Source organism: Streptomyces sp. NPDC028314, assembly GCF_055565795.1.
Genome location: NZ_JBVHTP010000010.1, coordinates 1 through 55,441, shown reverse-complemented (window position 1 = coordinate 55,441; position 55,441 = coordinate 1). Strand labels below are relative to the sequence as shown.

The following is a 55,441-nucleotide window of genomic DNA, read 5'->3' as shown; positions in this document are numbered from 1 at the left end:
ACCTCGAAGACGTAGTCGAAGCCCTCGCCGGCGGTGATCCGGTTCTTGGCGTCGGCGAAGGCCTCCGGCGCGACCGCCTCGGTCGCCCCGAAGCGCAGCGCCGCCTCGCGGCGGGACTCGACCGGGTCGACGGCGATGATCTGGGCCGCGCCCTGCACCTTGGCGCCCTGGATGACGGAGATGCCGACGCCGCCGCAGCCGATGACGGCGACCGAGGACCCGGCCTCCACCTTCGCGGTGTTGATGGCCGCACCGAGGCCGGTGGTGACGCCGCAGCCGATCAGCGCGGCGATGTCGAAGGGGACGTCGTCGGGGATCGGGACGGCGCAGCCGGCCGGGACCACCATCTCCTCGGCGAAGGTGCCGGTGCCGGCGAAGCCGAAGATGTCGCTGGCCGCCCGGCGGAAGTTGGGGGTGGCGACGTTGCCGAACGCCTCCAGGCACAGGTGGCCCTGGCCGCGCTTGCAGGACGGACAGTGCCCGCAGGGCGGCAGCCAGCAGACCAGCACCCGGTCCCCGATCTTGTGGCCGGTCACCCCGTCACCGACGTCGGTGATCACGCCCGAGCCCTCGTGGCCCGGGATGAAGGGGGCGGGCTGCGGCAGTACGCCGCTCATCGCGGAGAGGTCGGAGTGGCACAGGCCGGTGGCCTTGATGCGGATCCTGACCTTGCCGGGGCCGAAGCCCACGGCCTCCATGTCGTCGACCACCTCGAGCTTGTCCTGGCCGATCTCGCTCTGCAGTGCTGCGCGCACGGTGCGGCTCCTTGATGTCGGTCTGCTGCGGTGCTCAGGCGTGTTCGACGACGGTGTCGGCGAGGACCGGCGCGTCGTCCCGTTCGACGGCGCTCACCGCCACCCGCACCCGGCCGGGGTCCTCCCACATCCGGATGCGCAGGGTCTCGCCCGGGAAGACGATCCCGGCGAAGCGCGTGCGATAGGCCCGGACGCGGGAGACGTCACCGCCCAGGGCGGTGTCGACGACGGCCTTGAGGGTCATCCCGTACGAGCACAGGCCGTGCAGGATCGGCCGGTCGAAGCCGGCCAGCTTGGCGAACTCCGGGTCGGCGTGCAGGGGGTTCCAGTCCCCCGACAGCCGGTAGAGCAGGGCCTGTTCCTCGCGGATGTGGCGCTCGACGGTCCGGTCGGGCTCCCGAGTGGGCGCCTCCTCCTTGGCGGAGGGCCCGCGCTCCCCGCCGAAGCCGCCCTCGCCCCGTACGAAGATCTGCGAATCGCTCGTCCACAGCGGCCCGTCGGCGTCCGCGACCTCGGAGCGCAGCACGATCACGGCCGCCTTGCCCTTGTCGTAGACGGCGGCGACCCTGGCGGTGGTAACGGCCCGCCCCTTGACGGGGATCGGCCGGTGCAGCTCGATGGACTGGCCGCCGTGCAGGACGGCGGCGAGGTTCACGTCGATGCCCGGGGCGGCGAGTCCGCCCATCATCGCCATGCCCGCGCCGGCGACGGTCGCGAAGCTGGGCAGTACGTGGAGCTTGGACTCCAGGGTGTAGCGCAGCTCGTCGGGGTCGGTGGCGGCCGCGGCCTTGTCCGCGGACGTGCCGGCCCCGAGGCCGAGGTGGTAGAGCTGGATGTCCTTGTGGTCCCAGGCGATGTCCCCCTGCCGGGGTTCGGCGGCCAGGGCCTTGGCGGCATCGATCGGCATTGAGGATGCTGCTCCTTTTTCTCGACGTACTCGACGTACTCGACTTGCTCGACTTGCTCGACTTGCTCGACTTGCTCGTTCCACCGGGTGGAAGACCTCGGTGCGGCCGTCCGCACCGTCGGTCGCACCGAGGTCGTATGCGGGACCGGTTCCCCGACGCGTTCTAGAACGCGTTCTAGGCCCGGTGAAGGAATGTATAACGCACGTCCCAGCACTTGGGAAGACTCCTGACTTCACGTCAGAACCACTTTCGGCGGGCAGGAGGCCTACTCTGGCGGGGTGGACGAAATGCCCGTTGCCTCCCGACCCGCCCGGTCCCTGCGGGTGCTGCTGGACCCGCCGAACCCGGCCCTGGCGCTCCACCTCGGCCTGCAGCCGGACATCGAGGTGGTGACCTCCCCGCTGGCCCGCCCGGCCGTGGCGCTGGCCGAGGCGCTCGAATCGGTGCCGCTGCTGCTGGTGGAGGCCCCGGAGTGCGCCGTCCTGCTCATGACCGGCTCGGCCCATCCCGGCCTGCGGGACGCCGCCCTGGGGGCGGGCGCGGCGGGCCTGGTCCTGCGGGACGGCCCGATCGAGGACCTGGCGGAATCCATCCGCCGCGCCTCCCGGGGCGAGACGGTGGTGGACCCCGCCCTGGCGGGCCCGTAGCCTCCCCCGCCTACCGCCGCAGCAGGGTCACCACGGCCGCGCCCCCCAGGCCGATGTTGTGCGCGAGCCCGACCCGCGCGCCCGGGACCTGCCGCGGCCCGGCCTCGCCCCGCAGCTGCCAGACCAGCTCGGCCGCCTGGGCCAGCCCCGTGGCCCCCAGCGGGTGGCCCTTCGAGATCAGCCCCCCGGACGGGTTCACGACCCAGCGCCCGCCGTAGGTGGTGGCCCCGCTCTCCACCAGCTTCCCCGAGGCCCCCTCCCCGCACATGCCCAGCGCCTCGTACGTCAGCAGTTCGTTGAGCGAGAAGCAGTCGTGCAGCTCGATCACGTCCACGTCCTCGATGCCCAGCCCCGACTGCGCGTAGACCGCCCGCGCCGCCGCCGCGGACATCGGCTTGCCGACCACGTCGATGCACGAGCCCGAATCGAACGAGGCGGCCGTGTCCGTCGTCATCGACTGCCCGACGATCTCCACTGCCTTGTCGTGCAGCCCGTGCGCGACCACGAACCGCTCCGACACCACCAGCGCCGCCGCCGCCCCGTCCGAGGTCGGCGAGCACTGGAGCTTGGTCAGCGGGTCGTGGATCGTCTTCGCCGCCAGGATCTCCTCCACCGAGTACACGTCCTGGAACTGCGCGTTGGGGTTGTTCGCCGAGTGCCGGTGGTTCTTCTCCCCGACCGCCGCCAGCTGCGCGGCCGTCGTCCCGTACCGCTCCATGTGCTCGCGCGCCGCGTTCCCGAAGATCTGCGCGGTCGGCGGGGACATCTCGAAGCCGTGCCCGGCGGCCATGATCCCGTAGTGCCGGGCCACCGGGGAGGTCTTGAAGTCTCCGCCGTCCGCGCCTCCGCCCAGCGCGCCCCGCTTCATCTTCTCGAAGCCCAGCGCCAGCACGCAGTCGTTGATCCCGCCCTCGACGAACTGCCGCGCCATCATCAGCGCCGTCGAGCCGGTCGCGCAGTTGTTGTTCACGTTGTAGACCGGGACCCCGCTCAGCCCCAGCTCGTACGCAGCCCGCTGCCCGGCGGTGGAGGCCTGGAAGCAGTAGCCCACCGGTACCTGCTCGACCAGGTCGTAGCCGATCCCCGCGTCGGCGAGCGCCGCGGTCCCGGCCTCCTTCACCATGTCCCAGTACTGCCAGTCCCTCGACTCCGGCTTCTCGAACTTCGTCATGCCGACGCCCACGATGTACGACTTCATGCCCGACAACTCCTCTTCGGTCAGTCCCTGGGAAGGCCGAGGATGCGCTCGGCGACGACATTGAGCTGGACCTGCGTGGTGCCCCCCGCGATGGTCAGGCAGCGGGACATGAGCATCCCGTGCACCGCCCGCTCCCCCGCGCCCTCGCGCACCGCCCCCGCCGGGCCCAGCAGCTCCAGCGCGAGTTCGGCGGTCCGCTGCTGGTGCGGGGTCTGCACGAGTTTGCGTACGGACGCGCCCGCACCCGGCTCCAGCCCCGACACCTGCTGGAGGGTGGTCCGCAGTCCGATGCAGGCGAGCGCGTGCGCCTCGGCGGCCAGCGCCCCGATCCTGGCCCGGTAGGAGCCGTCGAGCTCGGCGGAGCGCGCGATCAGCGCCTCCAGGCCCGTGTCGAAGGTCATCTGGTCGGCCATGTGGACGCGCTCGTTGCCGAGGGTGTTCCGGGCGACCTTCCAGCCCCCGTCGACCGCGCCGACCAGCGCGTCGGCGGGCAGCAGGACGTCGTCGAAGTAGACCTCGTTGAAGAGCGCCTCCCCGGTGATCTCCTTGAGCGGCCGGACGTCGATCCCGGGGGTGCGCATGTCGACCACGAAGTAGCCGAGGCCCTTGTGCTTGGGCGCGGCCGGGTCGGTGCGGGCGAGCAGGATCCCGAAGTCGGCACTGTGCGCGGAACTCGTCCACACCTTCTGCCCGTTGACGCGCCAGCCGCCGTCCGCGGTCCGCTCCGCCCTCGTCCGCAGCGAGGCCAGGTCGGAGCCCGCCTCCGGCTCGGAGAAGAGCTGGCACCAGCCGAGGTCCCCGCGCAGCGTCGGCAGCAGGTAGGCCTCCTGCTGCTCGGGCGTCCCGTAGGCGAGCAGCGAGGGCACGACCCAGGTGGCGATCCCGAGGTCGGCGACCTTGACCCCCGCCGCGGCCAGTTCCTGCTGCACGACGAGCTGTTCGACGGGTCCGGCGCCCAGTCCGTAGGGCGGCGGGAAGTGGGGGGCCGCGTACCCGGTGGGGGCGAGCACCCGCCGGGCGGCGGCCGGATCGAGCCCGCGCGCGTCCTCGATGGCGGTACGGGCCTTCGCGCGGTGCGCCTCGGCCTGCGCGGGGAGTTCCAGCCGCAGCTCGCGCCGCGCACCGCCCGCGGCGCACCGCAAGGCCCGTACCCGGTGCCCTTCGCCGGGCCCCAGGAGCTGGCGGGCGACGAGGGCGCGGCGCAGGTAGACGTGGGCGTCGTGCTCCCAGGTGAAGCCGATGCCGCCGAGGACCTGGATGCAGTCCTTGGCGCAGGAGTAGGCGGCGTCGAGCGCGGTCCCGGCGGCGAGGGCGGCGACCAGCGAGCGCACCTCGGCGGGCTCCTCGGCCGCCCGGGCGGCGTCCCAGGCCAGCGCCCGGGCCTGTTCGAGGCGCACCAGCATGTCGGCGCACAGGTGCTTGACCCCCTGGAACCGGCCGATGGGCCGGCCGAACTGCTCGCGTACCTTCGCGTACTCGGCGGCCGTGTGCACCGCCCAGGCGGCGGTCCCGCACGCGTCGGCGGCGAACAGCACGCAGGCCAGGTCCCGCACCAGGGCCGCGTCCAGCTCCAGCAGCCGGCCGGGCCCCACCGCCACCCCGCGGGCCCGCACCTCGGCGGTGGGCCGGGTCGGGTCGGCGCTCTCCTGGGTGCGGATGTCCAGGGCGGCGGCGTCCACGGCGAACCAGAGCGTGCCGTGCGCGGCCTCGGCGGCGAGCAGCACCAGGCCGGCCTCCCCGGCGCCGAGCACGGGCGGTGCGAGCCCGTCCAGCAGGTGCCCGCCGCCTTCGACGGCGACGGCGGTGAGGCTGCCGGGCCCCAGCGCCACCGCCCCGACCCGGCCGTCGAGCGGTTCGGCCCCGGCCCGGTGCAGGAGTACGGATGCCAGCGCGCTCGGCAGGTACGCCCCGGGGAGCGCCGCCCGGGCGGCCTCCTCCACCGCGACGGCGAGGTCCAGCAGTGTCCCGCCCTCCAGGTGCGGTTCCAGCAGCCCGGATTCCGCCAAGGCGTCCCAGTAGCCGGGCCGCACCCCGGTCCGGGGCGGGGTGTCGAGCAGTTTGCGCACCTCTTCGGGAGGCACGGCCCGCGCGACCCAGCCCCGCACGGCTGCGGCCAACTCCCGTTGCTCTTGCGTGATTCCGATGCCCATGCGCGGCAGACTAGAACACGTTCCATTCTGACGGAAGGTCAGATCCGGTGTTCTTCGGCGGGTCCGCGACTACGGTGCCGACATGACTGATCTTGACCCCGTGGCCCGTGCGCGAGTCGGTGGCGGGCATCCCGTCGAGCGGCTGGTCTGCCATCCGCGGCTTCCGCTGGTCGCCGGCCTGGACTCGGAGCGTCCGGCGGTCCGCATCTGGAGCTCCGAGGCAGGGACACTGGGCGAACTCGGCTCTGTCGGCGCGGAGTCGAGCGCCTACGGCGATGCCCGCGGCTGGGACCGGCGCAAGCGGACACCCGCTGTGGCATGGCATCCGGATCAGCCACTGCTCGTGGTGGCGGGCGAGGACCGGGTCGTGCAGTGGACTCCTGCCGGACTCTCCGAACCGCACGGCCCACCGCCCACGGCCCGCTACCGCGGTCTGGCGTTCAGTCCGGACGGCCGGACGCTGTGGGCCTCGCCGTCCTCAGGCGGCGAAGACGACGCGTGGGCACGCTCCGACGTCCTCGACCCCGCGTCGGGAACGGTCGGCACCGGCCCGCGGTGGGACACCGGGGTCGCGGAGCATCCCGCCGGCGGGCTGGTGATGACGCTCGCCAGCGATCAAGGCGCGACGCTCGGACTCTTCGCACGGGTCGGTCACGGAGCCGCGCCCGCCGCGATGCGCGTGCTGCGCCGGGCACTGATCCTGGACTCCGACGGTTACGAGACGCCGGTCTTCAGCTCGGACGGACGCCATCTCGCCATTCGGGGCAACGCCTACGGGAACTCACTGGAGGTGTTCGCGTTCCCCTCGCTCCAGCGCGTTCTGGCGACGACGCTCGGCGAACCCAGCCCCGGATACCCGTACCCACCGGAGTGGCTCGACCAGATGCGCGCCTGGTCGCGGCAGAACGTCGCGTTCGGAGCCCTGCCCGGCGCGCTCTGGATCGGGACGCCCACCGGGACCCTCCTCGAAGTCGACCTCGAAACGCGGCAGGCGGCCGAGCACGACGTACTGTCCGGCTCCCCGGTGACCGCGCTGGGCGCCACGGCCACGGGCGAACTCGTCATCGCCGGCGGCGGAGGTGATCTCCTGCTCCTGTCCGTGCGCGCCGGCTCCTCGAAGACCCGGGGCGCGGACGGCGATACGTCGGGGGCCGCGGTCACGGCGTTCCTGGACGCCACCTCCGAGGTTCCTGCCGACGGCGACCTGGAAACACACCTCGTCCTGACCGACGGAACCCGCACCTGGGACTCCGACGGCCTGGCAGCGGTGGCCACCGCAACGGAAGCGGATCCGACCTGGCTGCGGCTTCGGGCAGCCGTCAACAGCCTGCACGGCCAGGACGAGTGACCAGCTGGCAGGCGGGCGCGCTTCCCGTGAGACCGGCCAGGGCGCCGATCAGCGCTCCGGCGAGCCCGGCAAAGGTGGTTCCCCCGCCGCCTCGGCCGCTCGTCGCTCCGGCCGTCCTGGGCGGTCTCAGCGGGTGACGGCCTGCACGGCCGCGCGGGCGACGGCCTCGGCGCGACCGGCGCAGGCGGCCTTCGCCGGGAACTCCTCGCTGCCGAGGTCCACCCGGACGACGAGGTTGCCGTCCCGGACGGCCAGGGAGCAGGACGTGGACGTGTCGGACGCACCCCGGAAGGCCTCCTCGCCGAAGCCGAGCCCGGTCTGCGCCACGTCCTGCGCCACGCCCTGCGCCGCGTCCGCGCGGAAGGCGTCCTGCTGCGCCGTCGTGGCGTTCCGGAGCCCGTAGGAGGTGCGCAGGCTCCACCGGACGCGGGCGGCCGGTGTCCCCGCGGTCCTCGAGCCGTACCAGGTGCAGCCGGTCTGCACCTCGCCGGTGACCTCGGAATGGCGGTCGCTGCCCGTGTCCCGGGTGTGGAGCGGCAGCTGCGCCGCGAGGTACGTGCAGGTGCCGAGCGTGCGGTACTTGTCGGCCCGGATCGAGGACCCGGCGGTGCCGCCCCCCGCGCCCGTCCCGCCGCCCGTCCCGCCGCCCGTCCCGCCGTCCGGCCACAGCGCGTACGCCGCCCCGCCGAGCAGGCCCGCCCCCAGCACGCAGGCGAGCACGACCGCGATCCGGCGCCGGCCCCGGCCCGGGCCCGGTGGAGCGGGCACGGTCCGCGGCGGGGCCGCTTCGGTGGGCTGGGCGGCGCGGCGCACCCCGGGCGTGGGCGCGGGTCCGGGCCCGGGCGCGGGGGGAGGGCTGGACGGGCGCGGGGGTGTGGCTGCCGGGCGTTCGGGGGCGGGCTCCGCAGGGCGCGGGGGTGTGGGCTCCGCCGAGCCTTCCGGTTCCGCGTCCGGGCGTTCGGGTTCGCCTGCCGGCTCCTGCGGCTCCGGCGGCCCCTGTCGCTCCGGCGACTCCGGCGACTCCGGCGGCTCCACGACGGTGGCGCCCGGCCCGTCGAGCAGCCGGTCGATGTCCGCCCGCTGCGCGGCGATCATCCGGTACACGGCGGGCGGCCACTGCCTGCCGACCGGGGCGACGGGGCCGAGGAAGGCGAGCAGTTCGGCCGGGGTCGGCCGGTCGCCCGGGTCCTTGGCCAGGCAGCGTTCCAGGATGCCGCGCAGCCCGGCCGGGGCGTCGCTCAGGTCGGGTTCGGCGTGGACCACGTCGTAGAGCGTCTGGAGCGTGGACGACCCCGTGAACGGGCTCCGGCCCGTCGCCGCCATGACCAGGACCGAGCCGAGCGAGAACACGTCGCTGGCCGGCGTGAGCCTCTTGCCCTCGGCCTGTTCGGGCGACATGGAGGGGGGCGAGCCGACCACCCAGCCGGTCCGCGTCAGCGCGAGGTCGCCCTCGTGCTCCGTCGCCCGCGCGATGCCGAAGTCGATGACCCGGACGCCGTCCTCGGCGAGCAGGACGTTGTCGGGCTTGAGGTCCCGGTGGATCAGCCCCACGCGGTGGATCTCGGCCAGGGCCGACGCCAGCCCGGCCATGAGCCGGCGTACGAGCTCCTCGGGCAGCACCCCGACCGCCTCCACGGCGTCGCCCAGCGACGGGCCGGCCACGAACACCGAGGCCAGCCACGGGGTCGGCGCGTCCGCGTCGGAGGCCATCACGGCGGCCGTGTAGGCGCCGGACACCTTCTGCGAGGCGGCGACCTCCCGCCGGAAGCGGGTACGGAAGCCGTCGTCGGCGGCGAGCGACGCGTGCACGTGCTTGACCGCGACCAGCCGCCCGTCCGGCGCCGCCCCCAGCAGCACCCTGCCCATGCCGCCGCTGCCCAGCTCGGCGAGCAGCCGGTACGGACCGGACGCGGAGGGGTCGGAGGCCCCGAGCTGCCTCATCGCGCAGCCGCCGGGTTCACGTACTGCACGTGGATGTCCTCCAGGTAGGCCGTGCTAAAGGGTGCTGACGAAGGCGGCGAAGACGGAGGGGCTCACGGTGAACACGGGCCCCTCGGGGTCCTTGGAGTCCCGCACGGCGATCAGGCAGGGCTGGGCGGCGACCTCGACGCCGTTGCCGCCGGTGGTTCCGCTGTACGAGGACTTACGCCACTGCGCGCCCGTCAGGGACTGGACGGCCTCCATAGCGCTCCTCCATTACGCGGGCGATCCGGGCCGCCGAGTCCTCCACGGAGAGTGCGGCAGCCTGAAGCTGATCGTAGCGGACGCAACTCTCCCTAAGCGCTTGCGAATTGGCCGTCACATATCCCTGAAGAAAGTCCTCGGTGTAGAGGATGTCCTGGTCGTTTTCGAACCGCAGGATCGTGAACGCGCCGGCGAATCCGGTATGGGCTCCCGCCTCGAAGGGCAGGATCTGCACCCGTAGCCACTCCCGGCGTCGTGAGACAACAAGTGTGCAAGTTGGTTTCGCATGACCTCCCGACCGCCGATCTCCTGGTGTAGCGCAGCCTCACTCATCACCACCCACGTGAGCGGCGCGTCCTCGCGCTCCAGGATCCGCCGGCGGTCCAGCCGAATCTCCAGCTTGGCATCGAGGTCCGCCAAGGTCCGCGCGGCCAGCACCGTACCGAGGGCCACGTCGATCCGCTCCGAGAAGTCGCGGGTCGGCACCCGGCGGGCGGTCTCGATCTGCCCGATCAGCGAGCCCGTGCAGTAGAGGAGCTTCCCCAACTCGGACTGCTTCAGGTTCGCAGCCTCGCGGGTGCGGCGGAGTTCGGATCCGTAGAAGTCCAGTGGTGAGGCGCTGGGATCGAGGTCCCGGATGTTGACCACGGGTGGACACCCCCAACCGTACGAGTGCGATGTTGCCTTCCATCCGTAGCCGAGCGTAACCAGTCGACCCCACCCTGATGGCATGAATCACGCAACTGGTCTCCCCAGCACGGACATTGGCGCCACCTACCGGATGGGCTTCACCGTCGGTGAGCACTCGGCAGGGCACATGCGGCGCATCCTGCTGTGGTTCCTCGTCCGCTGGGACCTCACGGAAGTGGCCGACGCTGCCGAGCTGGCGCTGACCGAGCTGGTCGCCAATGTCGTGCGGCACGTGCCCGGGCGGGGGTGTTCGGTTCTGATCCAGCGCCGGCCGCAGGGACTGCGGGTGGAGGTGTCGGACGGGTGCCCCGCCCTCCCGCGCCTCGCGCCGGGCTGCGACCCCCTCGCCGAGGGCGGGCGGGGGCTGCTCCTGGTCGAGGCCGTGACCGACCGCTGGGGCACGGATCCGACGCCCTCGGGCAAGACGGTGTGGTTCGAGTGCGACGCGTGAGCCCCGGGCGGGCGGCCTGGGGGGCCGGGTGCGCGCCGGGCGGGGCCGGCGCGCACCGCGGGGTCCGTCCGCCGCAGCGCCTCAGGCGTCGGCGGTGGCCCCGCTCGGCGCGGTCCGGGGCGAGGGCGTCAGCGCGGGGAGCGCCTCGGGGGCCGTGGCCGTCCACAGGCGCCGGCAGGCGAGCAGGGTGGCGGTGACCAGCAGGCCGTTGCGTACGACCATGAGCGTGTTGCCCAGTACCGAGCCGGCCATGACGTCCAGGTAGTAGGTCGGGAAGGCCAGCGCGGTCACGGCCGCCGCGGCCAGCAGCACCAGCGCCACCGGGCGCTGGGTGGTGTGCCGGGAGGTGAGGCAGACTGCGGCGAGGCCCAGCAGCCACACCATGTACTGCGGGCTGATCACCCTGCTGGTGACGGTGAACAGGAGCACGGCGGCGAGGGCCGCGTCGAGGGGTGTCGCGGTGGTCCACCGGACGGCTCGGCCGCGCCAGAACATCAGCCAGCCGAAGGCGGCCGCGGTGAGCAGCATCGACAGCTGGGCGACGGTCTCGACGTGTGCGCCGCTGAACTCCAGGGCTCCGTAGCGGGACTCGATCCCGATCGGCTGGCCCAGGGCGCGCAGCAGGGAGAGCGCGGTGCCGCCCAGCGACTCGATCTGTACGCCCCGGGCGCCCTGCTGGTGCAGGAAGCCGAGGCTGTTGCGGAAGCCGAGGGCGAGCACGGTCAGGAGCGCGGCGGCGGCCGCCACGGCCGACAGCCACGCCTGCCGGCTGCTGCGCCCGCGTTCCGTGCCCAGCAGGGTGAGCAGCGGCCAGACCTTGACCAGGGCACCGAGTGCGGCGAAGACCCCGGTCAGGCGGGGGTGGCGGCGGGCGCCGAGCAGGCCGAGCACGGCCAGGGCGGTGACCTGGATGTCGAAGCGGCCGTGCGGGACGTTCAGCAGCAGCGGCAGTCCGGCCGTCCACAGCCAGGCGCCGGCGAGGTTGCGGCCGCGCCGGGTCAGGGCGAGGGCGACGATCGCGTCGGCGGCGAAGGTGAGGACGAGGAACGCCGTGAAGTAGCCGAGGAACGGCAGCGCCGCGGGGAAGAGGAAGACGAGGCCGGCGCCGGGCGGGTACTGCCAGGTGACGTCGTCGACGGGGAAGGAGCCGTCGGTCAGCTGCTGGTACCAGCGCGGGTAGAGGAACTCCACCTCGGAGGAGACGTTGCTGACGCCGATGTCGTCGTGGACCAGCAGGTACAGCATGAGGAGCCGGGTCAGGATCCAGACCGCGTGGAGCGAGGCGATCGATTGCTTCCTGGTCCAGGAGTCGGCGTGCCGTGCCGCCCGGGTCAGGGCGCGGGCCGCCGTGCCGGGACCGCCGGGCGGGGAGTCGGTCGTATCGGTCGTATCGGTCGTATCGGTCGTGCCGGTCGTGTCGGTGCGGCGTTCCGGGGCTGGCGGGCCACCCGGGGGGCCGACCTTCTGCTGCGTCATGGATCAGGAATTTAGACCGGTTCATACCGTTTTGGCCGGAGGGTGCCCCGCAGGGCTCACCGGTCGGCCCACTGCGAACCGGCCGACGGAGCAACGCCCGGGTCCCGGGCGGCCGGCGCACGGCGCAACGCCCGGGTCCCCGGCGGCCGGCGCACCGTGCGTACGGACACCCCCGGCCGTAGCGCCCTACCGGGCGGTAGGGCAGCATGGGCTGCCGCTCACCCGCAGCCCAGGAGGAACCCATGGCGTCCGCCACCCCCAAGCCGGAGACCCTCGCCGCCTTCGAGGCCGCCAAGGGGTTCATGCCCGCGGGCGAGGGCCTCGCCCTGTACGCGGCCGCCGCCGAGGCCGCCGCGCTGGGCCTGCCGCTGCTGGAGGTGGGCACGTACTGCGGGCGCTCCACGATCCTGCTCGCGGACGCCGCCCGCGAGGCGGGGGTGGCCGCGATCACGGTCGACCACCACCGGGGCAGCGAGGAGCAGCAGCCGGGCTGGGAGTACCACGACCCGACGGTGGTGGACCCGGAGATCGGGCTGATGGACACCCTGCCCACCTTCCGCCGCACCCTGCACCGGGCCGGCCTGGAGGAGCACGTCATCGCGATCGTGGGCCGCTCCCCGCAGGTCGCCGCCACCTGGGGCGGCCCGCTCGGCCTGGTCTTCATCGACGGCGGCCACACCGACGAGCACGCCTCGGGCGACTACGAGGGCTGGGCCCCGCACCTCGCCGTGGGCGGCACCCTGGTGATCCACGACGTGTTCCCGGACCCGGCCGACGGCGGGCAGGCCCCGTACCGGATCTACCTGCGCGCGCTGGCGTCCGGAGCCTTCGAGGAGATCTCGGTCACGGACTCGCTGCGCGTCCTCCGGCGCACCGGCCAGGGCATATAAGCAGTACGGGGCCAGCCATACAAACACACCACGCCCTCGGATGGAGCAGGGTCCCTACGGGCGGTGGGCCGCCGGTCTAGCATCGCGAGGTGCGCTACGACGACAGCCCCCCGCCCCCCGAGTCCGCCTCCTCGGTCAGCCCCGACCGGCACTGGTTCACGCGCCGCTCCACCCTCGCGATCGCCGCGGCCGTCCTCGCCCCGACCGCTCTGGCGGGCTGGGTGCTGACCCAGGTGCTGACCGGGACCGGCCCGGACGACCACCGGCCCCAGGTGATGCCGCATCCCGCGTCCCACACGGCGGCCGCGGACGCGAAGCCCAGTACGACCCCCGACGGCGCCACGGCGAACGCCACCGGGAGCGCTCCGGCGGCCACCGCCGCGAGCGGCACCCCCGCCGCGGGTCAGGGCCGGCTCGCCGGCCGGACGGTGGTCATCGACCCCGGCCACAACACCGGCAACTTCAAGCACACCAAAGAGATCGACCGCCAGGTGGACATCGGCACCAACTACAAGGAGTGCGACACCACCGGCACCACCACCAACTCCGGCTACATGGAAGCCGAGTTCACCCTGGACGTGTCGCGCAGGCTGCGCACCGTCCTGGAGTCCCGGGGCCTGAAGGTCGTCTTCACCCACGAGGCCGACCGCCCCTGGGGCCCCTGCATCGACGAGCGGGCCCGGATCGGCAACGCGGCGAAGGCCGACGCCGTCGTCTCGGTCCACGCCGACGGGGTCTCCGAGGGCAGCCGCGGCTACCACATCATCCTCCCCGCGAAGGTCAGGGGCGGCGGCGCGGACACCGCGAAGATCGTCGAGCCCTCCCGGCTGCTCGGCGAGCGCATCGCGAGCAACTTCGCCCGCACCACCGGCTCCGGGCCCGCCAACTACCTTGGTTCGGGTACCGGTTTGGTGGTCCGCGACGATCTGGGCGGACTGAACCTCTCAACCCAGCCCAAGGTGTTCATCGAATGCGGCAACATGCGTGACGCCAAGGACGCGGCGCAACTGACGAGTCCGGAGTGGCGCCAGAAGGCGGCGCAGGGCATCGCGGACGGCATCGTCGGCTTCCTCGGCGGGTAGTACCGGGGGGTGGCTCGCCGCCCCGGTCCTCTCGGCCACGGAAAACCTCCGTACCATGGTGCCGCCCGCCCCGCTCCAGCCCTGATCTGCGACCGCGGCACCACGAGACGACCGAGACCGAGAAGGACACCTAAGACGTGAACATCCGCTCCCTCACTCGAGGCGACGGCGTGGTGATCGGAGCAGCGGTGCTGCTGTTCATCGCCTCGTTCATCCCCTTCTACTCCGACACCCGGCTGAACCTGCCGGGCGTCTGGGACACCGACTACTACCAGCTGGCCCTCCCGAGCATCTTCCTTCTCGGCTTCGTCGCCGCCGGGCTGCTGATCGCCGCGCGCTTCCAGCCCGAGGGCCGCCAGCTCGCGGGCCTGCCGCTGACCACCTGGGGCACCGTCCTGTCCGTGGCGGCGGCATGGTCCGCCCTGTGGGCCCTGATCACCTGCCCCAGCGGCTGGAACCTGGGCATCGGCGCGATCCTGGCCTTCCTCGCCACCCTGGGCCTGGCGGGCGTGGCCGTCGCCGGCCCGAAGATCCCCGCGCTCGCGGGCCAGCTGATCGCGGCGCCCGCCCCGGCCGCCGTCCCTCCGTACGGCGGCCAGCCGCAGCCCGGCGCCGGCTACGGCTACCCGGGCGGGCAGCAGCCCTACGGGTCCACCCCGCAGCCGGTCCCCCCGTACGGCGGCACCCCCGCGCCGGCCCCGACGCCGACCCCGGCCCCCGGCCCGGGTCCGCAGGACGCGGCGCCCGCCCCGGCCGCGGACTTCAGCCCGTTCTGGTTCGCCGTCCCGGTGGCCCGCCCCCTCTTCGCCGAGGACGGCTCCCCCACCCAGATCGCGGAGCTCGCGCCGGGCACCTGGTACCTGGCCGTCGACCAGCGCGGCCCGGCCGCCCTGATCGCCCAGACCCAGGACGGCCGCCGCGGCATCCTGAACGAGACCGCGGACATCCAGCGCGGCTGAGTGCCGCTCGGCACCGACCACCCGAAGGCCCCCGCCGTCCAGGCGGGGGCCTTCGGTCTTCCCGGGGCGGGGGCGGTGCCCTAAAGTCACCTGACGCAGCGTCAGATATGGCAGCCTTCCCGCCGCTCGGCGGCCGGGGACGGCCTCGCGGAGGGGGACCGTACATGCGCCTCGGACTCGCACTCGGCTACTGGGGCCGCGGTCCCAGCCCAAGCCACCTCGACCTCGCCACCGAGGCCGAGCGCCTCGGCTACGACTCGGTGTGGACCGCCGAGGCCTGGGGCTCGGACGCCTTCACCCCGCTGACCTGGATCGCCGCGCACACCTCGCGGATCCGCCTCGGCACCGCCATCGCCCAGATGTCCGCCCGCACCCCCACCGCCACCGCCATGCACGCCCTCACCCTGGACCACCTCTCGGGCGGCCGCATGATGCTGGGCCTGGGCCTGTCCGGCCCCCAGGTGGTCGAGGGCTGGTACGGGCGCCCCTTTCCCTCCAGCCCCCTCACCGCGACCCGGGAGTACGTGGACGTCATCCGCCAGGTGCTGCGCCGCGAGGCCCCCGTCACCCTGGACGGCCGCTTCCACAGCCACCCGTACCGCGGCGCGGACGGCACCGGCATCGGCAAACCCCTCAAGCCCATCACCCACCCGCTGCGCGCGGACCTGCCGGTCCTGCTCGGCGCGGAGGGCCCGAAGAACATCGCCCAGACGACCCGGATCGCGGACGGCTGGCTCCCCCTCTACTGGTCGCCCACCCGCACCGACGTGTACGAGGCCTCGCTCGCGGACCTCCCCGAGGGGTTCATGATCGCCCCGATGGCACGCGCCAAGGTCTGCGACGACGTCGCCGAGGGGCTCCTACCGGTCAAGGCGATGCTCGGCTTCTACATCGGCGGCATGGGCCACGCCGCCCGCAACTTCCACGCCGACCTGATGGCCAGGATGGGCTACGAGGAGCAGGCCCGCCGCATCCAGGAGCTGTTCCTCGCCGGCCGCAAGGAGGAGGCCGTCCTGGCCGTCCCGGACGCCTTCGCCGACGAGATCTCCCTGGTAGGACCCCGCGCACGCATCGCCGAACGCCTCGACCTGTGGCGCAAGGGCCCGGTCACCGACCTCCTCCTCACCGCGCCGGACCCGCACACCCTGCGGGTCCTGGCGGAGCTCAACTCCTGAGGATCCCAAAAGGGTTTGACGGTCCCGTGGTGCGGCGGTCGGATGGGGCCCATGAGCACAGGGCAGATGCACCCCGACATGCACCCCATCGACGACGACCTCGTACGGCGGCTGATCGCCGGGCAGTTCCCGCAGTGGACGGGGCTGGTGGTGAAGCGGTTCCCCTCCGGCGGCACGGTCAACGCCATGTACCGGCTGGGCGAGCACATGGTCGTACGGCTGCCGCTGGTGAAGGGCGGTGCCGGGGACGTGGCCATGGAGCGGGAGTGGCTGCCGCTCCTCGCACCCCGGCTGCCCGCGGCCGTGCCCGAGGTGCTCGCGGCGGGGGAGCCCGCCGAGGGGTACCCGTGGCCCTGGTCGGTGTACCGGTGGCTGGCCGGGGAGAACCCGGAGGCGGGGGCGCTGAGCGAACCCGAACTGCTGGCCGGGGACCTGGCCGGGTTCGTGGCGGCGATGCGCGGCCTCACCCTGCCGGGGGCGCCGGCCGCCCACCGCGGCGGCCCGCTCGCCTCGCTCGACGCCGCGACCCGGGCCGCGATCGGGCGGCTGCGCGGGATCCCGCAGGAAGGCGTCGACTGCGATGCGGTGAGCGCCGTGTGGGAGGACGCGCTGCGGGCCCCGGCCTGGGACGGCCCCCCGGTGTGGCTGCACGCCGACCTGATGCCGGGCAACCTGCTGGTGGACGCCGGCCGGCTGACCGCGGTGATCGACTTCGGCTGCACGGGCGTCGGCGACCCGGCCTGCGACCTGTTCCCGGCGTGGAACCTGCTGCCGGCGGGCGCGCGGGAAGTCTTCCGCGAGGCGCTCGACGTGGACCGGGCGACCTGGACCCGCGGCCGCGCCCGGTCCCTCTCCCAGGCCCTGATCGCCCTCCCGTACTACCGCACCACGAACCCGGCGATGGCCCGCAACGCCCGCCACGTGATCCGCGCGGTACTGGAAGAGGCCTGAGGGCGGCAGGCCCCCGGCCGGGCCGGAGCGACCCGTCGGAGGCCGGTCCCGGTCCCGGCCCGAGAGCCGGTCCGGGACCGGTCCGGGACCGGAACGGCTCGCCGCGCGGCCGGGGTGGCGCAGGCCTACGCTGAGGGTGCTGCCTGGGGTCCCCCGGACGACAGGAGACCACGCCCGTGAAGCCAACCCACATCCGGCTGCGCCGGGCCTGCGCGGCGGTCGTCGCCGCAGGTGTGCTCGTAGCCCCGGCGGTCGCGGGCACGGCGTACGGGGCGACCGCTCCGGCACCCTCGCCCGCCCCCTCGCCCGCCCCCTCCGCCGCCCCCTCCCCGGACTCCGGCTCGGAGTTCCGGCAGCTCACGCCGGCCGTCGCGGCCCAACTGGACGCGGCCGTGCGTCGGGTCATGCGCGAGACGCAGGTGCCGGGCGTGACCGTGGGCCTGTGGGCTCCCGGCAAGGGGAGCTACGTGAGGACCTTCGGCGTCGCGGACAAGGCGACCGGCGCCCCCATGGCCACCGATCTCCGCGTGCGCATCGGCAGTGAGACCAAGACGTTCACCGTCACGGCCCTGCTCCGGCTGGTCGACCGGGGAAAGATCGGCCTGGACGACCCGATCGGCAAGTACGTCAAGGGTGTTCCGAACGGCGACCGCATCACCCTGCGCGAACTGGCAGGCATGCGCAGCGGGCTCTTCAACTACAGCCTGGACTCCGGCTTCATCAAGAAGTTCGAAGCCGATCCCGAACAGTCCTTCACACCACAGCAGTTGCTCGCCTACTCCTTCAAACACCCCGTGCAGTTCCAGCCGGGCGCGGAGTTCGACTACTCCAACACCAACCTGATCCTGCTCGGCCTGGTGGTGGAGAAGGTCACGGGCCGGCCGCTCGCCGAGGTCATCAGGAAGGACGTCGTGGAGCCGGCCGGACTGCACGACACGCTCTTCCCGACGGGTGCCGAGTTCCCCGATCCCCACGCGCAGGGCTACACCGACCAGACGGCCTCGGGCAGGACCGAGAACGCCACCGACTGGAACCCCTCCTGGGGCTGGGCCGCCGGAGCGATGATCTCCGACCTGCAGGACCTGCGCAGCTGGGCCCGCACCCTCGCCACCGGCACCCTGCTGAAGCCCGCCACCCAGGCCGAGCGCCTGAAGACCTTCCCGATGGACGTCCCCGGCGACGGCTACGGGCTGGGCATCTTCAACGTCCAGGGCTGGATCGGCCACAACGGCTCACTGCCCGGCTACGAGGTCCTCCCCGTCTACCTGCCCCAGGCGCAGGCGACCATGGTCATCCTCCTCAACACCGACAGCCGCTACAAGGGCCAGGAGCCCAGCACCCTCTTCGGCCAGGCGGTGACCAGCATCGTCACCCCCGGCCACGTCTACCCGGGCCATAAAGCGACCTCCCCCGGCACCGGCTGACCAGGACCTTCAACCCGGTGGGGGGCCGATGGCAACGGGCCGCGCGCCGGCATCACGCCTCCCACGTCACGCCTCCCGCGTCACGCCCTTCCGCGTCACGCCTCCGGGACGGCCGCGAGCAGCTCCCGCAGGTCCAGCGCCATGACGGCGATCTCGATGCTGCCGCCCCCCGCGGAGGCACAGGTCACGATCCGCGAGCCGGGGTTGATGGACATCGCCTCCTTCACGGAGGGCGCCCGCACCCCCGCGGCCCGCGCCTCGGCCAGCAGCACCGGCTCACCCCGCTGCGGAATCCAGCGGGCCGCGCCCTGCTCGGCGTACACCCGCCCCGGCCGCCACCGCCCCTGCCCGGCGGGCCACCGCGCCATCCCCGGAATCCCGGGCACCGGCCCGACGGCCGCCCTCTGGCGGTGCTTGCGCCGCAGCAGCCACCCGGCCCCCGCCACCACCCCTGCCGCCACCACGTACTCGATCACGCCCCCATTGAAACAGCAGAATCCGCACGTCTTCCTGCGGGCCACGATCGAGGGGGCGCTGACGCCGGCCCCGACCATGGCTCCGCCGGAGGGGAAGGGTGGGAGCGGCCGTTAGCCGCCGCCGAGCTGCGAGGTGCTCGGGACCTTGTCGGTCACCACGGCTCCCGCGCTCTTGCCCGCGTCCTTGACGCCGTTGATGACGTTCTCGAACGAGCCGATGTCCGCGTCACCCGCCTGCCCCTTGCGGAGCTTGGACCCGAGCCCCTTGAGGGACTCGATGCCGGCCGTCAGCGGGGCCACCGCCTTCGACAACAGCGGGTCGCCCTTGGCGTTGTCGACGGCCGCCTTCAGCCGGTTGTACGCGAAGGCGCCCGCGAGGCCCGCCTTGATGAGCGCGAACGTCCGGCCCTTGGCGCCCTTCTTGAACTTGCCCTCGCGGTACGGCTTGATGATCCACTGATAGGTGGCTCCGGCCGCCAGGCCCGCGTTGGCGACGAAGCGCGTCTTGGCGAACTTCTGCTTCTCGGCGGTGGTGCTGGGCGAGGGGGTGGGGGCCGCCTCCTCGGCGGCCAGCACCTCGATGGCCGCCGCCTCGGCTGCCGCCTGGTCCGCGTTGGCCGCCGCGGAGAGGGAGACGTCCTCGCTCCGGTCTCCGCCACGGGAGGAGCCGCAGGCGGTGGCGCCGGCCAGGAGCGCGCAGGACAGGAGCATCGCCGTGAGGGCACGGCCGAGGGGGAAGGTTCTGCGTTGGGACACTGTTGCCTCCGGGGACTGAGGTGTCCCAGGCAGCCTCACCCGGGGTGCGGGGCTGCGCCACTTGGGGGACCCGTTCGGGTTTACCCGTTCCCTACGCGGCAAGACGCGGGTCATGCCCACACACACCCGAGTACAAGCCCGCGGAAGCAGTCAGGCAGGCCGGGCCGTCGCAGTGGTGGCGGACGTGCTGGCCTTCGTCATCGCCCTGTGGATCCTGCTCTACCTGCTGGATGCCAACCAGGGCAACGGTCTGGTCGACTTCATCCACGACGCCGCCTCCTGGCTGGCCGGCTGGTCGTACGACCTGTTCACCTTCAGCCGTGAATGGGTCCAGGTCGTGGTCGGCTACGGCATCGCGGCCGTGGTCTACCTCTTCATCGGCCACGCCGTCGCCGGCTGGCTCTACCGCCGCTAGGGCCCTGAAACCCCGAGGGTCCGGTGAAACCCTGACGGGTCCGGCCAACGCCGCCAGGGCCCTGAAGGAGTCCGGCCGGTGTCCGGGGGCTCGCCTCATCCCCCGGGCACCCGCCCGCTCAGCCGCAGCAGTCCGGCTCCAGCCCCCGCGGCAGGTTCAGCCCGCCGAAGACCTCGCCCGTCGCCTCGTCCCCGCCCAGTGCGGCGACGGCCAGCAGCAGCGAACCGGCCGTCCAGGTCGTCTGCTCGACCGGCCAGACCGCCTCGTCCTCGAACACGTACCCCGTCCAGTACATGCCGTTCTCGGCCCGCAGGTGCCCGATGGACCGCAGGATCTCCAGTGCCCGGTCGGACTCCCCCATCGCCCACAGCGCGAGCGCCAGCTCGCAGGACTCCCCGCCCGTCACCCACGGGTTCGGCAGCACGCACCGCACGCCGAGGTCCGGTACGACGAACTCGTCCCAGCGCTCCTCGATCCGCGCCTGCGCCTCGCGCCCGGTCAGCGCCCCGCCCAGCACCGGGTAGTACCAGTCCATGGAGTAGCGGGACTTGTCCAGGAAGCGTTCCGGGTGCCGCCGTATCGCGTGCCCCAGTGCTCCCGCCGCCAGCTCCCAGTCCGGCTGCGGGTCCCCGCGGTGGTCGGCGATGGCCAGCGCGCACCGCAGCGCCTGGTGGATCGACGAGGACCCGGTGAGCAGGGCGTCGGTGACGGCGGCGCCGTCCGCCTCCCGCTTCCAGCCGATCTCGCCGCCCGGCTGCTGGAGCGCGAGGACGAACTCGACGGCCGCGTACACCGCCGGCCACATCCGGTCCAGGAAGGGGTCGTCGCCGGTGGCCAGGTAGTGGTGCCAGACCCCGACGGCTATGTACGCGACGAAGTTGGACTCCCGGCTCGCGTCCTGCGGCTCGGCGGTGTCGACGCCGTCCGCGCGGTCGGCGTAGGCCGCGTACCAGGAGCCGTCCTGGTTCTGGTGCCGCGCGAGCCAGTCGTACGCCCGCTCCGCCGCCTCGTGTTCGCCCGCCACGTCCAGGGCCATCGCGGCCTCGGTGTGGTCCCACGGGTCGAGGTGGTGGCCGCGGAACCACGGGATCGCCCCGTCCGCGCGCTGGGCCGCCAGGATCCCCGCGACCGTCCGGGCGGCCTGCTCGGCGGTCAGTACGCCGTCCAGGACCAGGTGTTCGGTACGGCCGGGCGAGCTCACTTGGCGGCGCCCACGGGGAGGTGGGGCTTGGTCGCGTACGCCACGAAGCTCTTGCCGATCACCGGGTTGAGGGCCTGCTCCGCGAGGCGCGTGGCCAGCGGCTTCTTCATGATGTCCCAGACCAGGAGCTTGTGGTACGCCTTGACGGGCAGCGCCTTGTCGTTGTCGACGCCGAAGGCGCACTTGAGCCACCAGTACGGGGAGTGCAGCCCGTGCGCGTGGTGGGTGCCGTACGGCTTGAGGCCCGCGGCCTCCATCTTCCCCAGCAGCTCGTCGGCCTTGTAGATGCGGATGTGCCCGCCCTCGACCTCGTGGTACGCGTCGGACAGCGCCCAGCAGATCTTCTCGGGGCCGTAGCGCGGCACGGTGATGGCGATCCGGCCGCCGGGCTTGAGCACCCGCACCATCTCGGCGAGCACGCCCTTGTCGTCGGGGATGTGCTCCATCACCTCGGAGATGATGACCACGTCGAAGGACTCGTCGGGGAAGGGCAGGGCGAGCGCGTCGCCCTCCATGGCGGTGGCGGTGGCGCCGGCCGGGGCCTCGCCGGCCTCCTTCATGGCGGCGAACCACTTGGCGACCTCGCGGATCTCCTCGCCGTTGCGGTCCACGGCGACCACCTGGGCGCCGCGCCGGTAGCACTCGAAGGCGTGCCGGCCTGCGCCGCAGCCCAGATCGAGCACGCGGTCGCCTGCGGCGAGCGGGAACCGGGAGAAATCGACGGTCAGCACGTGGTCCTGCCTTCGCAGTCGCGGGGGTGTACGGGGTGGATCTCGAAACGGTGGGAAGTCATGGGGCGCAGGGAGGCCGTGGAGCGGGGGCGGCTCATCGAGCGGAAGGTCAGCGCGCGCGGCGGGTTCGGGCGGCCTGCTCGATGGCGGCGCGGTAGTGCACCACGGTCCCCTCGGCGGCCTTGGCCCAGGTGAACCGGGCCAGGACTCTGTCGCGTCCGGCGGCGCCGAGCCGCTCGCGCAGCCGGGCGTCGCCCAGCAGCCGGCCCAGCGCGGCGGCCAGTGCCCCCGCGTCGCCGGGCGGCACGGCCAGGCAGGTCTCCCCGTCGGGCCCGGCCACCTCGGGGATCGCCCCGCCGGTGGTGGCGACGAGCGGGGTGCCGGTGGCCATGGCCTCGGCCGCGGGGAGCGAGAAGCCTTCGTACAGCGAGGGCACACAGGCGATCTGCGCGCTGCGCACCAGGTCGACGAGCTCGGCGTCGGTGATGCCCTTGACGAAGCGGACGGCGTCCTGGAGCCCGTACGACTCGATCGCGCGGGCGACCGGCCCCTTCTCGGCGCGCTTGCCGACGACGACGAGGTGCGCTTCGGGCTGTTCCGTACGGAGCTTCGCGAGCGCCTCGACCAGGTGCACGAGCCCCTTGAGCGGCACGTCGGCGCTGGACGTCGTCACGATCCGCCCGGGCACCTCGGCCACGGACGCGTCGGGCGACCAGAGGTCGGTGTCGGCGCCGATGTGCACCACGTGGATGCGGTCGTCCCGCACGCCGAGGTGCTCGGCGATCTCCGCCTGCGAGGACCCGGACACGGTGAGCACGGACGGCAGCCGGCGGGCGACGCGGCCCTGCATGCGCGTGAAGGCGTACCAACGCCGCACGGAGGCCCGCTTCTTGCGGCTCTTGGCGGCGGCCAGGTCCAGCTTCCGGTCGACGGTGATGGGGTGGTGGATCGTGGTGACCAGCGGGGCGCCGAGATCGGCCAACAGCCCGTAGCCGAGGGTCTGGTTGTCGTGGATCACGTCGAACTCGCCGGCCCGCGCGGCCAGATGCCTGCGCGCCCGCAGCGAGAACGTCAGCGGCTCGGGGAATCCGCCGGTCCACATGGTGGCGACCTCGACGGCGTCGATCCAGTCCCGGTACTCCTCGCGCCGCGGCGTGCGGAACGGGTCGGGGCTGCGGTAGAGGTCCAGGCTCGGCAGCTCGGTCAGCGTGGCGCCGGTGTCGAGCACCGGGTAGGGCTGGGCGCCGATGACCTCGACCGAATGGCCGAGCCGCACGAGTTCCCGGGAGAGGTGCCGGACGTAGACGCCCTGGCCGCCGCAGAACGGGTTCCCCTTATAAGTGAGGAGCGCGATGCGCAACGGGCGGTCACCGTCGGTGGCGGGACCCGCGAAAGGGCTCGTCACCATGGCCTCTGCGGTCACTCTCGGCCCCCTTCTCCCTGCACTTTCGCCGGAGCGTAACCGCTCGGATAATGTAGAACAAGTTTCAGACTTGATCCGTCGAAGAGCATTGAATCTACCGGCCGGAAACCACACCGTAAGAGGCGGAGCAGGTGATTCGCGCCACGGCTCGGGCGCCTGACATGCTGGGCCCGGATCAGCCCCGAAACAGTCACCGCAACGACACGGAACGCCTTGGAACGGGACAGATGACAGCGGAAGCGAAAGCCGTGACCACGCCGGCGTCCCCGCCCCTGACGGAGCGCCAGGAGGCGCGTCGGCGCCGGATCCTCCACGCCAGCGCGCAGCTGGCCAGCCGGGGCGGTTTCGACGCGGTCCAGATGCGGGAGGTCGCGGAGGCGGCCGGCGTGGCGCTCGGCACCCTGTACCGGTACTTCCCGTCCAAGGTGCACCTGCTGGTCGCCACCATGCAGGACCAGCTCCAGCACATGCACACCACGCTCCGCAAGCGCCCCCCGGCCGGCGAGGACCCGGCGGCCCGGGTCGCGGAGACCCTGATGGGCGCCTTCCGCGCGCTCCAGCGCGAGCCACACCTGGCGGACGCCATGGTCCGCGCGCTGACGTTCGCGGACCGCAGCGTGAGCCCCGAGGTGGACACGGTGTCCCGGCTGACCACGGCGATCATCCTGGACGCGATGGGTCTGGACGGGCCGCCGACGGCGGAGCAGCTGTCAGCGGTGCGGGTCATCGAGCACACCTGGCACTCGGCACTGATCACCTGGCTGTCGGGCCGGGCGTCGATCGCCCAGGTGAAGATCGACATCGAGACCGTCTGCCGGCTGATCGACCTCACGGCCCCGGAAAAGGCCTGATCCCGCCGTCCGGGGGCGGAGCGGCGGGACGGGCGTGACGCGCGGGGCGCGGGCTGACCCGGCCCGGTCTCCTTCTCCCCTGTCCTTCTCGGACTCCTCCTCCTACTCCTCCGGCGGGAACACCGCCTCGCCGCTGCCCAGCAGGGTGATCGTGATGGCCTCCACCGGGCAGCCCTCGGCCGCCGTCAGGACCGGTTCGTTCGCGTCCGTCTCGGAGGACGCCGGGTGGGACTGGCGGGCGGAGTCGAGGCGGAAGCCCGCCGGGGCGTGGTTGACGCACATGCCGGAGCCGATGCAGACCCCGCGGTCCACCTCCACGTGCCAGCGGTCACCCATCACGCACCCGCCCCGGGGCCCGCGGGCGGCTGGTAGCCCGCCGGCAGGTGGATCATCTTGTGCTCCAGGTACTCGCTCAGCCCCTCGGGGCCGAACTCCCGCCCGACGCCGCTGTTCTTGTAGCCGCCGAACGGCCCGAGCATGTCCAGGCTGAAGGTGTTCACGTTGAACGTGCCCGTCCGCACCCCGCGCGCGAAGTCGATGCCGTGCTCCACGTCTCCGGTCCACACGCTGCCGCTCAGCCCGAACTCAGAGTCGTTGGCGATCCGCGCCGCCTCCGCCTCGTCCCCGTACGGGATCAGGCAGACCACCGGCCCGAAGATCTCCTCCCGGGCGATCCGCATGGAGTTGTCGACGTCCCCGAACAGCGTCGGCTCGACGTACCAGCCCTGCTCCAGCCCCGCCGGGCGGCCGCCGCCGACGAGCACCTTCGCGCCCTCCTCCTGCCCGATCCGGATGTAGTCCAGCGAGCGCTGCTGCTGCCGCTTCGCCACCAGCGGCCCCAGCTGCGTCGCCGGGTCCAGCGGGTCGCCGACCACCAGCGCGCCGGCCGCCGCGGCCAGCGCCTCGGCCACCTCCGCGTAGCGGCTGCGCGGCGCCAGCACCCGGGTCTGGGCCACGCAGGCCTGGCCGTTGTTCATCCAGGCCGCCGGAACGATCCCGGCGACGGTGGTCTCCAGGTCGGCGTCGGGCAGGATCACGGCGGCGGACTTGCCGCCGAGTTCCAGGGTGACCCGGGTGAGGTTGCGCGAGGCGACCTCCATGACCCGCCTGCCCGCGGCCACCGAACCGGTGAAGGCCACCTTGTCGATGCCGGGGTGGCCGACGAGGTACTCGCTCACCTCCCGGTCCGCGGGCAGGATCGACAGCACGCCCTCGGGCAGCCCGGCCTCGCGCACGATGTCGGCCAGGATGTACGAGTCCAGCGGCGACTCCGGCGAGGGCTTGAGGATCACCGAGGAGCCGGTCAGCAGCGCGGGCGCGAGCTTGGCGGCGGCCACGAACTGCGGGACGTTCCATGGGATGACGGCGGCGACCACGCCCACCGGCTCCCGCCGGACCAGGATCGGCCCGAGCACGCCCTGGCGGTGCTCCTCGTACGGGAAGTCGCGCGCCACCGTGATGGCGGCGTCGTAGACCATCATCGGGCCGAGCGCCTGGGCGAGGACGGACCAGGAGTACGGGGACCCGTTCTGGGAGCTGATCGACCGGGCGATCTCCTCGTGCCGGACGGCGATGGCGTCCTTGATCCGGGTGACCACGGCGATCCGCTCGTCCAGCGACATCCGGGGCCAGGGCCCCTCGTCGAACGCCTTGCGCGCGACGGCGACGGCCCGGTCGACGTCCGCCGCGGAGGCGTGCGGGACGCTGCCGATGACCTGCTCGGTGTGGGGGGAGACGATCCGGATGGTCTCGGTGCCCAGCGGGTCGGCCCACTCCCCGCCGATGAACAGTTGTCCGTGTTCCACGAGCTCGGTCATGGCTGAGGCCTCCTGCGGCTACGGCTACCTGCGGCTTGGCGTTCCAGAACTGATACCAGTTCTAGTTCCAGGAGTCCACGGCCGGGACGGAACGACGCGGAAGATCCAACGACTGGTCAGAAACACGGTTAGATGGTCGACTTGGGCGACTACTGAAACAAGTTCTCCTTATCGCGCCGGAGAGCCGGACGCCCGGACAGCCGGACAGCCGGACACGGACCGCCCGACACGGACAGCCAGCCAGACAGCCAGCCGGACACACAGCCAGACAGGGAGCCCTCATGACACCTCAGGTCACCGACCACGGCGGAGGCGTGCGGGGCATCAAGGTCCCCATCCCGGACAATCCCCTCGGGCACACCCTCGTCCACGTCCTCGACACCGACCGCGGCCCGGTCCTCGTCGACACCGGCTGGGACGACCCGGAGTCCTGGGACACCCTCGTCTCGGGCCTCGCCGCCCTCGGCACCTCGGTCCACGACATCCACGGCGTGGTCATCACCCACCACCACCCCGACCACCACGGCCTGTCCGGCAAGGTCCGGGAGGCCTCCGGGGCGTGGATCGCCATGCACGCCGCCGACACCGAGGTCGTCGTACGGACCCGCTCCGCGGAGCCCGGTGTCTGGTTCGACTACATGAGCGAGAAGCTGGCCGCCGCCGGAGCCCCCGAGGAGCACATCACCCCGCTGCGGGCGGCCCGCGCGAGCGGCCGGATGCGCACCCTGCCCGGGCTGCGGGCCGCCGTCCCCGACCGGGAGATCGCCCCCGGCGAGCTGCTGCCCCTCGCCGGCCGCCGGCTCCGCGCGATCTGGACCCCGGGCCACACCCCCGGCCACGTCTGCCTGCACCTGGAGGAGGCCCACCCGGCGAACCTCCCGGGCAACGGCCGGCTCTTCTCCGGCGACCACCTGCTGCCGGGGATCTCCCCGCACATCGGCCTGTACGAGGCCCCCGGCGACGACCGGGTCACCGATCCGCTCGGCGACTACCTCGACTCCCTCGAACGCATCGGCCGCCTGGAGCCCGCCGAGGTGCTCCCGGCCCACCAGTACGCCTTCACCGACGCCCCGGCCCGCGTCCGGGAGCTCCTGCTGCACCACGAGGAGCGGCTGACCGGGCTGTGGGAACTGCTCGCGCAGCCGCTGACCCCGTGGGCGCTGGCGGAGCGGATGGAGTGGAACCGGCCCTGGGAGCAGATCCCGTACGGCTCCCGGAACATCGCCGTCTCGGAAGCGGAAGCCCACCTGAGGCGGCTGGTGAAACAGGGCCGGGCGGAGCCCGTCCCGGGCAGCGACCCGGTGGCGTACCGGGCGCTCCAGGGGCTGCCGCGCGGTCCGCGCGGCGGATGCGCGGGCCGGTCCGGCAGGGCCCCGCGGCCTCCGGCGCCCCCGCGTGCGAAACCTACGGGCCGGTAGAGTGGGCCCGTCGTCCACACTTCCGCGCGGGGGGAAGCCGGTGCGAAACCGGCGCTGACCCGCAACCGTGACCCGGCCCGCGCAGCAGCGGGGCGGGGAGCCGGAATGCCCCGCAGCGGAGGTGCGCGGCTCGTGCCGCCGGGTCCCGGCGGCCGGCACCGTCGAGGAATACGGAGCCGGAGCCCGGTACCTGAGCGTGCCTGCCTCCAGCTCCCCAGCACGAGAGGCACCCGCCCCGCCATGAACGTCCGCCGCAGCGCAGCCGCGCTCGCCGCCTCCGCCGTGCTCTGCGTGGGCGCCGCCCCCGCAGCCCTCGCCGCGCCCTCCCCCTCCCCGGCCCCGGTCGTCCCGTCAGGCCTCTTCGGCAAGGCCGACCCGACGTACGACGGTGTGTGGCGCCAGTCCTTCGCGCTGCTCGCCCAGCAGACCGTCGGTGTGAAGCCCGCCGCCCAGGCCGTGGACTGGCTCACCGGCCAGCAGTGCGCCGACGGCGGTTTCGCCTCCTTCCGCGCGGACGCCTCGAAGGCGTGCGACGCGACGACGGTGCTCGACACCAACGCCACCGCGGTGGCCGTGCAGGCGCTGAAGGCGCTCGGCGGCCACGACGCGGCGGTGAAGAAGGGCGTGGACTGGCTGAAGTCCGTCCAGAACGAGGACGGCGGCTGGGCCTACGTCCCCGGCTCCCCCAGCGAGGGCAGCTCCACCGCCCTCGTCATCAGCGCCCTCGCCGTCGCGGGCGAGAAGCCGGCCGAGGTGAAGTCGAAGGCGGGCAAGTCCGCGTACGAGGGCCTGCTGGCCTTCCAGCTGGGCTGCGCCACCGAGCCCGCCGGCGACCGGGGCGCCTTCGGCTACCAGGCCGCCGACGGCAAGCTGCCGGCCAACGCCGACGCGACGGCCGCCGCGGCCCTGGCCGCCCTCGGCAAGGGCGCGGTCGTCGCCCCGGTCGGCGCCGACACCCCCGCGGCCGCGCTGGCCTGCCCGGCCGGCGCCGCCGACCCGGCGGCCGCCGCCCAGGGCGCGGCCGGCTACCTGGCCGAGGCCCTGAAGAAGGACGGCCACCTCACGGCGGTCACCCCGGGCGCCGACCAGCCGACCCCGGACACCGGCAACACCGCCGACGCGGTGATCGCCCTGGCCGCGGCCGGGCACAAGCAGTCGGCGGCGGGCGCGCTGGAGTGGCTGAAGACCAACTCCGCCGAGTGGGCCAAGGACAAGCCGGCGGCGCTCGGCACCCTGATCCTCACCGCGCACGCGACGGGCACCGACCCGAAGGCCTTCGGCGGCACCGACCTGGTCACCGCGCTCAACGCCACGGGCCCGGCCCCGCAGACCCCTGCGACCGGCGGGATGGTGAAGGAGAAGAAGGACGACGAGGGCTCCGGCAGCCAGAACATCTGGTGGATCGTCGGCGCGGGCGCCGCGGCCGGCATGGGCATCGGCATCCTGCTGAGCGGCCGCCGGAAGAAGAACCAGCTCTGATGCGCCGGCTGCCCGCTCTGGCCCTCGCCTTCGGCGTCCTGCTCACCCTGCTCGCCTCGGCTCCCGCATTGGCGTCGAGCTACCGGTACTGGTCCTTCTGGGACGGCGGCGCGAACGGGTCCTGGGCGTACGCCACCCAGGGCCCCTCGACGTCCCGCCCCGCGGACGGCACGGTCCAGGGGTTCCGCTTCGGCGTGAGCAAGGACGCGGGTGACCAGTCGGCGCAGCCGCGCACCGGCGCCGACTTCGGCGCCATCTGCTCGGACACCCCGGCGGCTGAGGGCAGGAAGCGGGTGGCCCTGGTCGTCGACTTCGGAACCCCGGGGGAAGCACCGTCGGGCGAGACCCCGCCCCGGGACACCCCGCGCACGGCCTGCGCCCAGGTGGCCCCGGAGGCCACGACGGCGGAGGCCCTGGCGGCGGTCGCGAAGCCGCTGCGCTACAACAGCGCGGCGCTGCTGTGCGGGATCTCGGGCTACCCGAAGCAGGGCTGTGGCGAACCGATCGCCGACGGCACGCAGCAGCAGCCGTCGGCGGCGTCCTCCTCGGCCCCGTCGGCCTCCGCTTCGGACGGGGGCGGCGGCCCCTCGGCGGGCCTCGTCGCGGGCATCGCGGCGGTGGCCGCCCTGGCCGCGGCCGGAATCTGGCAGTCCCGCCGCCGCTCCCGATGACGGACCCGGCAGCCACGGGCCCGGTGACCACGGGCGGCGGCCCGGAAGGCGGCGCGCGCGGCGGCGCGGACGGCCACCGGGCCCGGCTGCGCCCCGGGCGCACCGCGGACGGCGCCGCACCCGGCGCCCTGGCCGGCACCACGCACGGCACCACGCACGGCGCCGCACCCGGCGAGACGGCCCCGCCCCGGCGCGGCGCCGCCGCGGCTGCGGGCGCCCCGCACGGGACCACGTACGAAAAACGCCGTAGGCGCCTGGCCCCCGAGGCCCGCCGTGGGAACGCCCTGCACGCGGGGGCTTGGTGGATCTGGGCCCTCGGGCTCGCCACCGCCGCCTCCCGGACCACCAATCCGCTGCTCCTCGGCCTGATCGTCGGCGTCGCCGGGTACGTGGTCGCCGCCCGCCGGACCGCCGCGCCGTGGGCGCGTTCCTACGGGGCGTTCATCAAGCTCGGCCTGTTCGTCATCGGCCTGCGCCTCCTGTTCTCCATGCTGCTCGGCTCGCCCCTGCCCGGCTCGCACACCCTCTTCACCCTCCCGGAGGTCCCGCTGCCGGCCTGGGCGCAGGGCATCCGGTTCGGTGGCAAGGTCACCGCCGAACAGCTGGTCTTCGCCTTCTACGACGGCGCGAAGCTGGCCACCCTCCTCATCTGTGTCGGCGCCGCGAACGCGCTCGCCAACCCGGCCCGGCTGCTGAAGTCCCTTCCCGCGGCCCTGTACGAGGCGGGCGTGGCCGTGGTCGTCGCCATGACCTTCGCGCCGAACATGGTCGCCGACGTGGTGCGGCTGCGGACCGCCCGCAGGCTGCGCGGTCGCCCCACCGGCGGGGTGAAGGCGGTCCTCCAGATCGGCCTGCCGGTCCTGGAGGGCGCCCTGGAGCGGTCGGTGGCGGTGGCCGCCTCGATGGACGCGCGCGGGTACGGGCGCACGGCGCAGGTCCCGCCGGCCGTCCGGCACACCACCAACGCCCTCACCCTCGGCGGCCTCCTCGGCATGTGCGCGGGTACGTACGGGCTGCTCGCGGCGGAGGGCGCCGCGTTCGGCCTGCCCGTCCTCTTCATCGGCCTCGCCCTGGCCCTGGCGGGCCTGCGCCTGGGCGGGCGGCGCAGCATCCGGACCCGGTACCGGCCCGACCGGTGGGGGCCGCGGGCCTGGCTGGTCGCCGGGTCGGGGGCCGCGGTCGCGGCCCTGCTGATCCGTGCCGGGACGGTGGACCCGGAGGGGCTGCGCCCGGGCGTCGTCCCGCTGGTCGCGCCCGGCCTGCCGCTCTGGCCCGCGGCGGCGATCCTCATCGGCCTGCTCCCCGCCTTCGTGGCACCCGTACCGCCGAAGGAGGCGTCGCAGTGATCCGTTTCGAGCGGGTGTCGGTGACCTATGAGGGAGCCCCGGCGCCCTCTTTGCGCGACGCGGACTTCGAGGTGCCGGAGGGGGAGCTGACCTTGCTGGTCGGCCCGTCGGGTGTCGGCAAGTCGACTCTCCTGGGAGCCGTCTGCGGACTGGTCCCGCACTTCACGGGCGGCCGGCTGCGGGGCCGGGTCACGGTCGCGGGCCGCGACACCCGTACCCACAAGCCGCGCGAGCTCGCGGACGTGGTGGGCACGGTCGGCCAGGATCCGCTGGCCCACTTCGTGACGGACGTCGTCGAGGACGAGCTGGCGTACGGCATGGAGTCGCTGGGCCTGGCCCCTGCCGTGATGCGCCGCCGCGTCGAGGAGACCCTCGACCTGCTGGGCCTGAACGAACTCCGCGACCGCCCCATCGCCACCCTGTCCGGCGGCCAACAGCAGCGGGTCGCGATCGGCTCGGTCCTCACCCCGCACCCGAAGGTGCTGGTTCTGGACGAACCGACCTCGGCGCTGGACCCGGCGGCGGCCGAGGAGGTCCTGGCGGTCCTCCAGCGCCTGGTCCACGACCTGGGCACCACCGTGCTGATGGCGGAGCACCGCCTGGAGCGGGTGGTCCAGTACGCCGACCGCGTCCTGCTGCTCCCGTCCCCGGGCGCGGCCCCCGTCCTGGGCACCCCGGCCGACATCATGGCGATCTCCCCGGTCCACCCCCCGGTCGTCTCCCTGGGCCGCCTCGCGGGCTGGTCCCCCCTCCCCCTGTCGGTCCGCGACGCGCGCCGCCTCGCCGCTCCCCTCAGGTCCCGCCTACCGGAGCCGCTCCCCGACCCGGCCACCCCCACGACGGCCACCCCCCGACCCCCGCTCGCCCCCACCCCCCTCGCCGCCCCGACCGCCGGGCCGGCGTCTGAGGCGCACGGCCCGGGGCAGCGCCCCGGCTCCGAAGCCGCGCCGGCGTCTGAGGCGCAGGGCCCGGGGCGGATCCCCGGTTCCGGCTCCGAAGCCGCGCCCGCGTCTGAGGCGCAGGGCCCTGGGCGGATCCCCGGTTCCGGCTCCGAAGCCCCGCCGGCGTCTGAGGCGCGGGGTCCGGGGCGGAGCCCCGGTTTCGGGAAGGGGCGGGGTGGGGAAGAGGCTCCGCGCAGCGGACCCGGCTCCCGCCCCACCCTCTGGGCCCGGCTGCGCCGTAAGCCGGCCGCCCCGGCCCCGGCCCTCGGCATGGACCCGGCCCCCACCACCCCGCCCCCGGCAACCGGCACGGGACCGGCCCGGCCCCCCGTCGCCACGGCCACCGCCGTATCGGTCCGGCGGGGCCGCGCCGAGGTCCTGCACGGCATCGACCTCGCCATCGCACCCGGCGAGACCCTCGCCCTCATGGGCCGCAACGGCGCCGGCAAGTCCACCCTCCTCGCCACCCTCGTCGGCACCGTCGAGCCCTTCACTGGCCAGGTGACCGTCGCCGGCCGGACCCCCCACCGCACGCCGCCCCCGGAGATGATCCGCCGCGTCGCGCTGGTCCCACAGGACCCCCGCGACCTCCTCTACGCCGACACCGTCGCCGCCGAGTGCGACGCCGCCGACTCCGACGCGGGCGCCGCGCCAGGGACCTGCCGTGATCTGGTGTCGGCCCTGCTGCCCGGCGTCCCCGACGACACCCACCCGCGCGATCTCTCCGAGGGCCAGCGCCTGGCCCTGGCCCTGGCCCTGGTGCTGACCGGCCGGCCGGCCCTGCTGCTGCTCGACGAGCCCACCCGCGGCCTGGACTACGCCGCCAAGGCCCGCCTGATCGAGATCCTCCGCACGCTGGCGGCCCGGGGCCACGCCATCATCCTGGCCACGCACGACGTGGAGCTCGCCGCCGAGCTGGCCCACCGGGTGGTGATCCTGGCCGGCGGGGAGATCGTCGCGGACGGCCCGACGGCGGAGGTGGTGGTGTCCTCCCCCGCCTTCGCCCCGCAGGTGGCCAAGATCCTGGCGCCGGGCCACTGGCTCACGGTCTCCCAGGTCTCGGCGGCCCTGGCAGCCACCGGCTCCGAGCACGCCGACCCCAAGGACACCGGCTCCGAGCACGCCGACCCCAAGGACACCGGCAACACGGACGGCCCCACCCCATGACCCACCCCACGCCCGGCCCCGACGCCGGCCCCGCCGACACCCGCCCCGCCCCCGGCTCCGGCACCCGGCCCGCCCCCGACTCCGGCCCCGGCCCCGACACCCGCCCCGACCCCCGCCCCAAGGCGTCGTCCCCCGCGCCCCGCCCCGTCCGCATCGGCCCCCGCGCCGCCGCGGCCCTGGTCCTCGTTACCCTCATCGGCATCGCCGCCTTCGGCTGGCCCCTGCTCGCGGACCGTCAGTCCGGCCTCGCCCACTCCCAGGACGCCCCCTGGCTCTTCGCCGCGCTCCTGCCCCTCCTCGTCGCCGTCGTCGTCGCGACGATCGCCGACGACGGCATCGACGCCAAGGCCGTCGCCATGCTGGGCGTACTGGCCGCGGTCGGGGCCGCGCTCAGACCGCTGGGCGCGGGTACGGCCGGCCTGGAGCCCATGTTCTTCCTGATGGTGCTGAGCGGCCGTGTCCTCGGGCCCGGCTTCGGCTTCGTGCTGGGCTCGGTGACGATGTTCGCGTCAGCCCTGCTCACCGGCGGGGTCGGGCCGTGGATGCCGTTCCAGATGCTGGCGCTGGGCTGGTTCTCGCTGGGCGCGGGGCTGCTGCCCGGCCCCGGCCGGATCCGTGGCCGGGCCGAGCTGGCGATGCTGGCGGCGTACGGGTTCGTGGGCTCGTTCGCGTACGGCACGATCATGAACCTCCAGGGCTGGGTGATCCTGCAGGGCATGGGCCAGGGCATCTCCTTCCACCCCGGGGACCCGGTGCCGGAGAACCTGGCGCGCTTCGTCGCGTACTGCCTGGCGACCTCGCTGGGCTGGGATCTGGGCCGGGCCGCGCTGACCGTCGTACTGACCCTGTCGCTCGGGGCCACGCTGCTGAAGGCGCTGCGCCGCGCGACACGAAAGGCGGCCTTCGATGCCCCGATTTCCTTTGAATCAGGGGTTTAGGGCCGTTTTGTCCCATCCCCTAAAAGGCTACGAATGGCTCCGGACAGTGACATTTGGGGCCTCCGGCGGTGACCCGCCCCACAGGACCCACGTCACATACGAACCGGGATAGTTGCCCCCGAACGCCTCATATCTCCCCCCTCATCCCGGTCCCCACCTGCGCGGATGCCCTGGGGCCCGGAGGGGGCCGAACCTCCCCGCCTGCGAGGACCACTAGTAAGAGGGGTCGTTGCCAGGCCCCGGGGAGGTCTGTAGAACTGGATGAGTCGCAAGGCGGCAGGGGTACTTCACCCCCCGCCGACGAACCCCTCTCCTCCGCGTGAGTGGCTCACGCATGTCTTCGGCATGCGTGCGACCGTCCCTGTTCCCTACGGAAGGCCAACCCCGTGTCCAACGCAGTCATCCGCCGCATCGCCGCCTCGAAGAAGGCTTTCGCTGGCACCGTCCTCGCCCTCGGCGTCGCCGGCTCCATGCTCGCCACCGTTCCGGCCCAGGCGGCCCCGACGAGCGCCAAGGCGATCGCGCAGCAGATGATCAAGGACCCGGCCCAGTTCGCCGCCTTCGACAAGATCATCTCGCACGAGAGCGGCTGGGACCACACCGCGACGAACTCCTCCTCGGGCGCGTACGGCCTGGTCCAGGCCCTGCCGGCCTCGAAGATGTCCTCGGCGGGCTCCGACTGGAAGACCAACCCGGCCACCCAGATCAAGTGGGGCCTGGACTACATGAACTCCCGCTACGGCAGCCCCGTCGGCGCCTGGAACTTCTGGCAGTCTCACCACTGGTACTAAGCCACCAGTGGCAGCAGACGCCGCAGGACCCGCCGCGAGGCGGCGACAGACATGCGAAGGCCCCGGTGGCCGGCCTCCCCAGGTCCGGCCTCCGGGGCCTTCGGCTTCCCATCCCACAGGGTCCGAGGGCCGCTCCGGCGGCAGCACGCGCCACCGGGCGACGACGCACGGCGGTCCGCCGTGCCAAGCGGCATCACACGGCGGGTGCGCCGTGCCAAGCGGCATCACACGGCGGGTGCGCCGGGCCCCCGCGGCATCACACCGCGGTGCGCCGCTCCCGCACTACAGCCGCTGAATGATCGTGCCGGTCGCCAGCGCGCCTCCCGCGCACATGGTGATCAGCGCGAACTCCTTGTCACGCCGTTCCAGCTCGTGCAGCGCGGTGGTGATCAGCCGGGCGCCGGTGGCGCCGACGGGGTGGCCGAGCGCGATGCCGCCGCCGTTGACGTTGACCTTCTCCAGGTCCTGGTCGAAGACCTGGGCCCAGCTGAGCACGACCGAGGCGAAGGCCTCGTTGATCTCGACGAGGTCGATGTCCTTGAGGGACATCCCGGCCTTGCCGAGCACGGCCCGCGTCGCGTCGATCGGCCCGTCGAGGTGGTAGTGCGGGTCCGCGCCGACCAGTGTCTGGGCGACGATCCGGGCGCGCGGGCGGAGCTTGAGCGCGCGGGCCATCTTGCGCGAGGCCCACATCACGGCGGCGGCCCCGTCGGATATCTGCGAGGAGTTCCCGGCGGTGTGCACGGCGGTCGGCATGACCGGCTTGAGCCGGGCCAGGCCCTCCATGGAGGTGTCGCGCAGGCCCTCGTCGCGGTCGACCAGGCGCCACATGCCCTGCCCCGCCGCCTGCTCCTCTTCGGTGGTGGGCACCTGCACGGCGAAGGTCTCGCGCTTGAAGCGCTCCTCCGCCCAGGCGGTGGCGGCCCGCTCCTGGGACAGCACCCCCAGCCGGTCGACGTCCTCCCGGCTCAGGCCCCGGTGGCGGGCGATGCGCTCGGCGGCCTCGAACTGGTTGGGGAGGTCGACGTTCCACTCGTCCGGGAAGGGCTTTCCGGGGCCGTGCTTGGAACCCGAGCCCAGCGGGACCCGGCTCATGGCCTCGACCCCGCATGCGATGCCGATGTCCATGACCCCGCCGGAGATCATGTTGGCGACCATGTGGTTGGCCTGCTGGGAGCTGCCGCACTGACAGTCCACTGTGGTCGCGGCGGTCTCGTACGGGAGGCCCATGGCGAGCCAGGCGTTGCGGGCGGGGTTCATCGACTGCTCGCCGGCGTGGGTGACGGTGCCGCCGACGATCTGTTCGACGCAGTCCGGCTGGATTCCGGTCCGGGCGAGGAGTTCGCGGTACGTCTCGCCGAGCAGGTAGGCGGGATGAAGGTTGGCGAGCGCGCCCCCGCGCTTTCCAATGGGGGTGCGAACGGCTTCGACGATGACGGGTTCCGCGGCCATGAGCTCGTCCTCTCCTGCACAGTGCCGGCGCGGCGGGCCGTCCCGGCGCCCCGCCCTGAACTAGTACGCGTTCTAGTTCCATCCGCAGTCTTATGACCTGGGGGCCCGGCACGCAAGGGTCTTGCACGCGGCTTACACGGATTCCACACGCAACAGTTGGCGCCGGAGCCCTTGTCACTTCTAGAACTCGTTACTACCTTCAAGCCAACTTCTGATGGGCCGTCAGACCTTGGAGTTGCCCGATGCCCTGCCCCGCGCTGCCCGAAGGCTTCGACGCCACCGACCCCGACCTGCTCCAAGACCGGGTCCCCTTCCCGGAGTTCGCACAGCTGCGGCAGACCGCACCCGTGTGGTGGTGTCCGCAGCGGCGGGGCATCACCGGTTTCGACGACGAGGGCTACTGGGCCGTGACCCGGCACGCCGACGTCAAGTACGTCTCCACGCACCCGGAGTTGTTCTCCTCCACCACCAACACGGCGATCATCCGCTTCAACGAGCACATCGCGCGCGAGCAGATAGATGCCCAGCGTCTGATCATGCTGAACATGGATCCGCCGGAACACACCCGGGTCCGCCAGATCGTGCAGCGCGGTTTCACCCCGCGGGCCATCCGCGGCCTGGAGGAGGCCCTGCGCGACCGGGCGCGGAAGATCGTCGCGGAGGCGCCGGCCGCCTCGGCCGACGGCAGCTTCGACTTCGTGACGCAGGTGGCGTGCGAGCTCCCGCTGCAGGCGATCGCCGAACTGATCGGCGTACCGCAGGAAGACCGGCTCCGCATCTTCGACTGGTCGAACAAGATGATCGCGTACGACGACCCGGAGTACGCGATCACCGAGGAGGTCGGCTCCAACGCGGCGATGGAGCTCATCGGCTACGCGATGAACCTGTCGGCCGCCCGCAAGGAATGCCCGGCCAAGGACATCGTCACGCAGCTGGTGGCGGCCGAGGGCCAGGGCAACCTGGGATCCGACGAGTTCGGCTTCTTCGTGCTGCTGCTGGCCGTCGCCGGCAACGAGACCACCCGCAACGCCATCAGCCACGGCATGCACGCCTTCCTCACCCACCCCGAGCAGTGGGAGCTGTACAAGGCGACCCGGCCGGCCACTGCGGCGGAGGAGATCGTCCGCTGGGCCACCCCGGTGGTGTCCTTCCAGCGCACCGCCACCCAGGACACCGAACTGGGCGGCCAGAAGATCAAGGCGGGCGACCGGGTGGGGCTGTTCTACTCCTCCGCCAACCACGACCCCGAGGTGTTCGAGAACCCGGACGCCTTCGACATCACCCGCGACCCCAACCCGCACCTGGGCTTCGGCGGCGGAGGCCCGCACTTCTGCCTCGGGAAGTCCCTGGCCATCATGGAGATCGACCTGATCTTCAACGCCCTCGCGGACTCCCTGCCCGATCTGCGGCTGGCCGGGGACGGCCCGCGGCGGCTGCGCGCGGCCTGGCTCAACGGGATCAAGGAGCTCCGGGTCAGCCACGGCTGACCCGCGATCCAGGGCGGCAGGGGCCGCTCCTCCCACGCCCGGCCCCTGCCGTCCGCTGGTTGTGACCTTCCGGGCCGTTGTCCCGGAGCCGGTGTGACGGCACACTGCGCGGATGAACCTTCAGGATGAACTCGGACCCGCCGAAGCCGTGGACGCAGTGGACGCCGCGGAAGCCGCCGCAGCCGTGGAAGCCGCAGAAGTCACAGAAGCCGCCGCAGCCGTGGAAGCCCGCTGGCAGCGCATGCCGCTGACGTGGAAGCTGGTGCTCGACCGGGCCGAGTCCAAGACCATGAGCCAGGGCGTGCTGGCGCTCATAGCGGCGGCCGCGGCCGAACCAAGACTCAGACGGCTGTACCCCTTCACCAGTCGGTGGACCCTGTGGTTCAGCTCCCGCACCAGCCCCCCGTTCAACGTGGAGGTGCCGGCGGTCGAGCCGATGGACGACGGGCGCTTCCGCGTCCGCGGGCCGCGCATGACGAACGTGATCGGCGAGGCGGACACCGCGGAGGCGGCCATCGCCCTGGTCGTGGCCCAACTCCCCCCGGAACAGTCGAGGTGATCGCGTCGGGCTGATCGCCGCGGGCTGATCGCCCGAGTGGCGCGAGCGCCGCACCGGGCGGATCCTGGACGGACGCGGCGATCCACCGCAGGGGTGCCGGAGCGGGCTCAATACCGCTCCGGCACCCCTTCGGTGTGTCGCCCCTTCACGCCGTGGTGCGCTCCCCGGACCCCTTGCCGCTGCCCACCGGCTCGGGCGTGCGCGGCCGCGGGAGGTTCACCCCGGCCCGGGGCAGGGCGCCCCGCGGCCCGGAGAGTACGTACACCAGCCCGAACCCGGCGCCGACGACGAGGGCGCCGCCGACCGCGTCGAGCACCCAGTGGTTGGCGGTGGCGACGATGGCGCACACCGTGATCAGCGGGTGGAGGGCGCCCAGCAGCTTCTGCCAGCGCTTCGGGGCGAGCGCGATGATCACGATCCCGCACCACAGCGACCAGCCGAAGTGCAGCGAGGGCATCGCCGCGTACTGGTTGGAGATCGCCGTCATCGCCCCGTACTGCGGGTTGGCCAGGTCCTGCACTCCGTGCACGGTGTCGACGTACCCCAGGTCGGGCATCAGACGGGGCGGCGCGAGCGGGTACAGCCAGAAACCGGCGAGCGCGAGGACGGTGGCCAGGCCCAGCGAGGCCCTGGCCCAGCGGTAGTCGCCGGGGCGGCGCCAGTACAGGACGGCCAGGATCGTCAGCGGGACCACGAAGTGGAAGGAGGTGTAGTAGAAGTTGAAGAACGCCTCCAGCCAGGGCGTGTTCACCACGGCGTGGTTCACGGCGTGCTCGATGTCGATGCCCAGGGCCTTCTCGATGCCGTGGATCTGGCTGCCGTTGCCCTCGGCGAGGCTGCGGCTGGTGGGTGCGGCGGCCCGGATGTGCGAGTACAGCGAATAGCCGACCCGTATCAGCAGCAGTTCCAGCAGCAGGTTCGGGCGGGACAGCACGTGCCGCCAGAACGGCAGCAGCGGCACCCTCGACCAGCGCGCGGCGGCGGGCCGCCCGTACGCGGTGGCGACGGGCTCACGCCAGTACGGCGAGGAGCGGGGCAGGAACGGCACCGCGCACGCCGCCGCGAGGGCCGTCAGCAGCAGCACGTTGTCCCGTACGGGGGCCAGCGCGTCCAGGTTCGGCAGCAGTACGGCGCTGGGCAGGGTCATCGCGAGCACGACGGCGACCGGCCACACGGTCCGGTCCGCGGCCCGCCTGCCCACCTTGCCGGCGACCGCGAGCAGCACCCACAGCAGCTGGTGGCGCCAGCCCGCCGGGGCCACCGCGACGGACACGCAGCCGGTGATCGCGACGGCGAGCAGCAGCTGCCCGTCGCGGGCGTAGCGGGCCGCGCGGCGCAGCCCGGCCCACACGACGGCCGCCGCGAGGGCCACGTACAGGCCGATCTCGGCGGGTCCGTCCAGGCCGAGCCGCAGCAGCGCCCCGTGCACGGACTGGTTGGCGAGGCCGTCGGGGGCGCCGCCGAGGCCCGTCCCGGCGAGGTGCTGGACCCAGTACGTCCACGAGTCGCGCGGCAGCGAGGCCCAGGACAGGGCGGTGGCCCCGGCGAAGGTCACGGCGGCGGCCTTGGCGGTGGGGCGGCGCCCGGTCAGCCACAGCAGCGGCGCGAACAGCAGCAGCGCGGGCTGCAGGGCCGCGGCCAGGCCGACGAGGAACCCGGCCGGGCGTTCACCGGGCACCCGGAACACGGCCAGCAGCACCAGCAGCACCGGCAGGACGGCGGTCTGGCCCGGCGAAGCGGCCTCGCGGACGGGCAGCGAGACCATCATCAGGGCGACCAGCACGGGCGCGGCCAGCAACGCGGTGCGCCGGGGCACGGGATCGGGCAGCCCCCGCGCGGCGACCAGCCCGATCGCGGCGACGAAGAGCAGGGTGACGCAGGTCCAGGCCACTTCCAGGGAGGGCGCGGCGAAGCCGACGAGCGGCTTGAGGACCAGCCCCGCGAAGGGGGTTCCGGTGAACCCCGAGCCGCTCTCGTACAGCGTGCCCGGCAGGCTGCCCGGGAGGTGGAAGCCGCTGAGCCACTCCGCCGGCGGCACGCGCAGCACGGCGGCGGCCTGTCTGACGGCGAGGACGCCCGCCAGCGCCCACAGCAGGAGGCGCGCGGCCGCGAGCCTGCCCCCGCCGCTACCGCCTATGACCCCGGCATGTCCGTTGGCATCGGTGTGCTCCGCCGCGTTAGCCACGCCCCGCCGGCCTCCCGCCCTGTTGACCGCAACCCCGACTTCGCCTGGCTGCCGCGGTTCATGCACCACTTCATTACCTGGGCGACGATATCTCCCACGGCATGCCGGGGGTGGCGGCATGCGGAGCATGCGGATCGTGCGGATCCGCAGCCGTGGGCGGCGACTTCCCGGTCCGGGGTCCGGGGCGGGGGCTGGTCCGGGGTCCGGGGCGGGGGCTGGTCTGGGGTCCGGTCCGGGGTCCGGCGCGGCGCGGTCCGGTGCGGCGCGGTCCGGTGCGGCGCGGTCCGGTGCGGCGCGGTGTGGCGGGGTCCGGTGTGGTCCGGTTCGCCTCGCTCCGCGGCGGGAAGCGCCTTGACGACGCTCCGACCGGCGGATGTAGGAGACTGCACGCACGTCGTCGAGGCCAGGTGCGAGACCCGGCCTGCGTTCCTGAGAGGTGTCATGTGCCGAGCGTGGTAAAGATCAACGCGCTGACCGTTCCCGCCGAGCAGCGTGAGGTGCTGGAGCAGCGCTTCGCCTCGCGGGCGGGTGCCGTGGAGAGTTCGGACGGGTTCGAGTGGTTCGAGCTGCTGCGCCCCGTGGAGGGCACCGACCAGTACCTGGTCTACACGCGGTGGCGTTCCGAGGAGGACTTCCAGGCGTGGATGGAGGGCCCCATGAAGGCGGCCCACCAGGGCGGCGGCGCGGAGGGCGGCGAGCGTCCGAAGCCGGCGGCCTCGGCTTCCTCGGTGTGGTCCTTCGAGGTCGTCCAACAGGCGGCGCCGAAGCAGGCGTGAGCGTGCGAGAGGCCCGGAGCAGCGGCTCCGGGCCTCTTGCGGCACCCCGGACGGCGACTGCGGATGTCGCACACGGATCTCGCACGCCGGACGGCGGCGTGTCACACCACCGATCGCGGCGTGTCACATCCCCGACGGCGGTGCGGCGGCCCAGAAGGCGTCGGACTCGTCGATGTCCTCGGTGCACTCGTCGATGTCCGTGATCTTGTGGCCGACGATGGTGAAGAACAGGCCCTGCCTGATCTCGATCCCCCGGTCGCCCCGGTCGCCGCGCGCCGTGTGGAAACTCATGGCGTGGCCGCGGCCGTCGGCCATGACCGACTCCAAGTGGACCTGGAAGGTCCCCTTCGTCTCCTCGGCGAGGCGCCGGTAGAGGTCCATGACGGCCTCGCGCCCCTTGTGGTGCCCTGACAGCGGGTTGCTGCCGGGCACGTGGTGGATGACGTCGGCCGTCATCATCGCGCCCAGTGTCTCCAAGTCGCCCTTGCCGAAGGCCTCGTAGCCGCGGCGGATCAGGGCACAGTCAGGATGCTCCGACATGACGGTTCACGCCTTCCATGTGCACGGTTTGCCCTTTTTACTATCATCGGCCCGCCCCTGTGGATATTCCAACGCAGCCCTCCCCCTCCCGAGTCCACAATGACGCCATGATCAGCAAAACGAGCAACGAGACGACCACCGATCCAACCACCGCACCGACCGTCGAACCGCCCACCGAAGCGACCATCGCGGCGACCGGCGAACCGACCGGCACCACCACGGGCACCTGGAAGGTCGCCCCCGAACCGTTCACCACTCCCGACGCCACCGCCCTGCGCCGCGCCTACTACGCCGAGGTCGCCGGCCGGTACTGGAAGCGCTCCGTCACCGAGGCCGAGATCGACCAGGGCATGCTGGACTTCCCGGCCGACCGCCTCGCCCCGCCGACGGGCCTGTTCCTGGTCGGCCGCCTCGACGGCCGGCCCTTCGCCTGCGCCGGCATACACCTCCTCGACCCCGCCACCGCCGAGCTGACGAGGGTGTACGTCGACCAGCGTGCCCGCGGCACCGGCGGCGGGGCGGCTCTGCTCGCCGCCCTGGAGGAGGCGGGCCGGGCGATGGGCGCCGAGCGCGTACGCCTGGACACCCGGTCCGACCTGGTGGAGGCCCGGGCCTTGTACGCGCGGCACGGGTACAGCGAGATACCCGCGTACAACTCCGGCCCGTATGCGGAGCACTGGTTCGAGAAGTCCCTGAAGCTCCTGAAGCCGTGAAGCCCTGGACCCGCGTTCAGTGCGCGGCGTGGTCGCGGCGTGGGAGGGCCTCGTAGGGCTCCTCGGAGTCCGAACCGCAGAGCTCGGCGTTGAGCTCCTCGACCAGCTTGATCAGGTCGGTCGGCCGGTCGGGGCCCCACCAATCGCCGAGCAGTTCCGCGAGCGACTCCTGCCGGGCGGCGGACAGCCGGGCGGCAGCCGCGGCCCCGCGGTCGGTCAGGCGCAGGGACATCCCGTCGCGGAAGGCGAGTCCGCGTCCCTCGACCTGCCGGGCGGCGTCCGTGATGGCCCTGATCGGCACGCCGGTGCGTTCCGCGAGCATCGCGGGGTCCGTCGACCCGTACTTCTTGATCCGCAGCAGCATCCAGCTCGCGGCGGGCAGCAGGTCGTAGCCGGCCTTCTCGGTGATCTTCTCGTAGACGTGGCGGCGTCCCTCACGGGTGCCGAGTACCGACAGCGCGCGGGCGACCTCGTCGTGGGATGAGCGTTGGACGGGGTTGGAGGCCAGGGTCTCGGTCACGTCCGGTGCGGTGACCGAGCCGCGGAGCTTGTCTTCCTTGAGGAACCAGGCGATCACGAACGCGAGCAGCACGACGGGCACGGCGTAGAGGAAGACATCGCTGATGGAGGTGGAGTAGGCGTCGAGCGCGCGCAAGCGCAGGTCGGCGGGGAGTGCTCCGATGGCCCGCGGGTCGGCCTCCAGCCGGTCGATGTTCACGGCGGGCGGCAGCCGCGTACCGGCGAGGGCGGTGGCGAGCTGGTCGTCGAGCCGGTTGGTGAAGACCGTGCCGAAGATGGCTACGCCGAACGAGGCGCCGATGGAACGGAAGAAGGTGGCGCCCGAGGTGGCAACCCCGAGGTCTTCATAACTGACGGAGTTCTGCACCACGAGCACGAGGACCTGCATGACCAGGCCGAGGCCCGCTCCGAAGACGAAGAAGTAGACGCTCATCTCCCAGTCAGAGCTGGTGCGCTGGAGCTGGTGCAGGAGCAGCAGCCCGACGGCGGTGACGGCGGTGCCGACGATCGGGAAGACCTTCCACCGGCCGGTGCGGCTGACGATCTGGCCGGAGACGGTCGAGGAGATCAGCAGACCCAGCACCATCGGCAGCATGTGGACGCCGGACATCGTCGGGGACACACCCCGGACGATCTGGAGGAAGGTCGGCAGGTAGACCATCGCGCCGAACATCGCGAAGCCGATGATGAAACTGATCACCGAGCAGAGGGTGAAGGTGCGGATCCGGAACAGCTTCAGCGGCAGCACGGGTTCGGCGGCCCGCCGCTCGACGAGGATGAAGACGACCAGGAGTACGGCGCCCAAGGCGGCCAGGCCGATGATCTGGGCCGAGCCCCAGGCCCAGGTGGTGCCCCCGAGGGAGGCGACTAGCACGAGGCAGGTGGCGACGGAAGCGATGAGGAGGGTGCCCAGGTAGTCGATGGTGTGCTTCGAGGAGCGCGCCGGGATGTGCAGGGCGGCGGCGATGACGACGAGCGCGACGAGACCGATGGGGAGGTTGATGTAGAAGACCCAGCGCCAGGACAGGTGGTCCACGAACAGGCCGCCGAGCAGCGGCCCGAGCACGCTGGTCGCCCCGAATACGGCGCCGAAGAGCCCTTGGTACTTGCCGCGTTCGCGCGGCGGGACGATGTCGCCGACGATCGCCATCGACAGCACCATCAGTCCGCCGCCGCCCAAGCCCTGGAGGGCGCGGAAGCCGATGAGCTGCGGCATGTTCTGGGCGAGCCCGCACAGCGCCGAGCCGATCAGGAAGAGCACGATGGCGTACTGGAACAGCTTCTTGCGCCCGTACTGGTCACCGAGCTTGCCCCACAGCGGGGTCGCGGCGGTCGAGGCGAGCATGTAGGCGGTGACGACCCAGGACAGGTGCTCCATACCGCCGAGCTCGCTGACGATCGTCGGCAGGGCGGTGGAGACGATGGTCTGGTCGAGTGCGGCTATCAGCAGCCCGAGCAGCAGGGCGCCTATGGGGACGAGCACGTCTCGGGAGGCGTGCTCGGTGCCGGGGCCGGGTTCCACGGCTGACGTGGTCACATCCTGGGCCATCGATTCCTCCTCAGGCCGGATCAACATCTCCATCCTGAGCGGTGTGTCCGGTTATGGCCTCTCGGGGAGGGTTGGGCGGGGCCCGGGGGGTCTGCATAATCGCAGGCAGTGGCCAGGGAGGGTTCCAGTGAGCGCTGAGCGCTGTCCAGATTGCGGCGCCAAGGGCGTCGGCTGCGCATGCGCGCAGGGCGCGGGTTTCGACCCGCTGCGCATTCGCCCGTACGTGTCCCTGTCCGACCCCGGCCAGGAGGGAGCCGCCCCGGCGTCCCCGCAGCCGGTGCTGGGCGCGGTGGCCCAGCCGAACCAGCCCCGGGGCGGGAACCCGTTCGGTCCGCCCGACGAGGCCCGCACGGAGCTGCTGCCCCCGATCCCGCCGGCCCCTGCGCCGCAGCACGACACCCCGGCGTACGGCACACCCGTACCGCCGCCGCAGCAGCCCTGGCCGGACCACACGGCTCCGCTGCCCACGGTCCCCCCTGCCCCCGGGCAGACGGGCCCGGGCGGTGCGGGGCCGGGGGGTGCGATACCCGGGGCGGGGCCGCGCGGTGCGGGGCCTGGTGCTGGGCACGGTGCGGGGCCGGGCGGGCACGGTGCGGCGCCTGGTGCTGGGCTCGGTGCGGGGCCGGGCGGCGTGGCGCCGGGTGCTGGGCCGCGTGGTGCGGGGCCGGGTGGCATGGGGCCGGGTGCTGGGCCGGGTGGTGCGGGGCCTGGTGCTGGGCCGCGTGGTGCGGGGCCGGGTGCTGGGGTCGGTGCGGGACACGGTGGTGGAGGGGGCGGGGGTGGGGGTGGGGGCCCCGAGAAGCGAAAGCGGCTCGTCCTGCTCCTGGCCGGCGCGGCCGCCGTCGTCGCCGTCGGCGGCGTGGCCCTGGCTCTGGGGGTGTCGACCGGGTCCGGGAAGACCGATACCGCGTTGCTGGACACGAAGCCGTCGGGTCCCGCGGTGAGCGTGGGTCCGGTCGGCCCGACGGATGGTTCGCCCAGCCCGACGGCCAGTGCGTCGGCCTCGGCATCGCCGTCGGCTTCCGCCTCGCGGTCCGCGTCGCCGAGTGCCACGCGTTCCGCGTCACCCTCCGCCACGCCGAGCCAGTCCCGCTCCTCGGCCCCGCCCGCGCAGTCCCCGCCACCGACCCCGAGTCGCACACCGGGCCCCCCGGCGCCCCCGCCCCAGCCGCCGCCCGCCCAGGGGCCGACCCTGCGCTACGGCGATTCGGGCCCGGAGGTGAAGAAGCTCCAGCAACTGCTGGCCGGGCAGGGGCTCTACCGCGGCAAGATGGACGGCAAGTTCGGCAGGTCCGTGGAGGACGGGGTGTCGTCGTTCCAGTGGGACAACGACATCACCGATGACCCCTGGGGCGTGTACGGCCCCGCGACGCGCCGCGCCCTGGAGGGCTAGACCGGCTCTTTCGGATCTTGCCGACCGAGCCCGCGTTGTCCGGTGCCATGGGGTCTCCCCAGGCCCGGAGGGCCGAGGGGAAGCATCGCGAGGCGGAGGGACGCCCGTGTACTGGACGCACTCGGGCGCCCCGACAACGCGCCGAGTGCGGTGCAGGCGGCGCGGGACCCGGCAGGATCCGGCGGGTGCACATGTGACCCGCCCGGCCCGCCCGGCCGGCCCGCCCGCTCCGAAGACCGCCTGAGCCGCCCGCCCCGGGCATCCCGCCCGTGCGTGACCCCAGGGGCGGGCGGCGGGACGGGCAGACACCGCGTCCGCCCGGTCCTGGCGGGCAGCCAGGGGGCCGAAGGGCGTTCCGCCGCTGTCGGTGGCCCGGGGCCCCGCTGACATTCCGCTCCGGTCAGTGGCCGCGGTCCGGGCTGCCGTTGCACCTCGCTCGCGACCACGGGCCGGGCCGCCGTTCGATTGCTGCCGGTGGACACGGGCCCGGCTGATGTTCGCCGCTGCCGGTGGCCCAGGGCCCCGTTGGGGATTCCGCTGCGGTCGATGGCCAGGTCCCGGTTGGTGTTCCGCACGGCGTCCCGGTCCCGGCCGCTGGGCGCCCCCGTCCCGGCCGACCGCCATGCGGCCCGGCCGACGCGGCCCCTGAGGCGTTGGCCACGGGCCCGCTTCCCGGACCGGCCAGGTCGGGCACCCGTCGCACCCCGGCCCGCAACAGCCCGCCTGCCCTTCCGCCCAAGCCGCCGGCGGCACCGCGCCGCCCTGCCCGGACGGGCCGGTCACCCGCCCGTCGAGCCCCGCCCCGCCGAAGCCGCCCGCCCCGTGCCCGCCCGGACCGGCGGGGCCCAGGGCACCGTGCCCCCTCCCCTCCCCTCCCGGACCGACCCGGCCAGGTCAGACGCCCATCGCCCCGTCGATCCGCTCGCGCAGCAGGTCGGCGTGGCCGTTGTGTCGGGCGTACTCCTCGATCATGTGGATCAGCACCCAGCGCAGCGAGACCCGGCCGCGCCACACGTCGGTGCCCTCGACGTCGAGGTCCGGGGCCTCCAGGGCGAACCGCTCCGCGAACGCCACCTCCGCACGCCAGGCCTCCCACGCCGCCGCGACGCCCTCCGGGTCGCTCTCCGCGCCCTCGAAGTCCCCGTCGGGCTCGTCCTCCGACGAGAAGAGGGCCGGCGCCTCCTCCTTGGCCAGGACCCGCCGGAACCAGCGCCGCTCCACGTCGGCGAGATGCCGTACGAGACCCAGCAGGGAGAGCGTGGAGGGCTGTACCGACCGCTGGGACAGTTCCTCCCCCAGGCCGGAGCACTTCAGCTCGAGCGTGGTGCGCTGCGCGCCGAGCATGTCGATGAGCATGTGCCGTTCGTCACCGGTGGTGGGACCGCTGAAGCGGCGGTCGCTCCCGGCGCCAACGAACAGTGCTGCTCTTCTGGTTGGGGTCGTCATGCCGAACATCATCGGATGCCGTGCCGGGTTCCGGGAAGCCTTTCCCAGGCTCTGGAGACCCTTCCCCGGGCCGCTGGAAGACTGCCCGGCCGGCCCGTGGTGGCGCGCACCGCCATTTGCTTTGTATCTTGTAGGAACAAAGTGGTTCCGTCCTCAATCCCTGACCGGTGGACGGAACCACTTGTTTCTCTTCTCCCGCCTCGTCTGGAGCCCCACCGATGCCGGCCAGTACCACCAGCTCCGCCCGCGCCGCCGCCCCCGCCGTCCTCACCGCCAGGGCGCTGCTCCTGGACATGGACGGCACCCTCGTCAATTCCGACGCGGTGGTCGAGCGCTGTTGGCGCGACTGGGCGGTGGCCCACGGCCTCGACCCGCAGGAGGCGCTCAAGGTGGTCCACGGCCGCCAGGGGTACGCCACGATGGCCATCCTGCTGCCCGACCGCCCGATGGAGCTCAACTACGCCGAGAACACCGTGATGCTCGCCCGCGAGACCGCCGACACCGAAGGCGTGGTTCCGATCGGCGGCGCCCCGGAGTTCATGGCGGCCATCGCCGCGCTGCCGCACGCGCTGGTCACCTCCGCCGACGCGGCGCTGGCCGCGGCCCGGATGACGGCGGCCGCGCTGCCGATGCCCGAGGTACGGGTGACCGCCGAGTCCGTCGGGGCCAGCAAGCCCGACCCTGAGGGTTTCCTCAAGGGCGCTGCCGAGCTGGGTGTGGACCCGGCCGACTGCATCGTCTTCGAGGACTCCGCCGCCGGTATCGCCGCAGGCCAGGCGGCGGGCATGCGGGTCGTCGGGATCGGCCCCCGCGCCGCCGCGCACGCCCCGACGGCTCATGTGGCCGACCTGACGTCGGTCCGCGTCCACACCACCCCGGACGGGACCATCCACCTCACGCTCGGCCCGGCCGCATAGCGGACCCGCGCCCCAACGACGGCCGGGCCCTCGGGCGGGTCACAGCCTGAGCCCAGGCCGTGGCCTCAGCCGGTTCATGACCTCAGCCGGGTCCCGGCCCGAACCGCCACGGCCCGACCCACCACCGCCCGAACCGCCACCGCCCGACCCACCACCGCCCGGACCCCACCCCCACGGCCCGGCTCCTACTGGCCGACGCGCCCGTCGATGCGTTCCCGCAGGAAGTCGGCGTGGCCGTTGTGCCGCGCGTACTCCTCGATCATGTGCACCAGCACCTCGCGCAGCTGCATCGGCTCCCCGTCGGCGTCACCCGTGACGTCCAGGTCCGGAGCTTCGGCCACCAGCCGCTCCGCGAAGTCGATCTCGGCCCGCCAGGTGGCCCAGGCCTCCTCGACGACCGCCGGATCGGGCACCGCGCCGGTGAACTCCCCGGTGGGGTCGTGCGCCGTGCGGTAGTGCCTCCGTACGCCCTCACCTGCCATGACCTGCCGGAACCAGTACTGCTCCACACCCGCGAGATGGCGGACGAGGCCCAGCAGGGACAGGTTCGAGGGTTCGACCGAGCGGCGGGCCATCGCCTCGGCGTCGAGGCCCGCGCATTTCAGCTCCAGGGTGAGGCGCTGGTCGCGCAGGTAGCCGACGAGGGTGGCGCGTTCGCCGTGGAAGCCGCCGTCGGTACGGGTGTCCTCGTCGGGGTGGACGAACATGTTGGACCAGCCGAAGTGCCGACCGGCGGCAGGAACGGGCGCAGATGCAGGCGCAGGCACAGGCGCAGGAACAGGCCCAGGTACGGGAGCAGGAACAGGCGCAGGTACGGGTGCGGTCACGCCCGCGAGCGTGTCCGACGCACCCGCGCCCCGCAAGCGGATTTCCCCGCCCGCACCGCCCGCCCCGCACCGCACCCGCACCCGCCCCCGCATCCGCCCGCCCCCTCACACCGGCGCGGCGGCCGGTTGCTACGCGATGGCCTCGTACAGCGAGAACACGGCCAGCGCCGCCATCACCGCGGCGGCGACCTTGGTGATCAGCCGCAGCGGTACGTACTTCATCAGCGTGCGGCCGCCCAGGATGCCGATGCCCGCGACCGCCCACAGGGCGAGCACGGCGCCGAGGCCGACCGAGACGGGGTTGTCGTAGCGGGCCGCGAGGTTGGCGGTCATGATCTGGGTCAGGTCGCCGAACTCGGCGACGAGGATCAGCATGAAGCCCGCCCCTGACACCTTCCAGAAGGACTGGTCGGCGGGCGGCTTGACCTCCTCGTCCTCGTCGTTCTTCTTCAGGAGCAGCATGGCCGCGCCCGCGAGGAAGAGGATGCCGACGACGGCCTGGACGAGCCGGTGCGGGAGCAGGGTGAGGACGCTGCCCGCGGCGATGGCGAGTGCGACGTGCACGGCGAAGGCCGCGGCGACGCCCGCGAAGACGTACGAGGCGCGGTAGCGGGTGCCGAGCATCAGGCCGGCGAGGGCCGTCTTGTCGGGGAGTTCGGCGAGGAAGACGACGCCGAAGGCGATCGCCATGACGCTGAAGCTGAACACTGCGGTGGAACCTCAATCGGTCGGGCAGGACGCCAGCGGTACCGAGAGACCTGGGGTGATTCAGGGGTCGCTTCGGCTCGGCGGCGCCCTGAGTACGTGACTGCGTCACCACGCGTAACGATGCGTGCGAACGCGGAACAGGACACTGCGGCCGAAGGTCTCGCTGGCCTACCGCTGACGCGGTCTGCCTCCGGGCGCCGGCTGGTGTGACCCAGCAGTATGTCGACGGTCCGGCGAAGAGCTACTCCCCTTCTGCTCCTCCAGAGTACGTGACGCCGGGGACCGCCTCCCAGGCGCCCGGTATGTGACGTTGGCCCCAGCTCGCCCCGCCTCCTCGGCCGGAATCACAACTTCCGCACATGCGTGGGCCGTTGGATGGCTTGATGTGACGTGCGCATGTCGGCAACCTGTCACCTGGCGCCCACCCGAGCGACATCCCGCGCCGCCACCATGGCCGCGCCCCGCCGGGGCCGCACGGCCACCACCCCCCGCACCCAGGGAGCCCTCATGGCCCTCATACCCTCCGTCTACGCGCGTCGAATTGGCGTGCTCGCGTCAGCCTCGGCCCTCGCCGCCCTCACCACGCTCGTCAGCGCACCGGCCGCCCAGGCCTCCCCGCCCACCCCCATCAGCGCCGCCGCGGCGCGCTCGTACCTGGCCACGGTCACGCCCGCGGCGGAAGGTTCCCTCAGCGGCTACAGCCGGGACCTGTTCCCGCACTGGAGCACGGTGTCCGGCACCTGCAACACCCGCGAGACCGTCCTGAAGCGGGACGGCGTGAACGTCGTACAGGACTCCGCCTGCGCCGCCATCAGCGGAAGCTGGTACTCCGAATACGACGGAGCCACCTGGACCGCGGCGTCCGACATCGACATCGACCACATGGTCCCGCTCGCCGAGGCCTGGCGTTCGGGCGCCTCCTCCTGGACCACCGCCAAGCGCCAGCAGTTCGCGAACGACCTCACCCGCCCGCAGCTCATCGCGGTCACCGACAACGTCAACCAGGCCAAGGGCGACCTCGACCCCGGCAAGTGGCTGCCGCCGCGCACCGCCTACCGCTGTACGTACGGCCGGATGTGGGTCCAGGTGAAGCAGTACTGGGGGCTGAAAATGGACTCCGGAGAGAAGACGGCCCTGGTGAACCTCCTCAACGGCTGCTGACCGGGCGGCTCATCGGACTACTGACGAGGCGGCTGACCAGGCGGCTGACCAGGCGGCGGACCGCGCCGCCGACCGGGCGGCGCGTCGGCCCCGGCGGCCCCTGACCGGAATCCGATCTTTCTCCCCCGCCAGGGGGAGGCGAGGCTCCCCCTCCACCCCGTACCGTGATCGAAGGGGATACGGAGGAGGGGGAGTTGCATGGCCGGACTGCGTCTGGGGCCGCTGCTGCGCTACGTCGACTGGGACACGGGCGGCTCCGCCACCATATGGGTCGAAGCCGACCGTCCGTGCACGGCCGAGGTGCGGTGCGCGGACGGGGCGGGCGGCCAAGTGCGCACCTTCCAGATAGCGGGCCACCACTACGCGTTGGTGCCGGTTACCGGCCTGACCCCGGGTGCGACCACGGAGTACGAGGTACTGCTGGACGGGGTCCTCGTGTGGCCGCAGGCCGACAGCGGCTTCCCGCCGAGCACGATCACCACGCCGACCGTAGCGGGGCCCGGCCGGCCCGCGCCCGAACTCCGGGTGACGTTCGGATCCTGCCGGCAGGCCGCGCCGCCCCCCGGCCGGCGCGGACCGCACGGCGCGGACGCGCTGGACACCCTCGCGGCGCGGCTGGCCGCCGACCCGGAAGCGGTCCGGCCGGACGTCCTGCTGCTGCTCGGCGACCAGGTGTACGCCGATCACCTGTCGCGGGAGACCAAGAGGTGGCTGGCGGCCCGCCGGGATCTGCGCGAGGCGCCGGGCGCGCAGGTCGCGGACTACGAGGAGTACACCCGGCTCTATTACGAGTCCTGGCTGGACCCGGAGATCCGCTGGCTGCTGTCGACCGTGTCGAGCCTGCACATATTCGACGACCACGACTTCATCGACGACTGGAACACGAGTGCGGCCTGGCTGGCGGAGATGCGGGCGACGCCGTGGTGGTCGGAGCGGGTGCTGAGCGGGCTGATGTCGTACTGGGTCCATCAGCACCTCGGCAACCTCTCGCCCGCCGAGCTGGCGGCGGACGACCTGTACGGCGCGGTGCGCGAAACCCCGGACGGTACGGACGCGCTGCGCGCCTTCGCGGCGCGGGCGGATGCCGATCCCGGTGCGGTGCGCTGGAGCTACCGTCGGGACTTCGGCCGCTCGCGGCTGCTGATGGTGGACACCCGTGCGGCGCGGGTGCTGGCCGAGGACGGGCGGGCGATGCTCGACCCGGCGGAGCAGCGGTGGCTCCGGGAGAACGCCCTGGAGGGGCACGGGGGCTATGACCATCTGCTGATCGGGTCCTCGCTGCCGTGGCTGATGCCGCAGCTGATCCATGACGCGGAGGTGTGGAATGCCGCGTTGTGCCGTGGGGAGCGGGGGCCGCGGTGGGCGCGGATCGGGGAGGATCTGCGGCGGCGCAGCGATCTGGAGCACTGGGCGGCGTTCCCGGCTTCGTTCGCGGCGCTGAGTGATCTGATCGAGGAGGTGGGGACGGGGCCGCGGGCGCCGGCGACGGTGTGCGTGCTGTCGGGCGACGTACACCACGCGTATGTGGCCGAGCCCCGAATACCGAGTACGGCGCGGGTGTTCCAGCTGACGTGCTCGCCGGTGCACAACTCCATCCACATGGCGGTGAAGCTGGGTTTCCGGCTGGGCTGGTCACGGGTGGGGCGGTGGCTGGGGCGCGGCTTCTCGCGGCACGGCCGGACGGGCCGGCCTCCGCTGAGCTGGCGGCGTACGGGTGGCCCGTGGTTCGGCAACCAGCTGATGACGCTGGCGCTGGCCGGCCGGACGGCCCGGCTCCGCCTGGAGCAGGCCCGGGCGGCCCGCGCGGGCCGCGCGCCGACCCGGCTGGTGACGGTGCTGGACCGGGAACTCACCGGCCCGGAGTAACGCGTCCGGCCGGCCGACGGGGCGGGCGTGCCGGTCGCCGTGCCGGGTGGGCGGGCGCCAGGCCGGGTCGGGGCGGAGCGCACCCGGCCGCGCCAGCCCCAGCCCGGCCCACCGGACAGGGGCCGGGGCAGCGGTCGGGGGCCTGGGCGGGCGTGGAGGTGGGGTGGGTGACAGCATCGGACGGCCGCGCGGGAGTTGACGTACGGGCGTGCCGGGGTTGGTCTACGGGCGCCCCGCGGATCCGGTGCGGTGGTCCCGGGCGTACGCTGTATGGCTGTCAAGCCGCCCCTGCCGCTCCCCGCGACGATGCGGCGCTTCGGACTGGGGAGTCCCGCTTGCTTGAGACTCTGGGGTCGCTGACCACGAGCCCCTGGATTTACGCCGTGGTGGCGGTGTCCGTCGTGCTCGACGTGTTCCTGCCGGTACTGCCGAGCGGGGTGCTGGTGATCACTGCGGCGGCTGCCGCGGCGGCGGCCGGGGCCGCGGGTTCGCCGACGCCGGTGCCCGAACAGGTGCCGGACATCATGGCGCTGCTGGTGATCGCCACGACGGCCTCGGTACTGGGTGACATGGCGGCGTTCCGGCTGGCGCGCCGTGGTGGCGCCCGGCTGGACCGGGCCATCGCCCGTTCCCGACGGCTGACCCGGGCTCATGAGCGGCTGGGTGTGGCGCTGGCGCGGGGCGGCGGCGCCCTGGTGGTGATCGCCCGGTTCGCCCCGGCCGGCCGTTCGGTGGTCTCGCTGGGTGCGGGCAAGACCCAGCGCAAGGTCAAGGAGTTCCTGCCCTGGTCGGTGCTGGCGGGGATGGCCTGGGCGGGTTACAGCGTGGCGCTGGGCTACTTCGGCACGCAGTGGCTCGGCACGACCTGGCTGGGTGCCGCGGTATCCCTGATCGCCCTGTTCGCCGCAGGCTCCCTAGCGGCCTTCCTCCTGCGCCGCCCCGGGCCGGCTCCCGCCCCGGCGGCCTGAGCGACCGCACCGAACCCGGGCACGGAAGCTCGTACGGGCCCTCGTACGGAAGGGGCGCCCGCGCAAGGCACACGCGCAGGGCACACGCACGAGTCACACGCGGGACGTACCCGGAAGAGCGCCCGGAAAGGCGTACGGGAACGCGCATCGGAACACGCCCGGTCACCCGTACGGAGTCCCCTCCTGCGACGGCTTTCCGCGAGCCCTCGTACCGCCGGGTGGGGGCGGCGGGTCACCCGTTCACCCGGCTGCGATCGCCGCGCGCGGGCTGGGCTTCTAGCGTCCAGAGCACGGTGTGAACCCGAATCCGCGTCACATCCGTGCCCTGGCCGCGCCGTTTCGAGGAGCCCGAGGAGTCATCTCCATGTCCGCCACCCGCATCCGGCACCACCTGATGAGAGGCGCGGCGGCGATGCTCGTCGTCGCCGCCGTCACGCCCGTCACTCTCGCCTACGCCCGCCCCTCCGCCACCGTCTCCCCGGTGTCCGTCGCCCCCGGGGGCCGGGTCGCCCTCAACGTCGAGGGCTGCGGCACCAAGACCGGCAGGGCCACCTCCCGCGCCTTCGGCGACGTCCAGCTGTCGCCGGGCAACCTGGAGGCCACCAACCTGTTCGGCAGCGCCACCGTCTACCGCGACGCCGCCACCGGCAACCACCCCGTCACCTTCGAGTGCGGCGGCACGGGCGGCGAGCGGGTCACCGTCTCCCTGAACGTCAGCCCCGGCGCCGCCCGCGGCGGCCTGGGCGGCAGCATGGACGCGATGAGCCCGGGTCAGATCGCCCTGGGCGGCGTACTCGTCGCAGGTGCGCTCGGCGCCGGTGCGTGGGTGATCCGGCGCCGTACGGAACGGGTCGCCTGAACGGCGGGAGTGGCCGAGGGTCCCGCCCGACTCGGGACCTTCCCCACTCCCGGCCCGGGCCACCCCCGGCAAGGCGGGGTCCGCGGACGACGCCGCGCCTTGCGTGACCCGCACTCCGCCCTCGGCGAGGAGAGCCGGCCCTGGACCGGCGCCCGCGCCCCGTGATCGCCGCCGCGGACGGTTCCGAGAACGGTTCCAGTCCCGACACCGGCGACCGGACGCCGGACTGGCCGTGTCCAGGCGCTGCTGACCGGGGGCGCCGCTGCGGAGCGTGCCCGCCCGGCCGTACGTGAACTCGATCGGGGCGGCCCTCTCCTCCGCCTCCGCGGAGCCCGGTATCGACGCCGACCCGGGCCCCGCCCGGCTCCCCCGATCGGGCACGGCTCGTGCCCGGGCGCGGCGGCTTCGCCAGTCTGCCGCTCGGTTCGAAACGGCCTGGCTGCGCGAGCTGCGCCGCCTGCCCGGTGCTCGTGGTTCCGCACGGCGAGCCGCCGCTGAGGGGCCCGTACGGGCAGGGGCGTGCTCGGGGTGAAGGGCGCGGCCCCGGACGACGGGCCCCAAACGACGCGGCCCCACCCGCTCCGGCTTCCGTGAGGCGCCCCGGCGCGGGCCACGGCTGCGGTGGGAGGCCGCACGGCCATGGCCGGGTCCGGTCCGGTGCCCGCCGCGGCCGCGGCGCCGTCACCCAGGCCGCCGCCGGCCGCCGCCGACCGCCTAGGTGTGTTGTCCGGGGAGGTTGGTGACGCGGCTGGCGGGTGTTTGGCCTTGGATGCCGGTGTGGGGTCGGTGGTAGTTGTACCAGTCGAT

At 73.3% G+C, this 55,441-nt stretch carries 49 protein-coding genes and 1 pseudogene (1 of these 50 cut by a window edge); 28 read left to right on the top strand and 22 right to left on the bottom strand.

Annotated features, from left to right (window positions below; genetic code table 11):
- Positions 1-755, bottom strand: the 5' portion of a protein-coding gene (locus ACZ4TG_RS22735; protein ID WP_468165605.1) for a Zn-dependent alcohol dehydrogenase. 322 nt of this gene lie to the left of the window's left edge; 755 of the gene's 1,077 nt are visible here — the first part of the coding sequence; the start codon lies at positions 753-755; the stop codon falls past the left edge of the window.
- 34 nt (positions 756-789) lie between these two features.
- Positions 790-1,662, bottom strand: a complete 873-nt coding sequence (locus ACZ4TG_RS22730; protein WP_468165603.1) for a MaoC/PaaZ C-terminal domain-containing protein — start codon at positions 1,660-1,662, stop codon at positions 790-792.
- 288 nt (positions 1,663-1,950) lie between these two features.
- Here ACZ4TG_RS22730 and ACZ4TG_RS22725 point away from each other — a divergent pair, with 288 nt between their 5' ends.
- The gene (locus tag ACZ4TG_RS22725; protein WP_468166159.1) at positions 1,951-2,310 is read left to right on the top strand and encodes a response regulator; all 360 of its coding nucleotides are present in this window, start codon (positions 1,951-1,953) and stop codon (positions 2,308-2,310) included.
- Between the two features lie 10 nt (positions 2,311-2,320).
- On the opposite strand, the gene ACZ4TG_RS22720 is transcribed toward ACZ4TG_RS22725, so the two are convergent.
- Positions 2,321-3,508, bottom strand: a complete 1,188-nt coding sequence (locus ACZ4TG_RS22720) for a lipid-transfer protein (protein ID WP_468165601.1) — start codon at positions 3,506-3,508, stop codon at positions 2,321-2,323.
- A 20-nt stretch (positions 3,509-3,528) separates the two neighbouring features.
- The gene (locus ACZ4TG_RS22715; RefSeq protein ID WP_468165599.1) at positions 3,529-5,658 is read right to left on the bottom strand and encodes an acyl-CoA dehydrogenase family protein; all 2,130 of its coding nucleotides are present in this window, start codon (positions 5,656-5,658) and stop codon (positions 3,529-3,531) included.
- Positions 5,659-5,740: 82 nt separating this feature from the next.
- Between ACZ4TG_RS22715 and ACZ4TG_RS22710 the strand changes: the two genes are divergently transcribed.
- The gene (locus tag ACZ4TG_RS22710; RefSeq protein ID WP_468165597.1) at positions 5,741-7,006 is read left to right on the top strand and encodes a hypothetical protein; all 1,266 of its coding nucleotides are present in this window, start codon (positions 5,741-5,743) and stop codon (positions 7,004-7,006) included.
- A 126-nt stretch (positions 7,007-7,132) separates the two neighbouring features.
- Here ACZ4TG_RS22710 and ACZ4TG_RS22705 read toward each other — a convergent pair whose 3' ends face one another.
- From ACZ4TG_RS22705 to ACZ4TG_RS22695, 3 genes and pseudogenes are all read right to left on the bottom strand, one after another.
- Positions 7,133-8,947 (bottom strand): serine/threonine-protein kinase, encoded by a 1,815-nt coding sequence (locus tag ACZ4TG_RS22705; protein ID WP_468165595.1) that lies wholly within the window; start codon positions 8,945-8,947, stop codon positions 7,133-7,135.
- A gap of 54 nt (positions 8,948-9,001) precedes the next feature.
- Positions 9,002-9,190 (bottom strand): DUF397 domain-containing protein, encoded by a 189-nt coding sequence (locus tag ACZ4TG_RS22700; RefSeq protein WP_468165593.1) that lies wholly within the window; start codon positions 9,188-9,190, stop codon positions 9,002-9,004.
- Positions 9,150-9,838 (bottom strand): annotated as a pseudogene (locus tag ACZ4TG_RS22695) (helix-turn-helix domain-containing protein). Before ACZ4TG_RS22695 ends, ACZ4TG_RS22700 begins: the two are co-directional and overlap by 41 nt.
- Positions 9,839-9,920: 82 nt before the next feature.
- Between ACZ4TG_RS22695 and ACZ4TG_RS22690 the strand changes: the two are divergent.
- Positions 9,921-10,331 (top strand): ATP-binding protein, encoded by a 411-nt coding sequence (locus ACZ4TG_RS22690; RefSeq protein ID WP_468165591.1) that lies wholly within the window; start codon positions 9,921-9,923, stop codon positions 10,329-10,331.
- An 81-nt stretch (positions 10,332-10,412) separates the two neighbouring features.
- On the opposite strand, the gene ACZ4TG_RS22685 is transcribed toward ACZ4TG_RS22690, so the two are convergent.
- Positions 10,413-11,807, bottom strand: a complete 1,395-nt coding sequence (locus ACZ4TG_RS22685) for a glycosyltransferase 87 family protein (protein WP_468165589.1) — start codon at positions 11,805-11,807, stop codon at positions 10,413-10,415.
- Between the two features lie 242 nt (positions 11,808-12,049).
- Here ACZ4TG_RS22685 and ACZ4TG_RS22680 point away from each other — a divergent pair, with 242 nt between their 5' ends.
- The 6 genes from ACZ4TG_RS22680 (at position 12,050) to ACZ4TG_RS22655 (ending at position 18,288) form a co-directional block, all read left to right on the top strand.
- On the top strand, positions 12,050-12,697 hold the full coding sequence (locus ACZ4TG_RS22680) for a class I SAM-dependent methyltransferase (RefSeq protein WP_468165587.1): 648 nt from the start codon (positions 12,050-12,052) through the stop codon (positions 12,695-12,697).
- Positions 12,698-12,786: 89 nt separating this feature from the next.
- The gene (locus tag ACZ4TG_RS22675; protein WP_468165585.1) at positions 12,787-13,779 is read left to right on the top strand and encodes an N-acetylmuramoyl-L-alanine amidase; all 993 of its coding nucleotides are present in this window, start codon (positions 12,787-12,789) and stop codon (positions 13,777-13,779) included.
- A gap of 137 nt (positions 13,780-13,916) precedes the next feature.
- Positions 13,917-14,738 carry a hypothetical protein gene (locus ACZ4TG_RS22670; protein WP_468165582.1) on the top strand — a complete coding sequence of 274 codons (822 nt, stop codon included), beginning with the start codon at positions 13,917-13,919 and terminating at the stop codon, positions 14,736-14,738.
- Between the two features lie 164 nt (positions 14,739-14,902).
- Positions 14,903-15,913 (top strand): LLM class F420-dependent oxidoreductase, encoded by a 1,011-nt coding sequence (locus ACZ4TG_RS22665; RefSeq protein ID WP_468165580.1) that lies wholly within the window; start codon positions 14,903-14,905, stop codon positions 15,911-15,913.
- 51 nt (positions 15,914-15,964) lie between these two features.
- Positions 15,965-16,864, top strand: coding sequence for an aminoglycoside phosphotransferase family protein (locus tag ACZ4TG_RS22660; RefSeq protein ID WP_468165577.1), 900 nt, complete (start codon positions 15,965-15,967; stop codon positions 16,862-16,864).
- 176 nt (positions 16,865-17,040) lie between these two features.
- Positions 17,041-18,288 (top strand): serine hydrolase domain-containing protein, encoded by a 1,248-nt coding sequence (locus tag ACZ4TG_RS22655; protein WP_468165574.1) that lies wholly within the window; start codon positions 17,041-17,043, stop codon positions 18,286-18,288.
- A gap of 95 nt (positions 18,289-18,383) precedes the next feature.
- Here the strand turns inward: ACZ4TG_RS22655 and ACZ4TG_RS22650 are convergent, their stop codons facing one another.
- Complete coding sequence (locus ACZ4TG_RS22650; RefSeq protein WP_468165571.1) at positions 18,384-18,764, bottom strand: hypothetical protein; 381 nt, start codon at positions 18,762-18,764, stop codon at positions 18,384-18,386.
- Between the two features lie 111 nt (positions 18,765-18,875).
- Positions 18,876-19,475 carry a hypothetical protein gene (locus tag ACZ4TG_RS22645; protein ID WP_468166156.1) on the bottom strand — a complete coding sequence of 200 codons (600 nt, stop codon included), beginning with the start codon at positions 19,473-19,475 and terminating at the stop codon, positions 18,876-18,878.
- Positions 19,476-19,632: 157 nt separating this feature from the next.
- On the opposite strand from ACZ4TG_RS22645, the gene ACZ4TG_RS22640 reads away from it, so the two are divergent.
- Positions 19,633-19,935: a hypothetical protein gene (locus tag ACZ4TG_RS22640; RefSeq protein ID WP_468165568.1), complete on the top strand. Its 303-nt coding sequence runs from the start codon at positions 19,633-19,635 to the stop codon at positions 19,933-19,935.
- Positions 19,936-20,053: 118 nt separating this feature from the next.
- Here ACZ4TG_RS22640 and ACZ4TG_RS22635 read toward each other — a convergent pair whose 3' ends face one another.
- The 3 genes from ACZ4TG_RS22635 to ACZ4TG_RS22625 form a co-directional block, all read right to left on the bottom strand.
- Positions 20,054-21,136, bottom strand: coding sequence for a prenyltransferase/squalene oxidase repeat-containing protein (locus ACZ4TG_RS22635; protein ID WP_468165565.1), 1,083 nt, complete (start codon positions 21,134-21,136; stop codon positions 20,054-20,056).
- On the bottom strand, positions 21,133-21,867 hold the full coding sequence (locus ACZ4TG_RS22630) for a class I SAM-dependent methyltransferase (RefSeq protein ID WP_030156375.1): 735 nt from the start codon (positions 21,865-21,867) through the stop codon (positions 21,133-21,135). The genes ACZ4TG_RS22635 and ACZ4TG_RS22630 overlap by 4 nt, the downstream gene beginning before the upstream one ends.
- A 109-nt stretch (positions 21,868-21,976) precedes the next feature.
- A complete protein-coding gene (locus tag ACZ4TG_RS22625) occupies positions 21,977-23,290 on the bottom strand; it encodes a glycosyltransferase family 4 protein (RefSeq protein ID WP_468165561.1) in 1,314 nt (437 codons plus the stop codon).
- Between the two features lie 227 nt (positions 23,291-23,517).
- Between ACZ4TG_RS22625 and ACZ4TG_RS22620 the strand changes: the two genes are divergently transcribed.
- Positions 23,518-24,141 (top strand): TetR family transcriptional regulator, encoded by a 624-nt coding sequence (locus ACZ4TG_RS22620; protein WP_468165558.1) that lies wholly within the window; start codon positions 23,518-23,520, stop codon positions 24,139-24,141.
- Positions 24,142-24,243: 102 nt separating this feature from the next.
- Here ACZ4TG_RS22620 and ACZ4TG_RS22615 read toward each other — a convergent pair whose 3' ends face one another.
- Positions 24,244-24,477: a ferredoxin gene (locus ACZ4TG_RS22615; RefSeq protein WP_468165555.1), complete on the bottom strand. Its 234-nt coding sequence runs from the start codon at positions 24,475-24,477 to the stop codon at positions 24,244-24,246.
- Positions 24,477-25,958 (bottom strand): aldehyde dehydrogenase, encoded by a 1,482-nt coding sequence (locus ACZ4TG_RS22610; protein ID WP_468165552.1) that lies wholly within the window; start codon positions 25,956-25,958, stop codon positions 24,477-24,479. Before ACZ4TG_RS22610 ends, ACZ4TG_RS22615 begins: the two co-directional genes overlap by 1 nt.
- A gap of 281 nt (positions 25,959-26,239) precedes the next feature.
- Between ACZ4TG_RS22610 and ACZ4TG_RS22605 the strand changes: the two genes are divergently transcribed.
- From ACZ4TG_RS22605 to ACZ4TG_RS22575, 7 genes are all read left to right on the top strand, one after another.
- A complete protein-coding gene (locus ACZ4TG_RS22605; RefSeq protein ID WP_468165549.1) occupies positions 26,240-27,376 on the top strand; it encodes an MBL fold metallo-hydrolase in 1,137 nt (378 codons plus the stop codon).
- A 240-nt stretch (positions 27,377-27,616) separates the two neighbouring features.
- Positions 27,617-28,855: a prenyltransferase/squalene oxidase repeat-containing protein gene (locus ACZ4TG_RS22600; RefSeq protein WP_468165546.1), complete on the top strand. Its 1,239-nt coding sequence runs from the start codon at positions 27,617-27,619 to the stop codon at positions 28,853-28,855.
- Entirely contained in the window at positions 28,855-29,526 is a 672-nt protein-coding gene (locus ACZ4TG_RS22595; RefSeq protein WP_468165543.1) for an SCO2322 family protein, read from the top strand. Before ACZ4TG_RS22600 ends, ACZ4TG_RS22595 begins: the two co-directional genes overlap by 1 nt.
- Positions 29,523-30,872 carry an energy-coupling factor transporter transmembrane component T gene (locus tag ACZ4TG_RS22590; RefSeq protein ID WP_468165541.1) on the top strand — a complete coding sequence of 450 codons (1,350 nt, stop codon included), beginning with the start codon at positions 29,523-29,525 and terminating at the stop codon, positions 30,870-30,872. The genes ACZ4TG_RS22595 and ACZ4TG_RS22590 overlap by 4 nt, the downstream gene beginning before the upstream one ends.
- A complete protein-coding gene (locus ACZ4TG_RS22585) occupies positions 30,869-32,980 on the top strand; it encodes an ABC transporter ATP-binding protein (protein WP_468165539.1) in 2,112 nt (703 codons plus the stop codon). The genes ACZ4TG_RS22590 and ACZ4TG_RS22585 overlap by 4 nt, the downstream gene beginning before the upstream one ends.
- Positions 32,977-33,918: an ECF transporter S component gene (locus tag ACZ4TG_RS22580; protein ID WP_468165537.1), complete on the top strand. Its 942-nt coding sequence runs from the start codon at positions 32,977-32,979 to the stop codon at positions 33,916-33,918. The genes ACZ4TG_RS22585 and ACZ4TG_RS22580 overlap by 4 nt, the downstream gene beginning before the upstream one ends.
- A 386-nt stretch (positions 33,919-34,304) precedes the next feature.
- Positions 34,305-34,709: an aggregation-promoting factor C-terminal-like domain-containing protein gene (locus ACZ4TG_RS22575; protein ID WP_468165535.1), complete on the top strand. Its 405-nt coding sequence runs from the start codon at positions 34,305-34,307 to the stop codon at positions 34,707-34,709.
- Between the two features lie 282 nt (positions 34,710-34,991).
- On the opposite strand, the gene ACZ4TG_RS22570 is transcribed toward ACZ4TG_RS22575, so the two are convergent.
- Entirely contained in the window at positions 34,992-36,161 is a 1,170-nt protein-coding gene (locus ACZ4TG_RS22570; protein WP_468165533.1) for a steroid 3-ketoacyl-CoA thiolase, read from the bottom strand.
- 242 nt (positions 36,162-36,403) lie between these two features.
- Between ACZ4TG_RS22570 and ACZ4TG_RS22565 the strand changes: the two genes are divergently transcribed.
- A complete protein-coding gene (locus ACZ4TG_RS22565; RefSeq protein ID WP_468165531.1) occupies positions 36,404-37,648 on the top strand; it encodes a cytochrome P450 in 1,245 nt (414 codons plus the stop codon).
- Between the two features lie 112 nt (positions 37,649-37,760).
- The gene (locus ACZ4TG_RS22560; protein ID WP_468165529.1) at positions 37,761-38,207 is read left to right on the top strand and encodes a DUF6193 family natural product biosynthesis protein; all 447 of its coding nucleotides are present in this window, start codon (positions 37,761-37,763) and stop codon (positions 38,205-38,207) included.
- Positions 38,208-38,352: 145 nt separating this feature from the next.
- Here the strand turns inward: ACZ4TG_RS22560 and ACZ4TG_RS22555 are convergent, their stop codons facing one another.
- Complete coding sequence (locus ACZ4TG_RS22555) at positions 38,353-40,512, bottom strand: bifunctional glycosyltransferase 87/phosphatase PAP2 family protein (protein WP_468165527.1); 2,160 nt, start codon at positions 40,510-40,512, stop codon at positions 38,353-38,355.
- Positions 40,513-40,835: 323 nt separating this feature from the next.
- On the opposite strand from ACZ4TG_RS22555, the gene ACZ4TG_RS22550 reads away from it, so the two are divergent.
- Positions 40,836-41,168, top strand: a complete 333-nt coding sequence (locus ACZ4TG_RS22550; protein WP_468165525.1) for an antibiotic biosynthesis monooxygenase family protein — start codon at positions 40,836-40,838, stop codon at positions 41,166-41,168.
- Between the two features lie 123 nt (positions 41,169-41,291).
- Here ACZ4TG_RS22550 and ACZ4TG_RS22545 read toward each other — a convergent pair whose 3' ends face one another.
- A complete protein-coding gene (locus ACZ4TG_RS22545) occupies positions 41,292-41,708 on the bottom strand; it encodes a nuclear transport factor 2 family protein (protein WP_468165523.1) in 417 nt (138 codons plus the stop codon).
- Between the two features lie 107 nt (positions 41,709-41,815).
- On the opposite strand from ACZ4TG_RS22545, the gene ACZ4TG_RS22540 reads away from it, so the two are divergent.
- Positions 41,816-42,421: a GNAT family N-acetyltransferase gene (locus tag ACZ4TG_RS22540; protein WP_468165521.1), complete on the top strand. Its 606-nt coding sequence runs from the start codon at positions 41,816-41,818 to the stop codon at positions 42,419-42,421.
- Between the two features lie 16 nt (positions 42,422-42,437).
- On the opposite strand, the gene ACZ4TG_RS22535 is transcribed toward ACZ4TG_RS22540, so the two are convergent.
- Positions 42,438-44,516 carry an MDR family MFS transporter gene (locus tag ACZ4TG_RS22535; RefSeq protein WP_468165519.1) on the bottom strand — a complete coding sequence of 693 codons (2,079 nt, stop codon included), beginning with the start codon at positions 44,514-44,516 and terminating at the stop codon, positions 42,438-42,440.
- Positions 44,517-45,708: 1,192 nt separating this feature from the next.
- On the opposite strand from ACZ4TG_RS22535, the gene ACZ4TG_RS22530 reads away from it, so the two are divergent.
- A complete protein-coding gene (locus ACZ4TG_RS22530; RefSeq protein WP_468165517.1) occupies positions 45,709-45,882 on the top strand; it encodes a peptidoglycan-binding domain-containing protein in 174 nt (57 codons plus the stop codon).
- An 894-nt stretch (positions 45,883-46,776) separates the two neighbouring features.
- Here the strand turns inward: ACZ4TG_RS22530 and ACZ4TG_RS22525 are convergent.
- On the bottom strand, positions 46,777-47,328 hold the full coding sequence (locus ACZ4TG_RS22525) for a DinB family protein (RefSeq protein WP_468165515.1): 552 nt from the start codon (positions 47,326-47,328) through the stop codon (positions 46,777-46,779).
- Positions 47,329-47,546: 218 nt separating this feature from the next.
- Between ACZ4TG_RS22525 and ACZ4TG_RS22520 the strand changes: the two genes are divergently transcribed.
- Positions 47,547-48,245 (top strand): HAD-IA family hydrolase, encoded by a 699-nt coding sequence (locus ACZ4TG_RS22520; protein ID WP_468165513.1) that lies wholly within the window; start codon positions 47,547-47,549, stop codon positions 48,243-48,245.
- A gap of 185 nt (positions 48,246-48,430) precedes the next feature.
- On the opposite strand, the gene ACZ4TG_RS22515 is transcribed toward ACZ4TG_RS22520, so the two are convergent.
- Positions 48,431-48,952 carry a DinB family protein gene (locus ACZ4TG_RS22515; protein ID WP_468165511.1) on the bottom strand — a complete coding sequence of 174 codons (522 nt, stop codon included), beginning with the start codon at positions 48,950-48,952 and terminating at the stop codon, positions 48,431-48,433.
- Between the two features lie 249 nt (positions 48,953-49,201).
- Positions 49,202-49,780 (bottom strand): TMEM165/GDT1 family protein, encoded by a 579-nt coding sequence (locus ACZ4TG_RS22510; RefSeq protein ID WP_468165509.1) that lies wholly within the window; start codon positions 49,778-49,780, stop codon positions 49,202-49,204.
- 516 nt (positions 49,781-50,296) lie between these two features.
- On the opposite strand from ACZ4TG_RS22510, the gene ACZ4TG_RS22505 reads away from it, so the two are divergent.
- The 4 genes from ACZ4TG_RS22505 (at position 50,297) to ACZ4TG_RS22490 (ending at position 54,634) form a co-directional block, all read left to right on the top strand.
- Positions 50,297-50,941: an HNH endonuclease family protein gene (locus ACZ4TG_RS22505; RefSeq protein WP_468166154.1), complete on the top strand. Its 645-nt coding sequence runs from the start codon at positions 50,297-50,299 to the stop codon at positions 50,939-50,941.
- A 198-nt stretch (positions 50,942-51,139) separates the two neighbouring features.
- Positions 51,140-52,807 (top strand): DUF7800 domain-containing protein, encoded by a 1,668-nt coding sequence (locus ACZ4TG_RS22500; protein ID WP_468165507.1) that lies wholly within the window; start codon positions 51,140-51,142, stop codon positions 52,805-52,807.
- A gap of 335 nt (positions 52,808-53,142) precedes the next feature.
- Positions 53,143-53,775, top strand: coding sequence for a DedA family protein (locus tag ACZ4TG_RS22495; protein WP_468165505.1), 633 nt, complete (start codon positions 53,143-53,145; stop codon positions 53,773-53,775).
- Positions 53,776-54,139: 364 nt separating this feature from the next.
- Positions 54,140-54,634 carry a hypothetical protein gene (locus ACZ4TG_RS22490; protein ID WP_468165502.1) on the top strand — a complete coding sequence of 165 codons (495 nt, stop codon included), beginning with the start codon at positions 54,140-54,142 and terminating at the stop codon, positions 54,632-54,634.
- The last annotated feature ends 807 nt before the right edge of the window (positions 54,635-55,441 follow it).

What these genes read in the sequence shown, in the direction of transcription:
- ACZ4TG_RS22730 (WP_468165603.1), bottom strand. Translation starts at nt 1,662, where the DNA reads ATGCCGATCGATGCCGCCAAGGCCCTGGCCGCCGAACCCCGGCAGGGG.
- ACZ4TG_RS22725 (WP_468166159.1), top strand. Translation starts at nt 1,951, where the DNA reads ATGCCCGTTGCCTCCCGACCCGCCCGGTCCCTGCGGGTGCTGCTGGAC.
- ACZ4TG_RS22720 (WP_468165601.1), bottom strand. Translation starts at nt 3,508, where the DNA reads ATGAAGTCGTACATCGTGGGCGTCGGCATGACGAAGTTCGAGAAGCCG.
- ACZ4TG_RS22715 (WP_468165599.1), bottom strand. Translation starts at nt 5,658, where the DNA reads ATGGGCATCGGAATCACGCAAGAGCAACGGGAGTTGGCCGCAGCCGTG.
- ACZ4TG_RS22710 (WP_468165597.1), top strand. Translation starts at nt 5,741, where the DNA reads ATGACTGATCTTGACCCCGTGGCCCGTGCGCGAGTCGGTGGCGGGCAT.
- ACZ4TG_RS22705 (WP_468165595.1), bottom strand. Translation starts at nt 8,947, where the DNA reads ATGAGGCAGCTCGGGGCCTCCGACCCCTCCGCGTCCGGTCCGTACCGG.
- ACZ4TG_RS22700 (WP_468165593.1), bottom strand. Translation starts at nt 9,190, where the DNA reads ATGGAGGCCGTCCAGTCCCTGACGGGCGCGCAGTGGCGTAAGTCCTCG.
- ACZ4TG_RS22690 (WP_468165591.1), top strand. Translation starts at nt 9,921, where the DNA reads ATGAATCACGCAACTGGTCTCCCCAGCACGGACATTGGCGCCACCTAC.
- ACZ4TG_RS22685 (WP_468165589.1), bottom strand. Translation starts at nt 11,807, where the DNA reads ATGACGCAGCAGAAGGTCGGCCCCCCGGGTGGCCCGCCAGCCCCGGAA.
- ACZ4TG_RS22680 (WP_468165587.1), top strand. Translation starts at nt 12,050, where the DNA reads ATGGCGTCCGCCACCCCCAAGCCGGAGACCCTCGCCGCCTTCGAGGCC.
- ACZ4TG_RS22665 (WP_468165580.1), top strand. Translation starts at nt 14,903, where the DNA reads ATGCGCCTCGGACTCGCACTCGGCTACTGGGGCCGCGGTCCCAGCCCA.
- ACZ4TG_RS22660 (WP_468165577.1), top strand. Translation starts at nt 15,965, where the DNA reads ATGAGCACAGGGCAGATGCACCCCGACATGCACCCCATCGACGACGAC.
- ACZ4TG_RS22645 (WP_468166156.1), bottom strand. Translation starts at nt 19,475, where the DNA reads ATGCTCCTGTCCTGCGCGCTCCTGGCCGGCGCCACCGCCTGCGGCTCC.
- ACZ4TG_RS22640 (WP_468165568.1), top strand. Translation starts at nt 19,633, where the DNA reads ATGCCCACACACACCCGAGTACAAGCCCGCGGAAGCAGTCAGGCAGGC.
- ACZ4TG_RS22620 (WP_468165558.1), top strand. Translation starts at nt 23,518, where the DNA reads ATGACAGCGGAAGCGAAAGCCGTGACCACGCCGGCGTCCCCGCCCCTG.
- ACZ4TG_RS22615 (WP_468165555.1), bottom strand. Translation starts at nt 24,477, where the DNA reads ATGGGTGACCGCTGGCACGTGGAGGTGGACCGCGGGGTCTGCATCGGC.
- ACZ4TG_RS22610 (WP_468165552.1), bottom strand. Translation starts at nt 25,958, where the DNA reads ATGACCGAGCTCGTGGAACACGGACAACTGTTCATCGGCGGGGAGTGG.
- ACZ4TG_RS22605 (WP_468165549.1), top strand. Translation starts at nt 26,240, where the DNA reads ATGACACCTCAGGTCACCGACCACGGCGGAGGCGTGCGGGGCATCAAG.
- ACZ4TG_RS22600 (WP_468165546.1), top strand. Translation starts at nt 27,617, where the DNA reads ATGAACGTCCGCCGCAGCGCAGCCGCGCTCGCCGCCTCCGCCGTGCTC.
- ACZ4TG_RS22595 (WP_468165543.1), top strand. Translation starts at nt 28,855, where the DNA reads ATGCGCCGGCTGCCCGCTCTGGCCCTCGCCTTCGGCGTCCTGCTCACC.
- ACZ4TG_RS22590 (WP_468165541.1), top strand. Translation starts at nt 29,523, where the DNA reads ATGACGGACCCGGCAGCCACGGGCCCGGTGACCACGGGCGGCGGCCCG.
- ACZ4TG_RS22580 (WP_468165537.1), top strand. Translation starts at nt 32,977, where the DNA reads ATGACCCACCCCACGCCCGGCCCCGACGCCGGCCCCGCCGACACCCGC.
- ACZ4TG_RS22570 (WP_468165533.1), bottom strand. Translation starts at nt 36,161, where the DNA reads ATGGCCGCGGAACCCGTCATCGTCGAAGCCGTTCGCACCCCCATTGGA.
- ACZ4TG_RS22565 (WP_468165531.1), top strand. Translation starts at nt 36,404, where the DNA reads ATGCCCTGCCCCGCGCTGCCCGAAGGCTTCGACGCCACCGACCCCGAC.
- ACZ4TG_RS22560 (WP_468165529.1), top strand. Translation starts at nt 37,761, where the DNA reads ATGAACCTTCAGGATGAACTCGGACCCGCCGAAGCCGTGGACGCAGTG.
- ACZ4TG_RS22555 (WP_468165527.1), bottom strand. Translation starts at nt 40,512, where the DNA reads ATGCCGCCACCCCCGGCATGCCGTGGGAGATATCGTCGCCCAGGTAAT.
- ACZ4TG_RS22545 (WP_468165523.1), bottom strand. Translation starts at nt 41,708, where the DNA reads ATGTCGGAGCATCCTGACTGTGCCCTGATCCGCCGCGGCTACGAGGCC.
- ACZ4TG_RS22540 (WP_468165521.1), top strand. Translation starts at nt 41,816, where the DNA reads ATGATCAGCAAAACGAGCAACGAGACGACCACCGATCCAACCACCGCA.
- ACZ4TG_RS22535 (WP_468165519.1), bottom strand. Translation starts at nt 44,516, where the DNA reads ATGTTGATCCGGCCTGAGGAGGAATCGATGGCCCAGGATGTGACCACG.
- ACZ4TG_RS22525 (WP_468165515.1), bottom strand. Translation starts at nt 47,328, where the DNA reads ATGACGACCCCAACCAGAAGAGCAGCACTGTTCGTTGGCGCCGGGAGC.
- ACZ4TG_RS22520 (WP_468165513.1), top strand. Translation starts at nt 47,547, where the DNA reads ATGCCGGCCAGTACCACCAGCTCCGCCCGCGCCGCCGCCCCCGCCGTC.
- ACZ4TG_RS22515 (WP_468165511.1), bottom strand. Translation starts at nt 48,952, where the DNA reads ATGTTCGTCCACCCCGACGAGGACACCCGTACCGACGGCGGCTTCCAC.
- ACZ4TG_RS22500 (WP_468165507.1), top strand. Translation starts at nt 51,140, where the DNA reads ATGGCCGGACTGCGTCTGGGGCCGCTGCTGCGCTACGTCGACTGGGAC.
- ACZ4TG_RS22490 (WP_468165502.1), top strand. Translation starts at nt 54,140, where the DNA reads ATGTCCGCCACCCGCATCCGGCACCACCTGATGAGAGGCGCGGCGGCG.